Source organism: Nonomuraea sp. NPDC026600, from assembly GCF_040638335.1.
Taxonomy (GTDB): Bacteria; Actinomycetota; Actinomycetes; order Streptosporangiales; family Streptosporangiaceae; genus Nonomuraea.
Window position 1 is genome coordinate 442,101 of the sequence record NZ_JBEZYD010000003.1, and the last position, 56,318, is coordinate 498,418.

At 71.0% G+C, this 56,318-nt stretch carries 56 protein-coding genes (2 of these 56 cut by a window edge); 19 read left to right on the forward strand and 37 right to left on the reverse strand.

Annotation, left to right across the window (positions count from 1 at the left end; genetic code table 11):
• Positions 1–608, forward strand: the 3' end of a protein-coding gene (locus AB0F17_RS09150; protein ID WP_358018731.1) for a bis-aminopropyl spermidine synthase family protein. The gene continues 934 nt to the left of window position 1, outside the view; only the last 608 of its 1,542 coding nucleotides appear in the window; the start codon falls outside the window, past its left edge; the stop codon is at positions 606–608.
• A 35-nt stretch (positions 609–643) separates the two neighbouring features.
• Here AB0F17_RS09150 and AB0F17_RS09155 read toward each other — a convergent pair whose 3' ends face one another.
• From AB0F17_RS09155 to AB0F17_RS09220, 14 genes are all read right to left on the reverse strand, one after another.
• Positions 644–1,237 (reverse strand): hypothetical protein, encoded by a 594-nt coding sequence (locus tag AB0F17_RS09155; RefSeq protein WP_358018734.1) that lies wholly within the window; start codon positions 1,235–1,237, stop codon positions 644–646.
• The gene (locus AB0F17_RS09160) at positions 1,237–2,055 is read right to left on the reverse strand and encodes a hypothetical protein (RefSeq protein ID WP_358018736.1); all 819 of its coding nucleotides are present in this window, start codon (positions 2,053–2,055) and stop codon (positions 1,237–1,239) included. The genes AB0F17_RS09155 and AB0F17_RS09160 overlap by 1 nt, the downstream gene beginning before the upstream one ends.
• Positions 2,052–2,756 (reverse strand): VIT1/CCC1 transporter family protein, encoded by a 705-nt coding sequence (locus AB0F17_RS09165; protein WP_358018739.1) that lies wholly within the window; start codon positions 2,754–2,756, stop codon positions 2,052–2,054. Before AB0F17_RS09165 ends, AB0F17_RS09160 begins: the two co-directional genes overlap by 4 nt.
• Positions 2,753–3,922 carry a prolipoprotein diacylglyceryl transferase gene (gene lgt, locus AB0F17_RS09170; protein ID WP_358018742.1) on the reverse strand — a complete coding sequence of 390 codons (1,170 nt, stop codon included), beginning with the start codon at positions 3,920–3,922 and terminating at the stop codon, positions 2,753–2,755. Before lgt ends, AB0F17_RS09165 begins: the two co-directional genes overlap by 4 nt.
• A gap of 26 nt (positions 3,923–3,948) precedes the next feature.
• A complete protein-coding gene (locus AB0F17_RS09175; protein WP_358018745.1) occupies positions 3,949–4,698 on the reverse strand; it encodes a thioredoxin domain-containing protein in 750 nt (249 codons plus the stop codon).
• 23 nt (positions 4,699–4,721) lie between these two features.
• The gene (locus tag AB0F17_RS09180; RefSeq protein WP_358018748.1) at positions 4,722–5,216 is read right to left on the reverse strand and encodes a MauE/DoxX family redox-associated membrane protein; all 495 of its coding nucleotides are present in this window, start codon (positions 5,214–5,216) and stop codon (positions 4,722–4,724) included.
• A 179-nt stretch (positions 5,217–5,395) separates the two neighbouring features.
• Positions 5,396–9,190 carry an endo-alpha-N-acetylgalactosaminidase family protein gene (locus tag AB0F17_RS09185; RefSeq protein ID WP_358018751.1) on the reverse strand — a complete coding sequence of 1,265 codons (3,795 nt, stop codon included), beginning with the start codon at positions 9,188–9,190 and terminating at the stop codon, positions 5,396–5,398.
• 192 nt (positions 9,191–9,382) lie between these two features.
• Positions 9,383–10,183, reverse strand: a complete 801-nt coding sequence (gene trpA, locus AB0F17_RS09190; RefSeq protein WP_214637618.1) for a tryptophan synthase subunit alpha — start codon at positions 10,181–10,183, stop codon at positions 9,383–9,385.
• 112 nt (positions 10,184–10,295) lie between these two features.
• Positions 10,296–11,501, reverse strand: a complete 1,206-nt coding sequence (trpB, locus tag AB0F17_RS09195) for a tryptophan synthase subunit beta (RefSeq protein WP_358019302.1) — start codon at positions 11,499–11,501, stop codon at positions 10,296–10,298.
• 38 nt (positions 11,502–11,539) lie between these two features.
• Positions 11,540–12,379 (reverse strand): indole-3-glycerol phosphate synthase TrpC, encoded by an 840-nt coding sequence (gene trpC / locus AB0F17_RS09200; RefSeq protein ID WP_358018754.1) that lies wholly within the window; start codon positions 12,377–12,379, stop codon positions 11,540–11,542.
• 119 nt (positions 12,380–12,498) lie between these two features.
• Positions 12,499–12,930 (reverse strand): DUF2752 domain-containing protein, encoded by a 432-nt coding sequence (locus AB0F17_RS09205; RefSeq protein ID WP_358018757.1) that lies wholly within the window; start codon positions 12,928–12,930, stop codon positions 12,499–12,501.
• Complete coding sequence (locus AB0F17_RS09210) at positions 12,930–13,526, reverse strand: CD225/dispanin family protein (protein ID WP_358018760.1); 597 nt, start codon at positions 13,524–13,526, stop codon at positions 12,930–12,932. Before AB0F17_RS09210 ends, AB0F17_RS09205 begins: the two co-directional genes overlap by 1 nt.
• Positions 13,527–13,652: 126 nt before the next feature.
• Positions 13,653–14,222 (reverse strand): DUF4190 domain-containing protein, encoded by a 570-nt coding sequence (locus AB0F17_RS09215; protein WP_358018763.1) that lies wholly within the window; start codon positions 14,220–14,222, stop codon positions 13,653–13,655.
• Positions 14,223–14,347: 125 nt separating this feature from the next.
• Positions 14,348–15,850 carry an MFS transporter gene (locus AB0F17_RS09220; RefSeq protein ID WP_358018766.1) on the reverse strand — a complete coding sequence of 501 codons (1,503 nt, stop codon included), beginning with the start codon at positions 15,848–15,850 and terminating at the stop codon, positions 14,348–14,350.
• Positions 15,851–15,912: 62 nt separating this feature from the next.
• Here AB0F17_RS09220 and AB0F17_RS09225 point away from each other — a divergent pair, with 62 nt between their 5' ends.
• A complete protein-coding gene (locus tag AB0F17_RS09225; protein ID WP_358018769.1) occupies positions 15,913–16,278 on the forward strand; it encodes a MerR family transcriptional regulator in 366 nt (121 codons plus the stop codon).
• Positions 16,279–16,360: 82 nt separating this feature from the next.
• Here AB0F17_RS09225 and AB0F17_RS09230 read toward each other — a convergent pair whose 3' ends face one another.
• From AB0F17_RS09230 to AB0F17_RS09240, 3 genes are all read right to left on the reverse strand, one after another.
• A complete protein-coding gene (locus tag AB0F17_RS09230) occupies positions 16,361–16,933 on the reverse strand; it encodes a Trp biosynthesis-associated membrane protein (RefSeq protein ID WP_358018772.1) in 573 nt (190 codons plus the stop codon).
• Positions 16,934–17,046: 113 nt separating this feature from the next.
• Positions 17,047–17,397 (reverse strand): phosphoribosyl-AMP cyclohydrolase, encoded by a 351-nt coding sequence (gene hisI, locus AB0F17_RS09235; protein WP_358018775.1) that lies wholly within the window; start codon positions 17,395–17,397, stop codon positions 17,047–17,049.
• 138 nt (positions 17,398–17,535) lie between these two features.
• Positions 17,536–17,871, reverse strand: coding sequence for an STAS domain-containing protein (locus AB0F17_RS09240; RefSeq protein WP_358018778.1), 336 nt, complete (start codon positions 17,869–17,871; stop codon positions 17,536–17,538).
• 149 nt (positions 17,872–18,020) lie between these two features.
• On the opposite strand from AB0F17_RS09240, the gene AB0F17_RS09245 reads away from it, so the two are divergent.
• Together AB0F17_RS09245 and AB0F17_RS09250 are read left to right on the forward strand one after the other, a co-directional pair.
• Positions 18,021–18,842, forward strand: coding sequence for an MEDS domain-containing protein (locus AB0F17_RS09245; RefSeq protein WP_358018781.1), 822 nt, complete (start codon positions 18,021–18,023; stop codon positions 18,840–18,842).
• Complete coding sequence (locus AB0F17_RS09250) at positions 18,835–19,233, forward strand: ATP-binding protein (protein ID WP_358018785.1); 399 nt, start codon at positions 18,835–18,837, stop codon at positions 19,231–19,233. The genes AB0F17_RS09245 and AB0F17_RS09250 overlap by 8 nt, the downstream gene beginning before the upstream one ends.
• A 17-nt stretch (positions 19,234–19,250) precedes the next feature.
• On the opposite strand, the gene AB0F17_RS09255 is transcribed toward AB0F17_RS09250, so the two are convergent.
• Positions 19,251–21,035, reverse strand: a complete 1,785-nt coding sequence (locus tag AB0F17_RS09255) for an ABC transporter ATP-binding protein (RefSeq protein ID WP_358018788.1) — start codon at positions 21,033–21,035, stop codon at positions 19,251–19,253.
• Entirely contained in the window at positions 21,032–22,813 is a 1,782-nt protein-coding gene (locus AB0F17_RS09260) for an ABC transporter ATP-binding protein (RefSeq protein ID WP_358019305.1), read from the reverse strand. Before AB0F17_RS09260 ends, AB0F17_RS09255 begins: the two co-directional genes overlap by 4 nt.
• Positions 22,814–22,927: 114 nt before the next feature.
• Here AB0F17_RS09260 and AB0F17_RS09265 point away from each other — a divergent pair, with 114 nt between their 5' ends.
• The 3 genes from AB0F17_RS09265 to AB0F17_RS09275 all read left to right on the forward strand — a co-directional run bounded on the left by AB0F17_RS09265 (position 22,928) and on the right by AB0F17_RS09275 (position 25,313).
• The gene (locus tag AB0F17_RS09265; protein WP_358018791.1) at positions 22,928–23,557 is read left to right on the forward strand and encodes a TIGR03085 family metal-binding protein; all 630 of its coding nucleotides are present in this window, start codon (positions 22,928–22,930) and stop codon (positions 23,555–23,557) included.
• A gap of 171 nt (positions 23,558–23,728) precedes the next feature.
• A complete protein-coding gene (locus tag AB0F17_RS09270) occupies positions 23,729–23,890 on the forward strand; it encodes a hypothetical protein (RefSeq protein WP_358018794.1) in 162 nt (53 codons plus the stop codon).
• 61 nt (positions 23,891–23,951) lie between these two features.
• A complete protein-coding gene (locus AB0F17_RS09275; protein ID WP_358018797.1) occupies positions 23,952–25,313 on the forward strand; it encodes a glutamine synthetase family protein in 1,362 nt (453 codons plus the stop codon).
• Here the strand turns inward: AB0F17_RS09275 and hisF are convergent.
• The 9 genes from hisF to hisD are packed head-to-tail and all read right to left on the reverse strand — an operon-like array spanning position 25,310 to position 31,293.
• A complete protein-coding gene (gene hisF / locus AB0F17_RS09280) occupies positions 25,310–26,071 on the reverse strand; it encodes an imidazole glycerol phosphate synthase subunit HisF (RefSeq protein ID WP_358018800.1) in 762 nt (253 codons plus the stop codon). The genes AB0F17_RS09275 and hisF overlap by 4 nt on opposite strands.
• Positions 26,068–26,460 (reverse strand): Rid family hydrolase, encoded by a 393-nt coding sequence (locus AB0F17_RS09285; protein WP_358018803.1) that lies wholly within the window; start codon positions 26,458–26,460, stop codon positions 26,068–26,070. Before AB0F17_RS09285 ends, hisF begins: the two co-directional genes overlap by 4 nt.
• Positions 26,461–26,488: 28 nt before the next feature.
• A complete protein-coding gene (gene priA / locus AB0F17_RS09290; RefSeq protein ID WP_358018806.1) occupies positions 26,489–27,211 on the reverse strand; it encodes a bifunctional 1-(5-phosphoribosyl)-5-((5-phosphoribosylamino)methylideneamino)imidazole-4-carboxamide isomerase/phosphoribosylanthranilate isomerase PriA in 723 nt (240 codons plus the stop codon).
• Positions 27,211–27,540 carry a hypothetical protein gene (locus tag AB0F17_RS09295; RefSeq protein WP_358018809.1) on the reverse strand — a complete coding sequence of 110 codons (330 nt, stop codon included), beginning with the start codon at positions 27,538–27,540 and terminating at the stop codon, positions 27,211–27,213. Before AB0F17_RS09295 ends, priA begins: the two co-directional genes overlap by 1 nt.
• Positions 27,533–28,168, reverse strand: coding sequence for an imidazole glycerol phosphate synthase subunit HisH (hisH, locus tag AB0F17_RS09300; protein WP_358018811.1), 636 nt, complete (start codon positions 28,166–28,168; stop codon positions 27,533–27,535). Before hisH ends, AB0F17_RS09295 begins: the two co-directional genes overlap by 8 nt.
• On the reverse strand, positions 28,162–28,317 hold the full coding sequence (locus AB0F17_RS09305) for a hypothetical protein (protein ID WP_358018814.1): 156 nt from the start codon (positions 28,315–28,317) through the stop codon (positions 28,162–28,164). The genes hisH and AB0F17_RS09305 overlap by 7 nt, the downstream gene beginning before the upstream one ends.
• The gene (gene hisB, locus AB0F17_RS09310; RefSeq protein WP_358018817.1) at positions 28,314–28,907 is read right to left on the reverse strand and encodes an imidazoleglycerol-phosphate dehydratase HisB; all 594 of its coding nucleotides are present in this window, start codon (positions 28,905–28,907) and stop codon (positions 28,314–28,316) included. The genes AB0F17_RS09305 and hisB overlap by 4 nt, the downstream gene beginning before the upstream one ends.
• Entirely contained in the window at positions 28,904–29,974 is a 1,071-nt protein-coding gene (locus AB0F17_RS09315; protein WP_358018820.1) for a histidinol-phosphate transaminase, read from the reverse strand. The genes hisB and AB0F17_RS09315 overlap by 4 nt, the downstream gene beginning before the upstream one ends.
• On the reverse strand, positions 29,971–31,293 hold the full coding sequence (gene hisD, locus AB0F17_RS09320; RefSeq protein ID WP_358018823.1) for a histidinol dehydrogenase: 1,323 nt from the start codon (positions 31,291–31,293) through the stop codon (positions 29,971–29,973). The genes AB0F17_RS09315 and hisD overlap by 4 nt, the downstream gene beginning before the upstream one ends.
• Before the next feature lie 134 nt (positions 31,294–31,427).
• On the opposite strand from hisD, the gene ligD reads away from it, so the two are divergent.
• On the forward strand, positions 31,428–32,417 hold the full coding sequence (gene ligD / locus AB0F17_RS09325) for a non-homologous end-joining DNA ligase (RefSeq protein WP_358018826.1): 990 nt from the start codon (positions 31,428–31,430) through the stop codon (positions 32,415–32,417).
• A gap of 12 nt (positions 32,418–32,429) precedes the next feature.
• Here ligD and AB0F17_RS09330 read toward each other — a convergent pair whose 3' ends face one another.
• Positions 32,430–33,665 carry an MFS transporter gene (locus AB0F17_RS09330; RefSeq protein ID WP_358018829.1) on the reverse strand — a complete coding sequence of 412 codons (1,236 nt, stop codon included), beginning with the start codon at positions 33,663–33,665 and terminating at the stop codon, positions 32,430–32,432.
• Between AB0F17_RS09330 and AB0F17_RS09335 the strand changes: the two genes are divergently transcribed.
• On the forward strand, positions 33,651–34,391 hold the full coding sequence (locus AB0F17_RS09335; RefSeq protein WP_358018832.1) for a helix-turn-helix transcriptional regulator: 741 nt from the start codon (positions 33,651–33,653) through the stop codon (positions 34,389–34,391). The two genes, AB0F17_RS09330 and AB0F17_RS09335, sit on opposite strands and share 15 nt — an antisense overlap.
• A gap of 20 nt (positions 34,392–34,411) precedes the next feature.
• Entirely contained in the window at positions 34,412–34,906 is a 495-nt protein-coding gene (gene ybaK / locus AB0F17_RS09340; RefSeq protein WP_358018835.1) for a Cys-tRNA(Pro) deacylase, read from the forward strand.
• On the opposite strand, the gene AB0F17_RS09345 is transcribed toward ybaK, so the two are convergent.
• Complete coding sequence (locus AB0F17_RS09345; RefSeq protein ID WP_358018838.1) at positions 34,887–37,139, reverse strand: transglycosylase domain-containing protein; 2,253 nt, start codon at positions 37,137–37,139, stop codon at positions 34,887–34,889. The genes ybaK and AB0F17_RS09345 overlap by 20 nt on opposite strands.
• 57 nt (positions 37,140–37,196) lie before the next feature.
• On the reverse strand, positions 37,197–38,507 hold the full coding sequence (gene murA / locus AB0F17_RS09350; protein WP_358018841.1) for a UDP-N-acetylglucosamine 1-carboxyvinyltransferase: 1,311 nt from the start codon (positions 38,505–38,507) through the stop codon (positions 37,197–37,199).
• 63 nt (positions 38,508–38,570) lie between these two features.
• Here murA and AB0F17_RS09355 point away from each other — a divergent pair, with 63 nt between their 5' ends.
• Positions 38,571–39,080, forward strand: coding sequence for a hypothetical protein (locus AB0F17_RS09355; protein ID WP_358018844.1), 510 nt, complete (start codon positions 38,571–38,573; stop codon positions 39,078–39,080).
• A gap of 29 nt (positions 39,081–39,109) precedes the next feature.
• Here AB0F17_RS09355 and AB0F17_RS09360 read toward each other — a convergent pair whose 3' ends face one another.
• Positions 39,110–40,477 carry an amidase gene (locus AB0F17_RS09360; protein ID WP_358018846.1) on the reverse strand — a complete coding sequence of 456 codons (1,368 nt, stop codon included), beginning with the start codon at positions 40,475–40,477 and terminating at the stop codon, positions 39,110–39,112.
• A 340-nt stretch (positions 40,478–40,817) separates the two neighbouring features.
• On the opposite strand from AB0F17_RS09360, the gene AB0F17_RS09365 reads away from it, so the two are divergent.
• Complete coding sequence (locus AB0F17_RS09365) at positions 40,818–41,696, forward strand: SGNH/GDSL hydrolase family protein (RefSeq protein ID WP_358018849.1); 879 nt, start codon at positions 40,818–40,820, stop codon at positions 41,694–41,696.
• A 36-nt stretch (positions 41,697–41,732) separates the two neighbouring features.
• Here the strand turns inward: AB0F17_RS09365 and AB0F17_RS09370 are convergent, their stop codons facing one another.
• A complete protein-coding gene (locus tag AB0F17_RS09370; RefSeq protein ID WP_358018852.1) occupies positions 41,733–42,638 on the reverse strand; it encodes a chorismate mutase in 906 nt (301 codons plus the stop codon).
• A 285-nt stretch (positions 42,639–42,923) separates the two neighbouring features.
• Between AB0F17_RS09370 and AB0F17_RS09375 the strand changes: the two genes are divergently transcribed.
• From AB0F17_RS09375 to AB0F17_RS09400, 6 genes are read left to right on the forward strand one after another with little or no spacing between them, the layout of a single operon-like run.
• Positions 42,924–44,645 carry a serine/threonine-protein kinase gene (locus AB0F17_RS09375; RefSeq protein ID WP_358018855.1) on the forward strand — a complete coding sequence of 574 codons (1,722 nt, stop codon included), beginning with the start codon at positions 42,924–42,926 and terminating at the stop codon, positions 44,643–44,645.
• A gap of 9 nt (positions 44,646–44,654) precedes the next feature.
• Positions 44,655–46,268: a serine/threonine-protein kinase gene (locus AB0F17_RS09380; RefSeq protein WP_358018858.1), complete on the forward strand. Its 1,614-nt coding sequence runs from the start codon at positions 44,655–44,657 to the stop codon at positions 46,266–46,268.
• 5 nt (positions 46,269–46,273) lie between these two features.
• Complete coding sequence (locus AB0F17_RS09385; protein ID WP_358018861.1) at positions 46,274–47,119, forward strand: AraC family transcriptional regulator; 846 nt, start codon at positions 46,274–46,276, stop codon at positions 47,117–47,119.
• Positions 47,120–47,130: 11 nt separating this feature from the next.
• Positions 47,131–47,793 carry an AzlC family ABC transporter permease gene (locus AB0F17_RS09390; RefSeq protein WP_358018863.1) on the forward strand — a complete coding sequence of 221 codons (663 nt, stop codon included), beginning with the start codon at positions 47,131–47,133 and terminating at the stop codon, positions 47,791–47,793.
• A complete protein-coding gene (locus tag AB0F17_RS09395) occupies positions 47,790–48,101 on the forward strand; it encodes an AzlD domain-containing protein (protein ID WP_358018866.1) in 312 nt (103 codons plus the stop codon). The genes AB0F17_RS09390 and AB0F17_RS09395 overlap by 4 nt, the downstream gene beginning before the upstream one ends.
• Positions 48,102–48,111: 10 nt before the next feature.
• Positions 48,112–49,461, forward strand: a complete 1,350-nt coding sequence (locus AB0F17_RS09400) for a protein kinase (protein ID WP_358018868.1) — start codon at positions 48,112–48,114, stop codon at positions 49,459–49,461.
• An 8-nt stretch (positions 49,462–49,469) separates the two neighbouring features.
• On the opposite strand, the gene AB0F17_RS09405 is transcribed toward AB0F17_RS09400, so the two are convergent.
• The 3 genes from AB0F17_RS09405 to AB0F17_RS09415 are packed head-to-tail and all read right to left on the reverse strand — an operon-like array spanning position 49,470 to position 51,323.
• Positions 49,470–50,399, reverse strand: coding sequence for an RluA family pseudouridine synthase (locus tag AB0F17_RS09405; protein WP_358018870.1), 930 nt, complete (start codon positions 50,397–50,399; stop codon positions 49,470–49,472).
• A complete protein-coding gene (gene lspA / locus AB0F17_RS09410; protein WP_358018872.1) occupies positions 50,392–50,970 on the reverse strand; it encodes a signal peptidase II in 579 nt (192 codons plus the stop codon). Before lspA ends, AB0F17_RS09405 begins: the two co-directional genes overlap by 8 nt.
• Entirely contained in the window at positions 50,934–51,323 is a 390-nt protein-coding gene (locus tag AB0F17_RS09415; RefSeq protein ID WP_358018875.1) for a TraR/DksA C4-type zinc finger protein, read from the reverse strand. The genes lspA and AB0F17_RS09415 overlap by 37 nt, the downstream gene beginning before the upstream one ends.
• 439 nt (positions 51,324–51,762) lie before the next feature.
• Here AB0F17_RS09415 and ileS point away from each other — a divergent pair, with 439 nt between their 5' ends.
• Positions 51,763–54,909: an isoleucine--tRNA ligase gene (ileS, locus tag AB0F17_RS09420; protein ID WP_358018878.1), complete on the forward strand. Its 3,147-nt coding sequence runs from the start codon at positions 51,763–51,765 to the stop codon at positions 54,907–54,909.
• A 137-nt stretch (positions 54,910–55,046) separates the two neighbouring features.
• Here the strand turns inward: ileS and AB0F17_RS09425 are convergent, their stop codons facing one another.
• On the reverse strand, positions 55,047–56,318 hold the 3' portion of the coding sequence (locus AB0F17_RS09425) for a hypothetical protein (RefSeq protein WP_358018881.1). Its footprint extends 1,074 nt past the window's final position; 1,272 of the gene's 2,346 nt are visible here — the last part of the coding sequence; its start codon lies beyond the right edge, outside the window; it ends in the stop codon at positions 55,047–55,049.

Here is a 56,318-nt window from a genome sequence, read left to right on the forward strand (position 1 = left end):
CCCAGGGCCCCCAGTCGATCGAGTCCACCGGCTCCCCGGCGGCCGGCGGTGGGCCTGGCGCGGCGTTCGAGGCCGACCTGCTGGTGGGCGACTGGCCCAAGGAGCTGCCGCAGCCGCGGGTGAAGCTGTCCACCTGGCTGGCCAAGCCCTATGCCGCCGCGGTGGAGCGGGTCGCGATCGCGCTGCCCGCCGGTCTGGAGGCGGCACTCCCCCGCGTCCTGCTGGCCACGCGCGCCGCCCGGGTGCGGGTCCTGCTGTCCGCCCCGCCTTCCCTGCCGGACGCCCTGAGGCCCGTCTACGAACTGACGTCCGACGGCGGCATCATGGACGCGGTACGTCTCCCGCAGCCGATCGGTGACGAGGCCGCGGTGCTACGGCGCATCCTCGACAACGGGCACGGCAAGCTGGCCAACACCTGGCGCGAGGGGCTCATCGCGGTGGCCCGTTCACAGGGCACCACGCTCACCAAGAACGACGCCCGCTCCCTCATCCGGCAGGCGGCGCCCTGGGCCGAGGGCGTCACCCCGCTGGAGACCCCCCTGCACCGCCTCGCCGACCTCCCGACCACGGTCTCCGCCACGGTCACGGCCCTGTCCAAGACCGCCTGAACCCGGCCCGCACCCGCGCGTCGGACCCTCCCGCGTCAGGTCGCCGCGACCACGCGTTTCTGGATGATGTGGCCGAGCCCGTCGAGGGCGAGGAGCTGCGTCACCAGGTCCCCCGTCTCCCCCGGCCGCACCGGCCCCGCCCAGGCGACCGTGACGTAGTGGCCGAGCGCCCGGGCCTGCGCGCGGCTGTGCTCGGCGTCGAACGGAACCGCCTGCCGTACGAAGCCGTCCTTGGAGAGCGCCTTCACCAGCGCGTTCGCCGCCCGCCCGTCGGTGAGGTTGAAGATGACGAACTGCCCCGCCCCCTCGCCGCCCGTGTACGTGGCCCGCAGCGCCTGCGTGCAACCCGCCGCCGAGGCGCCCCAGAGCGCGTCATCGCAGTCCGCGAGCTGCTCCGCCGACTCGCGGCGCAGCGGGCCGAGCGTCTCCGTGGCGGGCGCGAACACCTCGCCCACGCTCAGCGGGGCCGCGTCGCGCTGCCGGGAGTCGATGAGCGAGTACAGCGCCGAGGTCGGCTCGCCGCGGAAGGTGGCCGGCCGGGGCTGGGGCCGCAGGAACAACAGCCAGCCCCCCACGACGAGCACCGCCAGCACGGCGGCGCCCAGCGGGATCGCGACACGGGCCCGCATCAGGACGCCGGCCCGGTGACCGAGACGACCCGGCGGTAGACGGCCTTCTCGGCCCCTCTGAGCGTCAGTGACAACGACACGTAGTCATCCTTCGTCGTCGGGTCGACGCCGTCGGCCCGGCCGATCCAGACCAGCCCGACATAGTGGCCCAGGGCGTAGCCGCCGCCCTCGGTGTAGCCGCCCGGCGGGAAGGCGGTCTTGCCGGTGCCGAGCGGGCGCGCCCAGCCACCCCGGTAGAGGGTCTTGAGCGACTCGACCAGCTCACTGGCGGCCTGGCCGTCGCGCAGGTTGAGCAGGGTGTACTGGCCGATGTAGCGGCCGTCGGCGCTGGTGTAGACACCGCGGGCCGCCTGGCTGCACTCGCCGTCGGTGACCAGTTCGAGGAGTTCCTGGCCCCATACGGCGGCCGAGCAGTCGGCGTCGAGCTTGCTGCCGGCGAGCTTGAGCGTGAGCTTCTTCTCCCCGGTGAGCGTCTTCTGCCCGAACACCTCCTTGCCGGTGAGCGGCGCGCGGTCCTTGGCCCGGTCGGCGATCGGCTGGAACAGCTTGGGCGAGGCCCAGCTGTGGTAGACCTCCGGCAGTGACGAGTTGCCCTCCAGAATGGCGGAGCTTTCGCGCCGCTCGGGCGCGTATTCGCCCAGCGAAGCCACGACGGCGACCAGCGCGAACGCCCCGGCCAGCACGCCCAGCACCGACGAGATGATCACGATGAGCTTCTGCTGCTTGGGCTGGAGTCCCAAGTGGGTGAGCAGGGGGAATTCCCAGTCGGAGGGTGGGGGGCGCCGGCGCTTGCGGGTCGCCGTTCTGGGGGCCGTCACAGACCAACAGCCCCGATCAGGTTGCCGAGCCCGAACGTGAGCCCGGCCGCCACCATGCCGACGATGAGCTGCCGCAACCCGGAGTAGAGCCAGGACCGCGCGGTCACCCTGGAGACCAGCGCGCCCGCCCCGAACAGCGCCAGGCACGACAGGATCGCCGACACCCACAGGCTCGTCACGCCGAGCAGGTACGGCACCAGCGGCAGGAACGCGCCCACGCCGAAGGACAGGAACGACGAGCCCGCCGCCACCTTGGGCGAGGGCAGGTCGTGCGGGTCGACGCCGAGCTCGCTCTGAGCGTGGATCTCCAGAGCCTGGGCGGGGTTCGCGGAGATCTGCCGGGCCACCTCGGCGGCCAGCTCCGGCGTCACGCCCCTGTCGACGAAGACCTGGGCGAGCTCTTCCTGCTCGGCCTCGGGGTGGCGTTCGAGCTCGCCGCGCTCGACGGCGATCTCGGCCAGGGCCAGCTCGCGCTGGCTGGCCACCGAGACGTACTCGCCGCCGGCCATCGAGAAGGCGCCGGCCGCCAGCCCCGCGATGCCCGCGAGGGCGATGACCTTGGTGTTGGCGGTGCCGCCCGCGACTCCGGCGATGAGCGCGAAGTTGGACACCAGTCCGTCCATCGCCCCGAACACCGACGGCCGCAGCCAGCCGCCGGTGACGTCACGATGCCGGTGGTGCTGCTCCGCGCCCTCGCTCATCGCGAGTTCTTCTCCTGTTGAACGGCTTCGGGGGTCTCCTTCTGCGCCGCGACCGCTTCGTCGTCGCCTGCGGGCTCCTCGTCCGCGCGAGCCTCCGGAGATTCGGCGTGTACGGCCTCAGGCTCCGAAGCGTCCGCCGGGGCCTCCTGTGCGGACACGGCTTCCGGCGCTACGACCTCAGCGTCCGGAGAATCCGCCTTGACGACCTCAGGGTCAGGGGTGTCGTCCGTATCCTCAGCCACCGAAGCGGCGGTGGCGCTGTCATCCGAGTCGGCCTGGTCGGCCCCGTGGGCCGGATCCGGGCCGGCCGGATCGCCTCCGGCCTCACGTTCGACGGCCGGGAGGACGAACTCCTCGTTGTCCTTGTTCCTGGTCGCCCAGAAGTAGATCAGCGCTCCGATGAACACCACGATCGAGGTCCACTGGTTCAGTCGCAGGCTCAGGAACGTCACCGCGTGGTCCACCCCGCCGACCGGGTCGATCCGCAGCCCTTCGATCCAGAACCGCCCCAGCGTGTAGCCGGCCACATAGACGGCGAACAACCGCCCGTGGTGCAGCGCGAACCGCTTACCCGCCCAGAGCAGGGCGAAGCCCAGCAGAAGGTCCCAGATCGACTCGTACAGGAACGTCGGGTGGTAGAGCACCCCCGGCTCGCCCCCGTGCATCTGGTCGATCTCCAGTCCCCACGGCAGCGTGGTCGGCCCGCCGTACAGCTCCTGGTTGAACCAGTTGCCCCAGCGCCCGATCGCCTGCGCGAAGGCGATGCCGGGCGCCACCGTGTCGGCCACCGCGCTGAGGGACAGGCCCCGCTTGCGGCAGGCGAGCCAGACGCCGACACCGCCGAGCGCGATCGCGCCCCAGATGCCCAGCCCGCCTTCCCAGATGAACAGGGCCTTGTAGGCCGGCTTGATCGCGCGGTCGCCGAAGTAGGTCTGCCAGTCGGTGATGACGTGGTAGAGGCGTCCGCCGATGAGGCCGAAGATCACCGCCGGCACCGAGATATCGATGATCGTGCCCTTCTGGCCACCGCGAGCGCGCCAGCGGCGCTCGCTCAGCCAGACGGCGAAGATGACACCGAGCACGATGCACAGGGCGTAGGCCCGGATCGGCACGAATCCGAGATACCAGACCCCTTGGGAAGGGCTGGGAATCGAGGCAAGGGGCATGTCAGGTGAGGGTAGCGGAAGCGAGACTACTTGGCCGCTTTCGTGACCGCATCGCGAAGATCCTTTGGCGTGAAGACGACGTTGTTGTCCAGGAGCGTGCCGTTCAGCTTGACGGTCGGCGTGCCCTGCAGCTTCTGCTCCTTGTTGACCTTGGCGCTGTAGTCGAGCTGGGCCTGGGCGTGCTTCTGGCTGGTGATGCAGGTGTCGATGCCCGCCGCCGTGGCCCCGGCCGCCTTGGCCCAGGTCACCAGCTGGTCGGTCTTGAAGCCCTCGGCCGTCTCGCTGGGCTGGTTCTTGTAGAGCAGGTCGTGGAAGGCGAGCCACTGCTTGCCGTCGGCCACGCAGCGGGCCGCGGCGCCGGCGCGCACGGAGTTGGACTTCGTCGGCTCGGTGCTGAAGATGGTGATGGGGTGGTAGACGACCTTGGCCAGGCCCTCGGCCGCGAGGTTCCGGAACGTGCTACCGCTCACCTCCTCCATCTGCTTGCAGGCCGGGCACTGGAAGTCCTCGTAGATGTCGATCACCGGCTTGGCGACCCCGCTCTTGGCCATGACGACCGAGCCGTCGGACTGCACGGTGGTCGGCGCCGTGTCGCCGGCTTGCTCCGCCTGCGACTTGCTGGCGGCGTACCAGGCGCCCAGACCGACCGCCGCCACCGCGACCACGCCCACGGTCATGTAGGTGACGACTCGTTTGCGCTGCTCCCGCGCGCGGTCGGCGGCCTGCTGCGCTCTGATCTTCTCCCGCGCGGACTTCGCGCGCTCCCCCTTGCTCATCACGCGCTCCCCCTTGCCCATCGTCAGCCCATCTCCTGTTGTCCGTGAACGTCTTGTCCGTAAACGCGCTCGCCACCCGCCAGCCCTAGCGCCGAGTCGAGCGCGAAATGCCCCGGCGCGAAGCGCACGGTCCAGGCGCCGAGCACCACAAGACCGAAGTCGCGCAGGATGTCGAGCAGGTAAGCCGGCTCCTGCCCCGCCCCCAGTTGGCCGCCGCCGCCGAAGCAGCCGCAGTCGATCCGCAGGCCGTGCGCCCATGCCCAGGCGATGCCGAAGACGAAGGCGAACATGAGCAGCGCGCCGACCACCGCGGCCACCCTGGCCATCAGGCCGACGACCAGCAGCACCCCGACCACGATCTCCAGGATCGGCAGGCCGTAGCCCACGGTCGTGGCGAGCGAGTCGGGCAGCAGCTGGTAAGCCTTGACCGCCACGACGGAGTCGGACGGATTGCCGATCTTCAGCCAACCGGCCGCGATCAACACCCCGCCCAGGACCAGCCGGGCGACTGTCGTCACCCAGGGTACCGCCGAGCGGACGTTACGTGACGGTTGCGACGCGACCACGGCTAGGGCTCCTCTTTCGCTGCGCTGGAAAGCGCACAGTACCGGGAACTCATCTGACCACGCCCGGGATAAGACTCGGCTAAGACAGTTTTCGCGTACTCCAGCCGTACGCGATGCTCACTGAACCGACGTTACCCGCAACTGAACGTGGCGGCTCCCCAGTCCGCATGGTCATTACCGTTGCCGTCGCCACCGTCGCCCGCCACGAGGTCCACGTAGCGGGCGCCGGTGAGGTCGGCGGTCAGTTCGTAGGCCGGGTCGGCGGCGCGCAGCACCGGGCTGTGTGCCTTGACCACCCCGTCGGCGACCACGCTGTACTCCACGGAGCCCCTGGTGGCCTGGACGTCGTCCACGCCGACGGAGGCTGTGAAGGCCGTACACCGGCCGCCGAGGTAGAAACGGACGTCGGCGGGCGCGTGCGTGCCCAGCCCCTTGGCGAACGTCTGCCCGCCGATCACGATCGGCGTGCCGTCGGCCGCGCCGAGGTCGCCGTTGGACCGGTCGCGTTCGACCGGCCCCCAGCCGTTGGCGGCGCTGACCCACTCCAGGTCGCTCGCCCAGGCGTCCGCGGCGGGCGGTGGCGGCAGCGTCCGCACCGTCGCCACCGCGTCGAGCGACTTGGCGGCTCCCGCCGCCGTGTAGACGGCACTGGCCTTCAGCTCGTAGGTGTCGTAGGGCGCGTCCGCGGGCGGCGTCACCTTCCAGGTGGTCACCAGCTTGCCGCCGGGCTCCACGGTGCCGGTGCCGTCCCCGGCGACGTCCCAGCCCCCGGGTACGGCCAGCGTCACCTTGACGTCCTGGGCCGCCACGTCCTCCAGGTTGACGAACGTGGTGGTGACGTCGGAGGCCGCCCCCTGCTCGAACGCGGGCGAGGCGGGCACCACGTCCAGCGACCCGCACGCCTGGGCCTCGGGGTCGGCCCCGAGGTCCTTGACGGCGAAGTCGTCGAGGACGAAGTCGGCCCCGGCCTGCTCGGGCAGCAGCGAGCGGAGCCCGACCCAGACCTCGCCGCAGCCCGCGACCACCCGCTCGGCGAACCGGCCCGTGGTCCGCCGCTCGGGCACCGGTGTCCGCCGGGTCTCGACGCTGGAGCTTCCCTTGTCGTAACCGGTCACCCAGACGTAGGCGTCGGCCAGAGCGCTCTGGTAGCCGAAGGACACCTCGTAGGCGTGTCCCGGCTCGAAGCGGACGGTCTGCGGCACGGTCCGGTAGACCAGCCCCTGCCGCTCCTCGTGCGCCTTGAGCGACCAGTCGCCGCTGATCACGTCGTCGACGGTCTTGCCGTTCCAGCCCGCCCGCGTGTACGGATCGTGCCGCTCCGACAGGTGCGTACGGGCGTCGAACGCGCCCCCGGCGTCACCCTTGACGAACGGGCCCCACCCCGGCTCGGCGGACTCGAACGTCTCGCTCTCACCCGTCGGGTCGCTCCTGATGAGCCGTACGTCGTCCACCCGGACCTTCGCCGCACCCGCGGCGGCGGTGATCCGCAGCGTGACGGAGTCGCGCGGCGCGGTGAAGGCGACCTTGACGCGCTGGAAGTAGGTGTCGTGCTTCTCGTCCGAGGCGATGTAGTTCTTCGCCGTCGAGCGCTGGATCGTCACCTTCTGCCCCCCGGCCTCCAGGGTGGTCTGCCTGGCTTGCCCGGGTTCGACCTCGACGAAGGCCGAGGCGGTGTAGGCGCGTCCCGGCTGGAGGCCGGTCAGCCGCTGCTCCAGCCGGGCCTGCGGCCCGCCGCCGAGCAGGGCCACGCGCTGGCCGCGCTCGTTCTTCTGGATGCTCACCGCGCCGGTGACCTGCCAGTCGCGCGGTCCGTCGCCGTTGAAGCCGGGATCGCGGACGCCGCTCCCCTCGCCCCACCGGGGGGCGGCCTGGGCGGACGCCTTGCCGGGGTAGAGCACGTACGGCACTCCCGCCTCGACCCGCAGAGTGATCTTGCCGTCGGCCGGAGTGGCGACGCCCACCCGGACCCGGCCCTGGTCGGTGAGCTTGTAGACGGTCAGCGGCCGGGTGGCGTCCCAGGTGGTGGTGCCTCCGGCCGGGTTGTAGTGGTAGTACTTGCCCGCCCACGGCAGCAGGTACGTGCCGCCGTCGAGCACCTTGTGACCGCCCGCGAACAACTGGCGCCTGCCGTCCGCCAGCCTGCCGCGCACGCCGCCGGTGAAGACGATCTCGTCGGCGTTCCAGTCGGTGATCTGGTGGTGCTGCAGGTACTTGGCCGGCAGGTTGTGCTCCCAGATGTTGCGGTAGAAGGCGGTGAAGTCGTTCTCGGCGGTCCAGCCCTCGAACTCCACGATGCGGGCGTTCCCGAGGATGGGGTGGGCGTTCCAGACGTCCTTCTCACCGTTGCGGATGAACCGGATGATCTGTGAGTTCAGCCCCTTGTTGGTGGCTCCGCCGTAGTTGAGGTCGTTGGCCCAGTGTGACCAGAGCGACGAGCGCTCCAGCTTGTCGGCCCATTCGGTGGCCACCTGCCAGCCCTGCCCGCGCAGTTCGGTGAGCAGGCGGTCGGCCACCCAGCCGTGCGGGCGGTACACGTCCACGTACAGGACGGCCAGGTTCCTGTCGGTCTCGGCGCGCAGTTGCCGGAACCGCTTGGCGAGGGTGCCCCTGGTCAGGTCGCCGCGCTGGTCGATCAGGTACGACTGGTCGAGCCAGTTCCAGCCCTTGGTGTCCTTGTTGACGAGCTGCTCGCTGAAGTTCCTGGCCTCGGGGTAGGACTCGGTGGCGTTGACGTGCACGCCGAAGGTGGCGTTCCAGTCCTTTCCGGTCTTGAGCAGGGTGTTGAGGTCGGCCAGGCCGCCGGCGCGCTTGTTGTAGTTGCCGCCGTAGTCGGGGTGGGCCGAGTCGTGGCCCTCCGACTGGTAGCCCTTGAGCAGGGCGAGCTGGCCCAGGCCGTCGGTGGCCAGCGAGATCCGCTTGACGTCGTCGAGCGTGCGCAGGAACGGGTGGGTGGCCTGGCTGGAGAAGTTGAACGGGATGTGCGCGATCACCCGGTCCTTGGTCAGGTCCGCGCCGGGCGCCTCGACGCCGATGCTCCTGAACGCGACCGCCCCGTCCTGCCAGTCGAGGGCGCCGTCGCCGTTGGCGTCGGGGGTGACCACGACCTTGGCCCACGGCAGGTCTTCGGTGAAGGGCGCGCCGGTGCCCCGGTAGGTCCACTGGCCGCTCCACACACCCACCCTGACCCGGCCGCCGTCCTCCTGCCTGGCCTGATGCCAGAAGCGGGCCGCGTCCTTGTCGGTGCTGCCGGAGGGGCGGTCGTAGGTGGAGTTCGACTCGACGGCGGCGGCCAGCGAGCCGGTGTTGACGATGGCGTACGAGGCGCCGATCGGGGCGGCGTCGGGCGCGGTCCGCGGGGTGACGGCGGCGAAGACGTCGGCCGTACGGGTGGAGTTGGGGTCGAGCCTGGTGAACGCGGTCGCGGCGCCCGGCTGCTCGCTCGACACCGACACCAGGTCGTGGCCCGGCAGGTCGATCGTGTTGACCCGGAACGCCTCGGTGTCGGTGACCGCGTCGATCGCGAAGGTCGTCACCCGGCCCTTGACCCGGATGCTGGCGTCCAGCGTGACGCCCGCCTCGACGGTCAGCCGGTAGCGAGCCGAGGCGCCGTCGGTGCCGCGCAGGGCGACCGTGGCCTGGTACGGCGTGCCGTTCAGCACCACGCCGGGCACCGCGGTGCTGCCGTCGAGCACGGCGCCGCTCGCCTTGTCGGTGTAGCGCAGGATCCTCGGGAAGGCCGGGTCGAGCTCGACGGCCAGCTGCCCGGAGGAGATCGTGACGGGCTCGGCCACGGTGGTGGGCTCGGGCGCCAGGTTCTGCTGCGTGGGAGGCGGAGGCGTGGGACCGGTGGGCGACTGGTCCGGCGAGGGCAGCTCGTAGGTGGGCGTGGGTTCGGGCGTCGGGGTGGCCTGCGCGGGGGCGGCCATGGTGGTGGCCGATAAGGCGAGGGCTGCAACGAAGATAACGGGACGTCGACGCATATATGTCCTTTCAAAGGTATGCGTCGCACTGGGTGTGGCCCCGAATACCCACACCCGCCGCCGCGACACGCGCCATGGACCGACGCCAGAAATACTGACACTTGTCCGGTTACGAGTCGCGGGAATTGACAGAAACGGTTAGGCGCGGGAGCGGACGCCTTCGGCCATCTCACGGGCCAGCACGGCGATCGACTCGCGGCCCGCGGCCTCGTCGGGAGCGTCGAGCATCCGGCGGATGAACGCCGACCCCACGATGACGCCGTCGGCGTAGCCGGCCACCTCGGCCGCCTGCTTGCCGGTGCCGACGCCCAGCCCGACGCAGACCGGCAGCGCGGTGTGCGCGCGGGTGCGCTTGACCAGGTCCTCGGCCGCCACGTTGACGGTCTCCCTGGCGCCCGTGACGCCCATCAGCGAGGCCGCGTAGACGAACCCGGTGCAGCAGTCGACGACGGCCTTGATGCGTGCCTCGGTGGAGCTGGGCGCCACCAGGAACACGGTGTCGATGCCCGCCGCGGCCGAGGCCGCCCGCCACGGCTCCGACTCCTCCGGCGTCAGGTCGGGCGTGATCGTGCCGACGCCGCCCGCGTTGGCCAGGTCACGCGCGAACCGCTCGGCGCCGTAGCGGTCGATCGGGTTCCAGTAGGTCATGACCAGCGTGGCCGCGCCGGTGGCGGCCACCCCCTCGACCGTCCGCATGACGTCGGCGATCCGGGTGCCGTTGAGCAGCGACCGGTGCACGGCGTCCTGGATGGTCGGCCCGTCCATGAGCGGGTCGGAGTAGGGCAGGCCGATCTCGATCACGTCGCAGCCGGCCTCGACCAGGGCGGCGGCCGCGGCGACGGCGCCCTCCTTGGACGGGAAGCCCGCGGGCAGGTAGCCGACGAGCGCGGCCCGGTTCGCCGCCTTCGCCGTGGCGAAAACCGTCTGAAGAGTAGTCATGATCGTCCGTTCTCAGTGGTCGAGGGCCGCATCGCCGCCGTCCTTGCCATGGTGCCATCGGCCGCTGTGCTCGGGCATCTTCCAGAGCCGGTGCGGCGCCAACCCCGGGCCGTCAGAGGTTGAAGTACTTCATCGCCGTGCCCATGTCCTTGTCGCCGCGCCCCGAGAGGTTGACCAGGATGGTCGCCTCGGGCCCCAGCTCACGGCCGAGCTCCAGCGCGCCCGCCAGGGCGTGGGACGACTCGATGGCCGGAATGATGCCCTCTGTCCTGGCCAGCAGCGAGAACGCCGCCATCGCCTGGTCGTCGGTGACCCCGTGGTAGGCCGCCCGCCCGCTGTCCTTGAGCCAGGCGTGCTCGGGCCCGACGCCCGGGTAGTCGAGACCGGCCGAGATCGAGTGCGACTCGATCGTCTGGCCCTCCTCATCCTGTAGGACATAGGTGCGCGAGCCGTGCAGGACGCCGACCGAGCCGGCGGTGAGGGTGAGCGCGTGCTCGCCGCTCGCCAGGCCGTGGCCGCCCGCCTCGTAGCCGTGCAGCTGGACGCCCTCGTCGCCGATGAAGGCGTGGAAGATGCCGATCGCGTTGCTGCCGCCGCCGACACAGGCGCAGACCGCGTCGGGCAGCCGGCCGGTCAGCTCCAGTATCTGACGGCGGGCCTCGACGCCGATGATGCGCGCGAAGTCGCGGACGATCTCGGGGAACGGGTGCGGGCCCGCGACGGTGCCGAACAGGTAGTGGGTCGTGTCGACGTTGGTGACCCAGTCGCGGAACGCCTCGTTGATGGCGTCCTTGAGCGTCTGGGAGCCGTTGCTCACCGGCACCACCGTGGCGCCGAGCAGCTTCATCCTGGCCACGTTGAGCGCCTGGCGCTCGCAGTCGACCTCGCCCATGTAGATGACACACTCCAGGCCGAGCAGGGCCGCCGCCGTGGCCGTGGCCACGCCGTGCTGGCCCGCGCCGGTCTCGGCGATCACGCGCTTCTTGCCGAGCCGCTTGGTCAGCAGCGCCTGGCCGAGCACATTGTTGATCTTGTGGGCGCCGGTGTGCGTGAGGTCCTCACGCTTGAGGATGATCCGCGCGCCACCGGCGTGCTCGGCGAAGCGCGGCACCTCGGTCAGCGTGGTCGGCCGGCCCGCGTACGTACGCAGCAGGTGATCGAACTCGCGCAGGAACTCGGCGTCGTTCTTGGCCTTCTCATAGACCGCGGCGACCTCGTCGAGGGCCGGGATGAGCGCCTCGGGAACGTAGCGCCCGCCGAAGATGCCGAACTTGCCGTGCACGTCGGGGTCGTTGCCGTAGGCGCCGTTGCCCGCCAGGTCGGCGGCGGTGAGGATGGTGCCGTCGTTTGCCACTGCTATCCCTCTGCTCCGTGGTCGGGGCGCGTCGCGGGGTGGGCGCCGGCGGTCACCAGCGCCTCCACGGCCTTGCGTGGGTCCTTGCCGGTGACCAGGCTCTCGCCCACCAGGACGGCGTCGGCGCCGACCCGCGCGTAGGCGAGCAGGTCATGCGGACCTCGAACGCCCGACTCCGCGATCTTGATCACATTATCGGGGACCTTCGGCGCCAGCTTGGCGAACACGTCGCGGTCGACCTCAAGTGTTTTCAAATTGCGAGCGTTGATCCCGATGATCCGGGCACCCGCCGCGACCGCCCGCTCCAGCTCCTCCTCGGTGTGCACCTCGACCAGCGGGGTGAGCCCGATGGACTCGGCCCGCTCGATCAGCGACACCAGGGCCTCCTGCTCCAGGCAGACCACCATCAGCAGCGCCAGGTCGGCGCCGTGGGCCCTGGCCTCCCAGAGCTGGTAGGAGGTGAGGATGAAGTCCTTGCGCAGGATCGGGATGTCGACGCGGGCACGGACCGCGGCCAGGTCCTCGAGGCTGCCGCCGAACTTGCGCCGCTCGGTCAGCACACTGATGACGTGGGCGCCGCCCGCCTCGTAGTCGGCGGCCAGCGCGGCCGGGTCGGCGATCGCGGCCAGCGCGCCCTTGGACGGGCTGGAGCGCTTCACCTCGGCGATCACCGAGATCCGATCGCCGCCGAGCGCGGCGAACGCGTCTTTGGGCGCGGCAGCCCGGTCGGCCCGCTGCTTGAGCTCGTCAAGCGACACGGCCTGCTGGCGGGTGGCGAGGTCGGCACGCACCCCGTCGAGGATGTCGTCGAGGACACTCGGCCCTTCGGTCCGCTCACTCACGCGCTTGGGGTCCCTCCGGTCGGCAGTTGGGGGCGGCAGAGAGTTCGCATCGCGTCCGCTCCCAGCCTGTCCTGCGATGGTATCGGCCCCACACCGGTCACCTCACCACAGACCCCCGACTACGGCGCGAGGAACGCGCCGAATGGCAGGTTTCGGACCACCCAGTACACCAGCACTATGCCGAGAAACGCCCAAAGCCAAGCGGGATGCGCGAGTGTCGTCCGCCTGGGCTTTCCCTGCCAGGCGCGGACCAGCCAGCGCCCCCACCAGAACAGCAGGAAGGGAATCATCACCATGGCGAGCGGGTTGAGGCCGAGGGCGGCCACCGGGTCGAGGTGGGCCAGCGCGTGGATGGTGCGCAACGTTCCGCAGCCCGGGCAGTACAGGCCGGTGGCCCACAGGAACGGGCAGGTCGGATAGTGACCTGGCTGGTTGGGGTCGATCGTGCCGACGACCGCGAACACCGCCCCCGCCACGGCGGCGACGCCGAGCGGCGCGAGCACGGACCTGAGCCGGTCGGTGCCGCGCCACTCGATGTTCGCGATGCCCATCAGTATCCGGAGGTCGAGGTGTTCGCCGCGACGATCACGAAGAGCAGGATGTAACCGATGACGATCAGGATGTTGATGATCGCGCCGAAGATCAGCGCGCGCTTCCACCACGTCTTGGCCTCTTCCGAGGACTGCATGGCGCCCTGGTAGTCACCGGCCTGCCACTTCGAGTTCACCTGTGACGACTTGACAATCGACACGATACCGAAGGGGAGGCAGCAGAACAGCGTCGTGAGGATGGCCGCGACCAGGTGGTTGTCCGGCGGGTTCTGCGGCGCGCCGTAGCCGCCGGGCTGCCCGTAGCCGCCACCGGGGGGCGGTCCGTAACCGGGAGGCTGCTGACCGTAACCGCCGCCACTCGGGGGCTGCTGACCGTAACCGCCACCGCCACTGGGCGGCTGCTGACCGTAACCGCCACCGCCACTCGGGGGCTGCTGACCGTAACCGCCACCACCGCTGGGCGGCTGCTGGCCATAGCCGCCCCCGGCGGGCGGCTGCTGACCGTAGCCGCCACCGCCGGCGGGCGGCTGCTGACCGTAACCGCCACCGGGCGGCTGGGCGCCATAACCGCCGTCGCCCTGGTTTCCGTAGCTCATACTAATTGCTCCTCATGTGGTCATTCTGTGGCGAGTTGCGCGCGGCAGCCTAGCGACAAACCGCTAACGACGTGGAATAACGTCCACGTTGCGGACATTTTGTGACCGGACTGAAAGTCCTGCCGGTCAGTAGCTCCCGGCCGTGGCGGCGGTCGAGAGCCCCACCAAAGCAAGCCACATGCCGCCGAAAATGATCCAAAGGATCACCCAGAGCACGATCGTGATGTACGAGGTGATCAGCCCGCCCATGGCCATGCCCTGACCTTCCTCGCCGGTCCGCTTGATGCGGCTGAGCGCCATGTGGCCGACGACGGCGCCGGGGATGCTGGTCAGGCCGCAGAACAGCAGGCCGACGATGCCCAGGACGAGCGAGGTGATGGCCAGGCCGCTGGTGGACCTCTGCGGAGCCCCGTACGCGCCGTAGCCGGGTTGCCCGTAGGCACCCGACGGCTGCTGACCATAGCCGTAGCCGCCGGACTGCTGGCCGTAACCGTAGTCGCCGGATGGCTGCTGGCCGTAACCGTAATCAGCGGCGGGCTGCTGGCCATAACCATTCTGCCAGCCGTAGGAGCCGCTGGGCGGCTGCTGGCCATGACCACTGGGAGGCTGCTGGCCGTATCCGGGAGGCTGGCCGTAGCCCCCGCCGGGCGGCTGCGCGCCGTAACCCCCGCTGTTGCCCTCGTCCCCGTAGCTCATGCCGGTGGCTCCTCGTCCCCTCTTGACCCGTTGCAGAGGAAGCTTATTGACAAAACGTCCGGCGGTCTGGCAACGGTTCAGACCGTGGATTATTTGTGATGAGTCCGCGACAGAGAGGGATCGGCCTAGGCCGGGGACGCGGCGCTCGATCGGCCGCGCGCCGCCGCCAGCACGCCGCCGAGAGCCGCCGCCGCGGTGGTGAGCAGGAACGCGGTACGGAAGTCGCCATGGCCGGGCGACATACCCAGAACGAGGGTCAGGACGGCCACGGTGACGGCACCGGAGAGATACTGGGACGTGGTCAGCAGCGCCCCCGCCGTGCCCTGATGGGCGGCCGGCACGTCATGGGTCCCGATGATGAACATGGACGTGTAGATGACCCCGTGCCCGAACCCGCTGAGAAGCAGCCCAGGAAGCAGATCGGCGGCGTAGGAGTCCCCGTGCAGCGCCAGGGAGAGCCAGAGCAGGCCCACGGTCGCGACGGCGAACCCGGCGACGAGCACGTTCGCCGCCCCGAACCGCCGCACGGCGCGTCCCGCCGTCGTGCTGCCGACGGTCACCATCAGCGCCAGCGGCAGGAACGCCAACCCCGCTCGTACCGGCGTATATCCCTTCATTTCCTGCAGAAGCAGGGTGAGCAGGTAGAACTCTGACCCGACACTCGCCATGTAGAGCGCGGTCGCCGCCGCCCCGGCGCGCAGCGATCTCGTACGCCGCAGAACAGGCTCGATGAGGACGTTGGGCGAGACCCCTTCGTTCCACACGAACCCGACCAACAGCACCACCGCAAGGCCCAGGAAGACGAGAGTCGCCGGCGACCCCCACCCGTGGGAGGAGCCGAGCGTCAGCCCGAGAACCAACGTGAGCACGGTGCCGGTGCCGAGCACCGAGGCGAGCACGGGAACGCGCCCGGTCCCCACGCCGACCCCGTCCGCCTCCGCCACACGTCCAGACGTGTGTCCTGCCGCCAGGACATCACCATCCACCGGACGGCCAGGCGTGCCGTCGTCGGCGGCGGGCCGGGCCGAGGCGATCCAGACGGCCGCTCCCAGCGCGCACACCAGCGTGAGCGGGACGTTGATGACGAACGTGAGCCGCCACGACGCCGCCGTCAGCAGCCCGCCGAGTATCGCCCCCGCCGCCAGCCCCGAAGCCCCGACCGACCCCCAGACCGCCAGCGCCCTGGCCCGCGACGCCCCCGCCGGGAACGTCGTCCCGATCAACCCGAGCACGGCCGGCTGCAGCAGCGCCGCCCCGAGCCCCTGCACCCCCCGCGCGGCCAGCAGCACAGTCCCATCCCCCGCCACCCCGCCCACCGCACTGGCGACGCCGAACAGCACGATGGAGACGACGAAGAGCCGCTTGGCCCCCACCCGATCCGCCAGGCGCCCCCCGACCACGAGGAACCCGGCGAAGAGCACGGCGTAGGCGCTCACGATCCACTGGGCGAGCGCCGGTTCAAGCCGCAGGTCGGCGGCGATGCTGGGCAGGGCGATATAGATGATCGAATAGTCGAGGGCGATGAGGAACTGCGCCACCGACAACACGGCCAGCGTGGCGGACGCGCGCCCGGCCGACGCGAACGCCCCCGCGGCGACAGGCTCCGCGGTCAATTCCCGAGATGTCATGCGGCCATGATCGAACCTTCACACTAGTGTGAAGGAAAGCCGTGTCGGGAGGAGTCGTTCCGGTGAGAATCGGCGAGCTGGCCGAACGTACGAACGTGCCTACCCGGCTGCTGCGCTACTACGAGGAGCAGGGGCTGCTCACCCCCAACCGGGCGGCGAACGGCTACCGCGACTACCCCGAGGAGCTCGTCGACCGGGTGACGCAGATCCGTGGCCTGCTCGACTCCGGCGTTCCGACGAGGATCATCAAGCAGATCCTCCCGTGCCTCGACAATCCGTGCACGATCCACGTCACGGACGCCACCCCGGAACTGATCGCGAGCCTCGAACAGCAGCGCGACCAGATGGACGCGCGCATCCGCTGCCTGGCCAGAAACCGGGACGCGATCAGCGCCTACCTCGACGCGGTCCGCCGCGACACACGCTGAGCCGGGCCGCTCACCACGACCCACGCTGAGCCGGGCCGCTCACCACGACGCACGCCTGATCCCGGCGCCGCCGGGCCCCGCGCTAGGTCGGGTCGTCGCCTCGGTCCAGGGCGTCCCACATGGAGCGGTCGTCGGTGGGCGGGGGCGGCTCCCGGGTGTACCGGGCGGACATGCCGGCCCATCCGCCACCTCGTACGACGGCCACCACGCCGCCCGCGACCACCAGCACCGCCCCGAGACCGCACACCACGGGCCAGAACGCCACCGCGTCCCACTCGATCGCGCCGGTCACCCGCGTGACGTTCCGCTCGCGCAGCCAGCTCAGCACGCCGCTCCCGCCGGCCGCCTGCCACGCGCCGAGCCCGGCGCCCACTCCGCACAGGGCCAGCAGCACGCCGATCACCCGGCGGCCGATCCCCTTCGTGGCCAGCACGGCCACCACCCCGGCCAGCCCCGCCAGCGCCAGCGGCGTCAGGACCGGACCGAGGTCACCGCCGGTCGGCGCGGCCACAACGCCCGTCCCGGCGCCCCGCACGTTCGTCACCCAGGCGCGCCCCGCGGCGACCAGCACCAGCACACACCCGAGCACCGTCCCCACCAGCCACCCGGCCAACTCCCGCCGCCCCCGCCGAACAGCAGCATCAGCCTCGGACACGGCCTGCTCCCCTGATCCGGGCGCGGCATCCGGCCGAGACACGGACGCTGGACCGCCCGATCGAGACGCGGCGTCCAGCTCTGGCCCGGTGCCCGGCTCAGGTCCGGTGTCCGTCATGGTGTGGTCGTCACCTCGAGCGGATCGGCGTCGAAGCACGTGTGGTCGCCCGTGTGGCAGGCCGCCCCCACCTGATCCACCTTCAGCAGCACCGTGTCACCGTCGCAGTCGAGCGACACCGCCTTGACGTGCTGCACGTGTCCCGACGTATCCCCCTTCACCCAGTACGCCCCGCGGCTGCGCGACCAGTACGTGGCCCGCCCCGTGGTGAGCGTGCGATGCAGCGCCTCGTCGTCCATCCAGGCGAGCATCAGCACTTCGCCCGAGTCGTACTGCTGGACGATCGCGGGCACCAGCCCGTCGCCGTTGCGCTTGAGCCGCGCGGCGATCTTGGGGTCAAGGGACATGTCGTCATTCAACCAGCCAGGGTGACCACTCTCCGAATCGACGGTGGTACAGCCGCCCGACCGCGACCGGGGCCCTGGAGCGCGGAGTGGCCGAGGCGGTCGCACCGGCCGCCTGACCGTGGCCAGGCGGCCACCTGACTAGTCGAGCGCCTGCGACAACGTCTCGTAGATCGGGAACAGCGGTGCGATGTTGGTCCGGCGCAGGCGTCTCAGCACCTGTCCGTCCGTGGCCACCAGCGCCATGGTGCCGTCGCAGTCTCGCAAGGTGGCGAGCTGGCGCACCAGCACCCCCAGGCCCGTCGTATCGATGAAGGTCACATTGCTCAAGTCGACGACCAGACGCGGTCCGTGGGTCGCGACCGCCTCGTCGAAGCATTTGCGGACCTTTGACACATTGTCCGCGTCCACCTCTCCCGCGAGGCTGACGACCACGAGCTCGCCGTGTTGGCGTCGCGTCATTTCCAGCACATCCACGCTCATGCTCCTCATGACTCCGCCCCCTAGCGGGCCCCCGCGTGAAAAGGTACACGGGCCCGTGACACGTTACCGAGGGTTTCGTGAAGAACGCATTACGTGATGACCCGGGGCGGAGTATCTTCCTGTGCGACGCACGGCAGGGAGGGATGATCGTGGTGGACGTCGCGGGTTCCGTCCTCGATCCCGACCTGGGAGATCACGTCTGTCTGCCGTTCGACGGGGATCGGGAGCGGATGGCGGCGACCAGGGCGTTCACGGTGAACGGGCTGCGTCGCCATACCAAAGTGGTGATCATCACCCACACCGACACACCGGCGCGGACGCGGGAGTGGCTGGCGCCGCTCGTGCCGGGGCTGGCGGCGGCGGAGGCGGCCGGGCAGGTCGAGATCAAGTCCTGCGGAGACACCGATTCCCGGTGGCTGCTGGGTGAGCTGGTCGCGGCCGGTGAGCAGGCCCGCGAGCACGGGCACCGCGGCGTCTACGCGCTGGTCGACGCGGCATGGGGGGTGCGCGACGCGGTGGGGCTGGAAGGGTTCGAGGCGGCGGCGAACGCGTTGTTCGGCGAGCGGTGGCTGGCGGCCGTGTGCCAGTACGATCGCGGGCTGTTCTCGGCCGAGGCCGCGAACCGGGCGGCGGCCATCCATCCGATCGCGCCCGGGCAGGCGCTGTTGCGGTTCGCCAATCTGTGCCCGCAGCCGGGGTTGCGGCTGTCGGGTGACGTCGACATCACCAACAGGCAGGCGTTCGCCTCGGTGCTGACGCAGTTGGAGGCGGTGACGGCCGAGGTGGTCATCGACGCGACCGGGCTCGACTTCATCGACGCCGGGTCGGCCCAGTTGCTGGCGGTGACGGCGCTGGCCAGGACGGGCCACCGCACGGTGGTGGTGTGCCGCGGGACGGTCGCGCGCATGCTGCGGCTGATCCGGGCCGACGAGGTCGTCACCGTCCGCCGGGCCGGCGATGTATAGGCAGGTGCTCTGTACGGGGTTCGCCCAGGGGCGGATCACGGCTCTGCGGAGGCTGGTCTCCGAGCACGCGGCCGGGGAGGGGCTGGCGGGCAAACGGCTGGAGGACTTCGTGCTGGCGGTCAACGAGATCACCACGAACGCCGTGCTGCACGGCGGAGGCAGCGGGCTGCTGCGGCTGTGGCGGCACGACGACCGCCTGTGGTGCGAGGTGACCGACGAAGGCCCCGGCCTGCCGCCGAGCTGGGTGGGCGCCTCACGCACTCCGCCGGGGAACGAGTCGCGCGGGCGAGGGTTGTGGCTGACCAGCCTGCTCTGCGACGAGGTCACGGTCCTCTCCGGCCCTGACGGCACCAGCGTACGGTTCGCCGCCAGGACAGCAGACAAGGAATGAGCCGCCCGACAGGGCGCTTACGAGTGCGCGGCCGACACCCAGGAGGCGTGCAGGTCGGCGTAGACGCCCGGCTCGGTCACCAGTTCGGCGTGCGATCCCCGCTGCACCAGCCGTCCCGTGTCGAAGACGAGCACCTCGTTCGCGTTCTCGGCCGTCGACAGCCGGTGCGCGATCGAGATGGCCGTCCTCCCCCGGGTGACGCCTTCCAGCGCCCGCGCCAGCCGTACCTCCGTCGCCGGGTCGACCGCCGAGGTGGCCTCGTCGAGCAGCAGCAGGTCGGGGTCGGCCAGGTAGGCGCGGGCGAGCGCGACGAGCTGGCGTTCGCCCGCCGAGAGCGACTCGCCGCGCTGGCCGACCGGGGTGTCGAGGCCCGCGGGCAGGCCCTCCAGCCAGTCGGCCAGGCCGAGTTCGGTCATGGCCAGCAGGATCTCCTCGCGCGTGGCGGTGGGGCGGCCGTACCGGACGTTCTCCTCCAGGGTGCCGTCGAACAGGAAGCCGTCCTGCGGCACCATCACGATGCGCGCGCGCAGCGAGGAGAAGCGCACGTCGCGCAGGTCGTGGCCGTCTACGGTCACGCGGCCCGCGACCGGGTCCATGAGCCGGGTGAGCAGTTTGGCGAACGTGGTCTTGCCGGAGCCGGTCTCGCCCACGATCGCGATGCGCGAGCGCGGCGGGATCGACAGCGTGACCTCGCGCAGCACGGGGACGCCGCCGGGGTAGTTGAAGTGCACGTCCTCGAAGGCGACGGAGATCGGGCCGCGTGGCAGTTCCACGCCGGAGTCGCCGGGGTCGGCCACGTCCGGCGGGGTGTCGAGGACGCCGAGGATGCGCCGCCAGCCGGCGACCGCGTTCTGGGCCTCGTTCAGCACCTCGGTGGCGGTCTGCAGGGGCGAGACGAACAGCGTGACCAGGAACAGGAACGCCACCAGCCGCCCGGCCGTGATCTCGCCCGACAGCCCGAGCCGGACCCCGAGCAGGACGATCCCGGAGATGGCCACGGCGGCCACGATCTCGGTCAGGGGGAAGACGAACCCGACGATCGTCTGCGCCTTGATCTGCGCGGCCCGGTTGGCGTCGACGGCCGTGTCGATGCGGTCGGCGGTGCGCCGCTCGGAGGCGTACGCCCTGATGACGGTGGCGCCGACGACGGACTCGCTGACGGCGGCGAGCATGTCGCCGGTGCGTTCGCGCACGGTGGTGTAGGCGCGCGACAGCCAGCGCTGGAAGCGCGGCAGCGCGATCACCAGCGGGATGAAGCAGACCCAGACCAGCAGCGTGAGCTGCCAGGAGTAGACGAACATCAGCACGCTGGCCACGAGCACCTGGCCGAACGCCACGATGATCATCAGCCCGCCCCACTGCATGAACGTGCTGATCTGGTCGACGTCGTTGGTGACGCGGGAGACCAGGGCGCCGCGGCGCTCGGTGTTCTGGGTGAGCACGGACAGGTCGTGCACGTGGCGGAAGCCGCGGACCCGCAGGGTGGCCAGTGAGGACTCGGTCGCCTTGTAGAGGCGAACGTTCATGACATATCCGGCGATGGCGGTCAGGATCACGGCGGCGGCGCACAGCGCGACGGCCCGCCAGATGTACGGCATGTCGGGGGTGCCGCCCTTGAGGCCGGTGTCGATGGTCTGCTGCACCGCGATCGGCACGATGATCTTGCCGACGGTGGCGATGACGGCCAGCGCCAGCGTCCCCGCCAGGCCCTTGCGGAACTCCGGCGTGAGCGAGAACCCCTGGCGGATCGTGGCCAGCGCGGATCGCTCGGCGTTGCCGCGGATCCCCTGCTCAACGCTCATGCGCTGACCTCTTCCTCTTCGATCGGTTCGATCTCGATGGCGGCCCGTTCGGCCTCCTCCCGCTCGTAGGCGGTCACCAGGTTCCGGTAGCCCTCGCAGCGCCCCAGCAGCTCCTCGTGGCTACCCCGGTCCAGGACCCGTCCCCGGTCCAGGTAGACGATCTCGTCGGCCAGCGCGATCGTGGCCATCCGGTAGGCGACGACCACGACGCTCGACGCCGCGTCGCGCAGGCCGTACAGGATCTTGGCCTCGACCTGCGGATCGACGCTGGAGGTGGCGTCGTCGAGGATGAGCAGGCGTGGGCGGCGGACGACCGCGCGGGCCAGGGCGAGCCGCTGGCGCTGGCCGCCGGACAGTGACGTGCCGCGCTCGCCGACGCGTGTGTCGATGCCCGAGGCGAGCCGGCCGACGAATCCGTCGGCCTGGGCCACGCGCAGCGCCGCCCGCACCTCCTCGTCGTCGACGTCCAGGCCGAGCGCGATGTTGCCGCGCACGGTGTCGTCGAACAGGAACGTCTGCTGCGGCACCAGCGCGACGGACTCGGCCAGCGCGCCGTAGGCGAGCCGCCGCACGTCGACGCCGTCGAGCAGCACCTGTCCGGAAGCCGGGTCGACCAGCCGCACGAGCAGTTGGACCAGCGTCGACTTGCCGGACCCGGTCGGTCCCACCAGCGCGACGGTACGGCCGGCGGGCACGCCGAAGGTGACGTCGTGGAGCACCGCGTCCTTGCCGTAGGCATAGGAGACGCCCGACACCTCCAGTTCGGCGGGCCGGGACTCGCTCAGCGCGACCTCGCCGTACTCCATCGACCCCTCGGCGTCCAGTACGGCCTGCACCCGCTGCCAGCCGACGACGCTGCGCGGCAGCTCGGCCAGCACCCAGCCGAGCGCCCGGATGGGAAAGGACAGCAGCGTGAACAGATAGGCGACCTGCACCAGCTCGCCCGAGTCGATCGAGCCGGTGGACAGCCGCAGCGCGCCGACGCCGAGCACCGCGAGCACGCCGAGCGTGGGCAGCGCCTCCAGCATGGGGTCGAACAGCCCGCGTACCCGGCCGACCGCGATGTTGGCGTCACGCAGCTCGTGCGCGCGCCGCCGGAAGCGCTCGGTCTCCGTCGCCTCCCTGCCCAGGGTCTTGACGACGAGCGCGCCGTCGAAGCTCTCGTGGGCGATCTCGCTGACCTCCGCGCGCAGTTGCTGGGCGCGGGTGGCGAGCGGGCTCAGCCGGCGCTGGTAGACCAGGTTCAGTACGGCGATCGCCGGGAAGATGAGGAAGCCCACCAGGGCGAGCATGGGATCGGTCAGCAGCATCCCGATCGCCGCGGTGAACAGCATGACGATCACGCCGACGGCCATGGGCAGCGGCGCCAGCGGCGCCCAGGCCGCCTCGGCGTCGGCGCTGGCGTTGGACAGGAGCTGCCCGGTCGGGTGCCGGTGGTGCCACGACAGCGGCAACTGCAGATACTGCCGGGTGACCGCGCGCCGCGACCGGGCCTGCATGCGGTACTGCAGGAGCCCGGCCAGGATGCGGCGGCCCGCCACGCCGACCGACTTGAGCAGCGCCGCGCCCATGATGAGCAGCGTCCCGGTCCACAGCGCGCCCGCCGCGGTGTCGCCCTTGTCGAAGGCGGGAAGCACGATGTTCTGCGTGGCCCAGCCCAGCGCCCAGGCGGAGGCCACGGTCATGCCTCCATACAGCGCGCTGGCCAGTACGGCCGCGGCGAACACGGCCTTCTCCGCGCGGACGGCCACCCCAAGGACGCGCAACCCTTGACGCATGACAGCCGAGGTGACCTTGCTCGCCACTCGTAAAGTTTCCTTTCCCCGTCTATTTCTACATATGTGACTATCACGGCTGATCATCACGTTATTCCCACGGGTAGGGTTGGCGGCGTGACTCACGCTCGCAGCGAACGCGCCGCGCTATGCGACCTGCTCGACCGGCTCGGCCCGGACGCCCCGACGCTCTGCACGGGCTGGAACACCGCTGACCTGGCCGCCCACCTGGTCCTGCGCGAGCGCAGGCCCGACGCGGCGGGCGGCATCGCCCTCAAGCCACTGGCCGGCTACACGGCCTCGGTGCAGGAGGGGATCAAGGCCAAGCACCCGTTCCCCGAGCTGGTCGACCTGGTCCGCACCCCGGGCGGCGTGTACGGCCTGCTCCCCTTCCTCGACGACGCCGTCAACACCATGGAGTACTTCATCCACCACGAGGACGTGCGCCGCGCGCAGCCGGAGTGGGAGCCACGCGAGTTGCCCGCCGATCTTGAGCAGATCCTCTGGAAGCGGGTCGCCGGCAGCAGCAGGCTGATGCTGCGCAGATCGCCCGTGGGCGTGGTGCTGCACCGCCTGGGCGGCGGCGTCACGCTGGGCGGCGCGCGCCAGGGCCCGAAGGTCGAGGTGACGGGCCGGGCGGGCGAGCTGGTGTTGTTCTGCTTCGGGCGCCAGGAGCACGCGAGAGTCGAGCTGACCGGGGATGCCGACGCCATCGCCCAGCTCAAGAACGCCAAGCTGGGCATCTGAACGGTACTCCAAGTTTCAGGGTTCGGTAGGGGCCCGGCCGATACCTCTTGGCCTTACCATGGCGTGAGAAACGAGCCCCCCGGTTAGGATCAAGGAACGTCTTCACAGAAGATGCCAAGGATCGCCCAGATCCGGGTATATACGGCTGGGAATGGACTGCAGGAGGCCCCCATGCAGGTCAAGAAGGTGGTCACGTACGTTCTAGTGGCGTTCGTGATTTTCTACCTGTTCACCCGGCCGGCAGCGGCCGCATCCGCGGTCAACGGCGTGTTCGACGGGATCGTTCACGGCGCTGACCAGTTGGCCGTCTTCTTTACCAATGTGTTGACCTGACGTGTGGTTCTGTCTGCGCTAGACGCTTCCCCACGATGCCAGATCGTGTTACGCAGGCAGAATGAGAGATCGTCCGAGCGCCACCAAGATCAATCAGCCTGATCCCCACGTCCGGCGCATCCTCGAACGCGCCGAGCTCGAGGGGATCGAGCTGATCCGCTTCCTGTACGCCGACCACGGAGGCGTCATCCGTGGCAAGGCGGCATCCCGGTCGCGACTCGCCGAGCGACTCGACACCGGGATCGGGCACACGGTGGCCATGATGGCGATGAACATGCTCGACCAGTTGCAGGAAGTCGAGCACCTCGGTCCGGTGGGCGAGGTGCGCATCGTCCCCGACCCCTCCACCTTCGTCCCCCTCCCCCACGCTCCCGGCGCCGCTGCGATGCTGTCCGACCTGCGCAATCCGGACGGCTCCCCCTGGGATGCCTGCGCACGTACCTTCCTCAAGGACGCCATCGGGACGCTGGCGGACGAGGGCTACACGCTGCTGGCCGCCTTCGAGCCGGAGTTCACGCTCGGGCGCCGGCTGCCCGACCCGGCGGGCGGCTTCGACCGGCTGGTGCCTCTCGACGACACTCTCTGCTACGCCGGCACCGGCTTCGACACCGCCCACGACTACACGATCAAGCTGATCCGCGCCCTGGAGACGCAGGGCCTGCGGGTCGAGCACTATCACCCCGAGCTGGGCCCGGGCCAGCAGGAACTGTCCGTACGTCACGCGCCCGCGCTGCGCGCCGCCGACAACCACGTCCTCTACCGCGAGACCGTGCGCGGGATCGCGATGCGCATGTCGATGTGGGCGTCCCTGGCCCCCAAACCACTGGCCGACCAGGCGGGCAACGGCGCCCACCTGCACCTGTCGCTCTGGAACGACACCCAGAACCTGTTCGCCGAAGACGACGAGCTGCGGGAGTGCTTCATCGGCGGTCTGATCGCGCACCTGCCCGCCCTGACCGCGCTGACCTGCGGCAGCGTCAACAGCTTCCGGCGGCTGGCCCCGCGCACCTGGGCCGGTGCGTACGCCGTCCACGGCCCCGACAACCGCGAGGCCGCGATCCGGATCTGCTCGCCGCTCGGCGAGAGCGGCGAGCCGAACCTGGAGCTTAAGCCCTCCGACTCCTCGGCCAACCCCTACCTGTCGCTCGGCGCGGTCATCCACGCCGGGCTCGACGGGATCCGCCGCAAGCTGGACCCGGGCGAGGCCGTCGACGTCGACCCCGACACCCGGCCCGGCCGCTACCGGCGCCTGCCCGCCTCGTTGGACGAGGCGCTGGACGCCCTGGAGGCCGACGAACTGCTCATGGAGGCGCTCGGCCCGCTACGGCGTAGCGCCTACCTGGCCGTCAAGCGGTCCGAGGCCGCCGCGTTCGCGGCCCAGGACGCCTCCTATGAGCTGTTCCACCACATGCGGGTGTTCTAGCGGACCGGATACCCGGCCATCCGCAGCGTGTCCTTGACCTCGGAGATCTTCAGCGTCCCGAAGTGGAACACGCTCGCCGCCAGCACCGCGTCGGCGCCGGCCGCGACCGCCGGAGGGAAGTCCTCCAGCCGCCCGGCGCCACCGCTGGCGATCACCGGCACCCGGACCGCGGCCCTGACCGCGTGCAGCATCTCGAGGTCGTAGCCGTCGAGCGTGCCGTCGCCGTCCATCGAGTTGAGCAGGATCTCACCGACGCCGAGCTCCTCACCGCGCGCGGCCCACTCGACCGCGTCGATGCCGGTGCCGCGCCGGCCGCCGTGCGTGGTCACCTCGAAGCCGCTCGCGGTGCCCGGCGCCCGGCGCGCGTCGACCGACAGCACCACGCACTGCGCGCCGAAGCGCCGCGACGCCTCGGTGAGCAGTTCGGGCCTGGCGATCGCGGCGGTGTTGAGCGACACCTTGTCGGCTCCCGCGCGCAACAGCGTGTTGACGTCGTCGACCGTGCGGATGCCACCTCCTACGGTCAGCGGGATGAACACCTGCTCGGCGGTCCTGCGCACCACGTCGAGCATGGTGTCGCGCTCGCCCGACGAGGCGGTGATGTCGAGGAAGGTCAGCTCGTCGGCGCCTTCGGCGTCGTAACGTCTGGCCAGCTCCACCGGGTCGCCAGCGTCGCGCAGGTTCGCGAAGTTGACTCCCTTGACCACGCGCCCCGCGTCCACGTCCAGACACGGGATCACCCGTACGGCTACCGTCATGCCCGCAACGCCTCTATCTCGATCTCGACCAGCATCTTCGGATCGACCAGCCCGGCGACCCGCACACCGGTGCAGGCGGGGCGTACCCGCCCGAACACCTCGCCGATCGCCCGCCCGACCTCGTCGAAGTGGCCGTGCTCGACCACGTAGTAGCGGACCATGACCACGTCTTCCCTGGTCAGGCCACCCATCTCGACCGCTTCCAGGGCGATGTCCATGGCGGTCCTGCTCTGCAGGTAGGCGTCGCCGCCGTGACGTACCTCGCCGTCGACAGTGGCGGTGCACCCTGACACGATCACCCGATCGCCGACGACCACCGCCCTCGCGTAACCGTACCTCTCCTCCCAGATGCCTCCGGAGAACACCCGTCCGGTGCTTTCCATACTCATGTTGCCCATCACGCCCCCTCCCGAGGAATTAAGCGCGCACCGCGATCAGTGCGCTCTCCAGCGTGAAAGCCTGGGCGTAGAGGGCCCTGCCCACGATGGCCCCCTCCACCCCTTCCGGCACCAGGGAAGCCAGCGCGACCAGGTCGTCGAGCGAGGAGACGCCGCCGCTGGCCACGACCGGCTTGTCGGTGCGCTTGCAGACCTCGCGAAGCAGCTCGAGGTTCGGGCCGCGCAAGGTGCCGTCCTTGGTGACGTCGGTGACCACGTAGCGGGGGCAGCCGTCGGCCTCCAGCCGGTCCAGCACCTCCCACAGGTCCCCGGCGTCCTGGGTCCAGCCGCGGGCGGCCAGAGTGGTGCCGCGCACGTCGAGGCCGACGGCGATCTGGTCGCCGTGCTCGGCGATGATCCGGCGGCACCATTCGGGGTTCTCCAGCGCGGCCGTGCCGATGTTCACCCGGCGGCAGCCGGTGGCCAGCGCCGCGGCCAGCGAGGCGTCGTCGCGGATGCCGCCCGACAGCTCCACGTTCACGTCGAGCCGGCCGATCAGGTCGGTGATCAGCTCCCGGTTGGAGCCCCGGCCGAAGGCGGCATCGAGGTCGACCAGATGGATCCACTCCGCGCCCGCCTCCTGCCAGGCCAGCGCCGCGGCCAGCGGCTCGCCGTAGCCGGTCTCGGTCCCGGCCTCACCTTGGACGAGGCGCACGGCCTGGCCGTCCGCGACGTCCACGGCAGGGAGCAATACGAGCGACATCAGGTCCTCCGGTCGAAAGCAAGGGTCATGACAACAGGCGCCAGCAGCAGGGAAAACACGAAAACCGTCAGACTGAGGAACGGCGAGCCCCAATAGAGCCATGCCACCACCTGCACCAGTACGAAGACCAGCCCGAGTACGGCGTTCTGGCCTCGGCGGCGGCGGGCGAGCAGGCCGCCCTGCCGGGCGATCCGGACCGGGCGCGGGAGCAGCCGGGCCAGTAAGGCGCGGCGGCGCGCGGCGCGCGCCTGCCGTTCCTCGTTGTGCCGGATCGCGCGCGCCCGTTCGGCCTCACGCTCGGCCCGGCGGCGCGCCCGCTCCTTACTCAAGGGTGCCGAGCCAGTTGGACAGCAGGGCCGCCCCGGCGTCGCCGGACTTCTCCGGATGGAACTGGGTGGCCATCAGCGGGCCGTTCTCCACGGCCGCCACGAACGGCACCCCGTGCTCGGCCCAGGTGACCAGCGGGTCGGCGAAGCCCTCACCTGCCTGCAGCTCCCAGTCGCGCACGCCGTAGGAATGCACGAAGTAGAAGCGCGTCGCCTCGTCGATCCCGTCGAACAGCACGCTGGCCGCAGACGCCTTGACGGTGTTCCAGCCCATGTGCGGCAGGACGGGCGCGTCGAGCCGCTCGACCGTGCCCGGCCACTCGCCGCAGCCCTCGGTCTCGACCCCGTGCTCCACACCCCTGGCGAACAGGATCTGCATGCCGACACAGATGCCGAGCACCGGGCGGCCACCGGCCAGGCGCCTGCCGATGATCCGCTCGCCGTGGACGCTCTTGAGGCCCGCCATGCACGCCTCGAACGCGCCGACGCCCGGCACCACCAGGCCGTCGCAGTCGAGCGCGGCGGCGAAGTCGGAGGTGACGGTAACATCCGCGCCCACCCTGGCCAGGGCCCGCTCCGCGGAGCGCAGATTGCCCGATCCGTAGTCGAGCACGACGACGTTCTTCACCACCACATCACCCCCGCCGTGATCGCCAGCGCGGCGCCGACCGCACAGGCGGCGGCACCGAGCTTGAGTCCCTGCCTGGCCAGCGAGAACACGCCGCCGATGAGGAACAGCCCGATGAACACCATGGCGATGGCGATCATGTTCTCGGTCATAGGACGCCCTTGGTGCTGGGCACACCCGTGGCGCGCGGGTCGAGCTCCGACGCCTCGCGCAGCGCTCTGGCCAGCGCCTTGAACTGGGCCTCGACGATGTGATGGGCGTTGCGGCCGTACGGCACGCGTACGTGCAGGCAGATCGCCGCCTGGGCGACGAACGACTCCAGGACGTGGCGCGTCATCGTCGTGTCGTAGTCGGGGCCGATCATCGGCGCCATGCCCTCGGGCTCGGTGTGCACCAGATAGGGGCGGCCCGACAGGTCGACGGTCACCTGGGCGAGCGACTCGTCCAGCGGGCACGACGCGTTACCGAACCGCCTGATGCCCGACTTGTCGCCCAGAGCCTCGCGGAACGCGGCGCCCAGCGCGAGCGCCGTGTCCTCGATCGTGTGGTGCGAGTCGATGTGCAGGTCGCCCTCGGTCTTGACGGTCAGGTCGAACAGCCCGTGCTTGCCGAGCTGCGCCAGCATGTGGTCGAAGAAGCCGACCCCGGTCGACACGTCAACCAGGCCCGTGCCGTCGAGACCCACCTCGACCAGGACCGACGTCTCCTTCGTTGCGCGCTCGACGCGGCCTACACGACTCACAGGATCCCCTCCAGAGCGGCGCGGAACGCCGCCATCTCCTCACCGGTGCCGATCGACACCCGCAGCCATTCTGGCGGTCCCACCTCACGGATGAGCACACCGCTCGCCAGCAAGGCCTCCCACACCTTCCGCCGGTCGGGAAAACGCCCGAACAGCACGAAGTTGGCGTCGGAATCGGCGACGGTCAACCCCTTGCTTCGCAACCATTCCACGATGTCGTCCCGCTCCTGCCGGAGCGTGTCGACCGTGCCGAGCAGCTCGGCCCGGTGCCGCAGCGCCACGCGGGCCGCCGTCTGCGTGAGCGTCGACAGGTGGTACGGCAGGCGTACCAGCAGCAGCGCGTCGATCACGGCCGGGTGCGCGGCCAGGTAACCGAGCCGGGTGCCGGCCATGGCGAACGCCTTGGACATGGTCCGCGTGACGATCAGCCTCGGGTGGGCGGGCAGCAGGGTGAGCGCCGAGGGCGTGCCCTGCCTGGCGAACTCCGCGTAGGCCTCGTCGACCACGACCATGCCCGTGGCCACGTCGAGGACCCGGCTGATCGTCTCCATCGGCAGCGCGGTGCCGGTCGGGTTGTTGGGCGAGGTCAGGAACACGATGTCGGGCCGGTGCTCCTCGACCGCGGCGGCCGCCTTGCCCGGATCGAGCGAGAAGTCGGGCTCACGGACGCCCGAGATCCACTCCGTGCTGGTGCCGGTGGTGATGATCGGGTGCATCGAGTAGGACGGCTCGAAGCCCAGCGCCGTACGGCCGTAGGAGCCGAACGCCTGAAGGATCTGCTGGAGGATCTCGTTGGAGCCGTTGGCCGCCCACACCTGGTCCTTCGTCAGGCCGTGACCCAGGTAGCCGGCCAGCTCGGTGCGGAGCGCCTCGGCGTCCCTGTCGGGGTAGCGGTTGAGCTCGGCCGCGCTCGCCCGAACCTCCTCGGCCAGGTCGGCGACCAGGGCCGGGGAGGGCGCGTAGGGGTTCTCGTTGGTGTTGAGCCTGATGGGCACGTCGATCTGCGGAGCACCGTAGGGTGTGCGGCCTCGGAGGTCGTCGCGGATCGGGAGGTCGTCGAGATTCACTGGGTCTCTTTTCGCGATGGGACCTGCCAGTCGAAGCGGGCGCGGATGGCGGCGCCGTGCGCGGGAAGGTCCTCGGCGTCGGCGAGGACCGTCACGTGCTCGGCCGCCTCGGCCAGCGCCTCACGCGTGTAGTCGATGACGTGGATGCCGCGCAGGAACGACTGCACCGACAAGCCGCTGGAGTGGCAGGCGCAGCCGCCGGTGGGCAGCACGTGGTTGGACCCGGCCAGGTAGTCGCCCAGGGAAACCGGAGCGTACGGGCCCACGAAGATCGCACCCGCGTTGCGGACCCGCGCCGCGACGGCCGCCGCGTCGGCGGTCTGGATCTCCAGGTGCTCGGCGGCGTAGGCGTCGACGACCTTGAGGCCGTCCTCGATGCTGTCGACCAGCACGATGCCGGACTGCCGGCCGCCGAGCGCCTCGGTGATGCGCTGGGCGTGCCGGGTGGCGTTGACCTGTCCCGGCAGCTCCTTCTCGACGGCCTCGGCCAGCCGGACGCTGTCGGTGACCAGCACGGCCGCCGCGATCACGTCGTGCTCGGCCTGGCTGATCAGGTCGGACGCCACGTGCACCGGATCGGCCGTCTCGTCGGCCAGGATCGCGATCTCCGTCGGCCCCGCCTCGGAGTCGATGCCGATGCGGCCCTTGAGCAGGCGCTTGGCGGCGGCGACCCAGATGTTGCCGGGCCCGGTCACCATGCTCGCGGCCGGGCACTCCTCGGTGCCGTAGGCGAACATCGCCACGGCCTGGGCGCCGCCCACGGAGTAGACCTCGTCCACGCCCAGCAGCGCGCACGCCGCCAGGATCGTGGGGTGCGGCAGGCCGCCGTGGTCCTTCTGGGCCGGGCTCGTCACGGCCAGCGACGCCACGCCCGCTTCCTGGGCCGGGACCACGTTCATGACCACGCTCGACGGGTAGACGGCGCGCCCGCCCGGAACATACAGCCCCACACGGTCGACCGGCACCCACCGCTCGGTCACGGTGCCGCCCGGGACGACCTTCGTCGTGACGTCGGCGCGGCGCTGATCGCGGTGGACCAGCCTGGTGCGCCGGATCGCCTCCTCCAGCGCGGCCACGACCTCCGGCCGCAGTTGCCGCAGCGCCGCGTGGATCGCCTCCCGCGGGACGCGGGCCTGCTGGATCTCGACACCGTCGAACCTGGCGGTCAGCTCCCGTACGGCTGCCGCCCCGCGATGGCGCACCTCGTCGCAGATGGGCCGCACCTTCTCCAGGGCGGCCTCGACGTCGAGATCGGCGCGGGGCAGCACGTCGCGCAGGTTCGCCGGGAGGGAACCGCGCATGTCAATACGGGAAATCACCATCCCAGTTTACGGAGTCCCACCCCTGAATCTGGTTCTGTCCATCATGCGGGACGCAGACCGTCTTCCTATTTGACCATCTGCAGACCTCTGTGCCCTGGTGCCGATCACGAGGCAGGGGTATGCCAGGGTTCATGGCCCAGCTGCCGGTCTACGCGCCGATGCTGGCTCAGCTCGGCTCCCTGCCGTCGGTCCGCGGGGACGAGTGGGCCGTCGAGATGAAGTGGGATGGCGTGCGCGCCCTCGTCTACCTGGAGGACCGCGGCGTGCGGCTGATGTCGCGCAACGGCAAGGACGTCACCGTCGCCTACCCCGAACTGCAACTGATGGCCGGTGCGAGCGGCGGGCGGGCGGCGGTCGTCGACGGGGAGATCGTGGCCTTCGACGAGGCGGGACGGCCCAGCTTCGGCGCGCTGCAACCGCGGATGCACCAGCGCCACCCGGCCAAGGTCGCCGAACTCGTCAGGGCCGTGCCGGTGACGTTCATGGCGTTCGACCTCCTGCACCTCGACTCCACCAGCACCGTCAGCCGGCCGTACACCGAACGCCGCGAGCTGCTGGAGCAGGTCCTGACGCCCGGCTTCCGCTGGCAGGTGCCGGTGTGGTTCCACGACCACGCGGAGCGCGCGCTCGGCTCCTCTCGGCAGCTCGGGCTGGAGGGCGTGGTGTGCAAGCGGCTGACGTCCCCGTACCGGCCGGGCAAGCGCAGTGCCGACTGGACGAAGGTCAAGAACCTCACGGCCGTCGAGGTGGTCATCGGCGGGTGGAAGGCCGGCGCGGGCCGGCGCGCGGGCACGATCGGCTCGCTGCTGCTCGGCGCGCACGACCGGGACGGGCGGCTGCTGTTCGTCGGCCACGTGGGCACCGGCTTCACCGAGGCGATGCTGAACGACCTGTACGCGCGCCTCACCCCGCTGGAGCGGCCCGAGCCGCCGTTCGACGTACCGGTGCCCCGCGAGCACACCCGCGACGCCCACTGGGTCGAACCGCGCCTGGTGGGCGAGGTCCGCTACGCCGAGCTGACCGGCGACGGCCGCCTGCGCCACCCCGCGTGGCGCGGGCTCCGCCCCGACCGCGAGCCGGCCGAGGTACGACTGGACAGCGGCGACTGGGCCACCGGCTGAAAACCCCCGCGGCTAGTCACCGCCGGCCGAGGTGCGCGCGGGGCTCGGCTCCGGTACGACCGGAGCGGGGTCCTTGAGCGTGCGGGCCAGCAGCCAGGACAGGGCCGGAAAGACGATCAGGCAGGCGAGGGCGACCCGTAGCGAGAAGGCCTCCGCCACCGCCCCGACCAGCGGGCTGGTCAGACCACCGGCACTCACCGCCAGGCCGAGCGTGACGCCGCTGGCCGTGCCCAGCCGGTTGGGCAGGAAGTCCTGCCCCAGCGTCACATGCAGCGAGAACGGCGCGTACAGGGTGATCGACGCGGCCGCTATGAAGACGTACGCGGAAAGGCCCGGCGCGAGCACCACCCCGGCGACGGCGGGGACGGCCGCCGCGTAGGCCACGCGCATGGTGCGGACCCGGCCCCAGCGGCCCGCGAGCCGGCCGCCGAGCACCGTCCCCACGGCACCCCCGGCGAACAGCACGAACAGCGCCACCGCCCCCGCCGCGCCACCACCCATGTAGAGAGCGACGAACGCGCTCAACCCCACGTACGCGATCGACCGGAAGACGATCACCAGCGTGAGCCGGACGAACGACGCCCAGTCGTCACGCCCGGCGGACCGCGCGCCGGCCCGAACCCGCTCGCCGTGACGGGAGAGCGAGCGGATCACGGTCAGCGTGAGCAGAGCACCCACCACGGCCGGCACGACCAGCAGCGGCGAGGCGCCGAGCCCCCACAGCGACAGCAGCGGCGTGACGATGATCGGCGCACTTGCGAACCCGAGCGTGCCGCCCAGCGAGAACCAGCTCATCCGCATGTGACTGCCCTCGCTGGCGATCCTGGCCAGACGGGCCGACTCCGGGTGGTAAGCCGCCACGCCGAGACCCGACAGCGCCACCGCCAGCCAGGTGAGCACGTACCCGTCGGTGACCCCGGCGAGCGCCACCCCGAGCCCGGCCGTGAGCATGCTGACCGGGATGAGCCACGGCATCCGCCGGCGGTCGGTCAGCGCGCCGAAGACCGGCTGCACGATCGAGGACAGCAGCGTCGCGGCCAGCACGATGCCCGACGCCGCGACGTACCCGTACCCGCGCTGCGCCACGAGGAAGGGCACCAGCGCCGGGACCGCCCCCTGGTACACGTCCACACCGGCATGGCCCACGGCCAGCATCACGATCCTGTTCGCCTTCACGCCTCGATCGTCGCCCCGTGACCAGGTGGCCCGCTTCCGATAAAATGCCAACCCATCATGGAAATCCGCCATCTTCCGGAAGCGCCCACCGGGATACGGCCGCTGGCGCCGGGCACCGGGATCGACGCGCACCGCCACGACACCCACCAGATCACCTACGCCTGCCGGGGCGTCCTGTCGGTGACGACGAGCGCGGGCACCTGGGTGGCCCCGGCCAACCGGGCCATCTGGGTTCCGGCCGGCACCGTCCACGAGCACCGCGCGCACGGCGACACCGACCTGCGGCTCGTCGGCCTGCCCGTCGCCGACAACCCCCTGAACCTCCGGCGGCCCGCCGTACTCGCCGTCGGCCCGCTGCTCCGCGAGCTGATCATCGCCTACACCCAGGACCCCGACGACGGCGGCGCCGAGCGGCTGCGGCTGCGGGCCGTCCTGCTGGACCAGTTGCGCCGCTCCCCCGAGCAGCCGTTCCACCTGCCCACGGCCAGGGACCCGCGGCTGGCCGCCGTCTGCGCGATCCTGCACGACGACCCGGCCGACCACCGGACGCTCGCGCAGCTCGGCAGGCAGGCCGGCACCAGCGACCGCACGCTCGCCCGGCTCTGCCGGGACGAGCTGGGGATGACGTTCCCGCAGTGGCGTACGCAGCTTCGCCTGCATCACGCGTTGCTGCTGCTGGCCGACGGCACCGCGGTCACCACCGTCGCGCACCGCTGCGGCTGGGCCTCCGCCAGCGCCTTCATCGACGTGTTCCGGCGAGCCCTGGGGTACACCCCGGGCCGCGCCTTTACAATGTAGATTCGCTACAATGGCGTCCTGTGAGCAGAGCGAAAGCCCCAGGGGGCACTCCGGCCACGGTGGCGCTGGCGAAGGCCAAGGCGGAGTTCACCCTTCACCCGTACGAGCACGACGCCAACGCGCAGGCCTATGGCGAGGAGGCGGCCGACGCGCTCGGCGTGCCGCACGAGAGGATCTTCAAGACGCTGGTGGCCGAGGTCGAGGGCGGGCTCGCGGTCGCGGTCGTGCCGGTCTCGGGCAAGCTCGACCTCAAGGCGCTGGCGGCGGTGCTCGGCGCCAAGAAGGCGGCCATGGCCGACGCGTCGAAGGTCGAGCGCGTCACGGGCTACGTCGTCGGCGGCATCAGCCCGCTCGGCCAGCGCAAAAGGCTGCCGACCGTGGTCGACGCGTCGGCTCTGGAGTTCGGCACGATCTACTTCTCCGCGGGCAAGCGGGGGCTGCAGATCGAGACGGCGCCGGCCAACCTGATCTCGCTGACCGGCGCCGTCACCGCCGCTATCGGAAGCGCCAGTTGACCTTGTGACGTCGATGGCGCGGTCCCGGGACGTCACGGCGGTGCCGTGGCTCCAGGAAGTCGCGGCGATGCCACCGCGGTCCCCCGAACGTGAAGCGCTGACGGTGGGCGATCGTCCGGTTCTCCTGCTCGCGGCGGGCTTTCGCCTCCGCCTCCAGAAACTCCTCCAGGCCCGGCGTGAACCCGCCACCGAAGCGGGACATGTCAGGACCGGGGAAACCCGACGGACGGGTACGCCGCAGGGCCGCCCGCATCGAGTCGATCCAGATCGGGCCCGGTAGCGACGCGCCCTGCACGGCACCGTAGTAGTCGTCGCCGATCTCGACGTCCCGCAGGGGGTAGCGGTAGGCGCCCCTGATGTCGCCGACGCTGACCGCCGCCGCCAGATCCGGGGTGTAACCGGCGAACCACGCCGAGGTGTAGCCGTTGTTCGTGCCCGTCTTGCCCGCCGCGGGACGGTCGAGGCTCTGCCCGCGCATGGTGCCCTGGGTGAAGACGCCGCTCAGCACCCAGTTGACCGCGTCGGCCACCTCCCGCTCGATGGCCTGCTCGCAGGCGGGCGGCACCTGGGTGCGTTCGCCGGCCCGGCCGGTGATCTCCACGATCGCCAGCGGCCGGCAGTACCTCCCCCTGGCCGCGAACGCCGCGAACCCCGCCGCCACCGTCACCGGGTCCATCTCGTTCACCCCGAGCGTGAACGTGGGCACCTCGCGCAGCGGCGTCCCGTCGGCTCGGGAGATGCCCAGCGCCTTGGCGGTCTTGACCACGTTGCAGAGGCCGACCTTGCGCTCCAGCATCATGTAGAAGATGTTGACCGACTTCCAGGTGCCGGTCTCCAGGCTGTGCGGGCCGCCGGTGCCCTCGCCGCTGGCGTTGTAGACGATCGTGCGCGGGTCGTTGACGCGCTTGCCCTGGCAGTCGCGATACCCCTGATCAGGCGTCAGCTCCCCGGGAGTCTGGAACCCGTCACCGAACCGCCACCCCTGCCGCAACGCCGTGGCCAGGGTGAACACCTTGAACGTGGAGCCCGCCTGGAACCCCTGCCCGCCACCGTGCAGCACGTCGGCCGCCAGGTTGAACGTGGTCCTGGCCCCGTTCTTCCTGTTGCCCGGGTTGCGGCCGAAGCGCTTGCTGGCCGTCATCGCCGTGATCCGCCCGGTGCCCGGCTCGACCATGGCCTCGGCGGCCACCTCGGTGTCCTCGGGGCGCACCCGCCGCTGGATCGCCTGCTCGGCGGCCCGCTGCGCCAGCGGGTCGAGGCTCGTACGGATCACCAGCCCGCCCCTGCTCATCCTGGCCTGCCGCTTGGCCGCGGTGTTGCCGAACGCCGGGTTGGTCAGCAGCTCCCGCTGAACGTAATAGCAGTAGTACGGATAGGCGCTCTCCGCGCAGCCGCCGGGCTCCGGGTGCAGCCGGAGGCCGAGCCCGCTCCGCTGGGCCGCGGTCGCCTCCTGTCGCGTGATCAGGCCCACCCCGGCCATCCGGTCCAGCACGATGTCGCGCCGCTGCCGCAGCCGGGCCTGCTGCCTGTCGCCCAGTGAGGGATCGGTCGAGTACGGCACGCGGACGGCCCCCGCCAGCGTGGCCGCCTGGGTCAGGGTGAGGCGAGCGGCCGTGGTGGAGAAGAACCGCCTGGCCGCCGCCTCGACGCCGTGGGCGCCGGCACCGAAGTACGCGATGTTCAGATATTTCTCAAGAATCTCGTCCTTGCGGTACTTCTCCTCCATCGCCAGCGCGTACCGGAGCTCGGTGATCTTCCTGCCCAGGTTGGGCGCGCGGGCCCGGTCGCGCTCGGCGTCGGTTCGGGCGGCCTCCACCAGGATGTTCTTCACCAACTGCTGGGTGAGGGACGAGCCGCCCTGCTTGATGCCGCCCGCCTGCGTGTTGGTGAGCAGCGCCCGGATCGTGCCCTTGACGTCGAGGCCGCCGTGCTCGTAGAACCGGGCGTCCTCGATGGCCACGATCGCCTGGCGCATCACGGGCGCCACCTGGTCGAGCCGGACCGTCGTCCGGTTGGCCTCATAGAACTGGGCGAACTGCTTGCCGTTCCGGTCGAGGAGCCTGGTCACCTGGGAGAGCGGCTCCTCACGAGGCGCGGGCGGCAGGTCGACGAACGTCAAGGCGACGTTCTTGGCGGACAGGCCCGCCCCGGTCACCACCGGCGCGGCGAGCGCCGCCGCCAGGAAGCCACCGATCGCCCCGGCCACGGCGAGCACGCCGATGGATCTGAGCACAGTCACTCAGATGATCTGCGGCCCGGGGAACACCGGCAAACACCGGCTTCCCCGTCTTTACTGTTGTCTGCGGATATTCAGACCAAGTGACGCGAACTGCTCGAACGGCTGGTGATAGCCGCGCTCGATGTGGTTGACGCCGCGCAGCGTCGAGGTGCCGTCGGCCACCGCGGCGGCCAGCACGGCCGAGAACCCGGCCCGGATGTCGGGCAGCGTCACGTCCGCGCCCCTGAGCTGCGACACGCCCCGCACGACGGCCGAGTGCCTGGCGTTGGTGTCGTGGTAGCGGCAGGCCGGACCGCCCAGGCACTGGTCGAACACCTCGATCTCGCAGCCCATCTTCTGCAGCGCCGGGACGTACACCAGGCGGTTCTCGAAGACGGTCTCGTGCAGCACCGACATGCCCTGGCTCTGCGTGAACAGCACCATGAGCGGCGTCTGCCAGTCGGTCATGAACCCGGGATGCGTGTCGGTCTGCACGGCCGCCGCGCGCAGTCCCTCGGGCGGCGCGGTGGCGCACAGGTACTCGTCGTTGATGTCGAACTGGGCGCCCATCCTGGCCAGCGTGGTGATCGCGGTGACCAGCCGGTCCTGCGGGCAGCCGTGCACGCGCACCTCGCCACCGGTGATCAGGCCCGCCGCGAGGTAGGAGAACGCCTCGATGCGGTCGCCCGCCAGCCAGATGGAGGCGCCATGGAGCCGCTCGACGCCCTCGATGACGATCCTGCGGTCGGGCGAGAGCTCGATCCTGGCGCCCATCCGCTGCAGGAACAGCGCCAGCTCCACGACCTCGGGCTCCATCGCCGCGTTCTTCACCACGGTCTTGCCCTCGGCCAGCACGGCGGACATGAGGATCGTCTCGGTCGCCCCGACGCTCGGATACGGCAGCTCCAGCCGGGTCCCGTTCAGGCGCTTGGCCTTGGCGAAGATCCCGGTGTCGCCCACCTCGACCTCGGCGCCCATCGCGCGCAGCGCCTCGACGTGGAAGTTCACCGGCCGCCGGCCGATGGGGTCGCCGCCGACCAGCGGCACGAACGCCTCCCCCGCCAGGTGCAGCAGCGGGCCCAGCATGAGGATGGGGATGCGGTTGAGTCCGGTGAACGCGTCGGGCACCCGCGGCCTGATCTCCGGGCCCTGCCCGATGCGGATCTCCCCCCGGGAGATCTCCACGTTGATGCCCAGCGCGTCGAGCATCGCCGCCGTGATGCCGACCTCTCCGACCTCGGGAACGTTGTGGATGACGCTCTCCCCGGTGCCCAGCATGGCCGCGACCATGTGCTTGGACACGGCGTTCTTCGAGCCGCGTACCTCGACGTCACCCCTGAGAGGGCCGGAGGGTTCGATCAGCCAGACCTTGTCTTCAATCACGAAGTGAGCCTAGCCGGGAGATACGATCGACCTGATTCAGACGTGAATGCGAGGGGGAGCGGCGTGGCGAGGCATGTGCGCGCGTTTGCGGTTACTGTCCTCACGCTCGCCGCTCTGGCCGTACTGGCCGGGCTGCTGTGGTCACACCTGTCTCCCCGCGCGCCGTACCAGATCACGCCGGAAGGGCCGATGCTGGCGGACCCGTCCACACAGGCGCTGATCAGCGCTGACGGATGGTACGCGGTGATCACCGGCGGGCTCGGGCTGGCCTGTGGCGCGCTCGCGTGGTTCCTCGGCCGGCGGCACCAGCTCGCCGTGCTGCTGGGGCTCGGCGCCGGTGGGGTGCTTGCGGCGTTCCTCACGCTCTGGGTGGGGTCGACGTTCACGCTCGGGGTGGTGGTCGTGGAGGCGGCGGCCGCGCCCGGGGTGAAGATCGTCCCCGGGTCGCTGACGCTGACGGCCACGGGGGTGATCGTGGCCTGGCCGCTGGTCGCGGTGGCCTTCTTCGGGCTGCTGGAGGGCATGCACGGGTATCGCGAGTCGCCGCTGCGTAAGCCGTACGGACTCGACTGACGCCCGCGCTCAGAGATTGACGCCCACACTCAGAGAGGTGGGCGGCGCAGGCCGTGTTCGGTGGCCTGCTCGAAGGCGCGGGCCGCGCGCAGCACCGTGGCGTCGGCGAACGGCCGGCCGATGATCTGCACGCCGACCGGCAGCCCCGACGGCGTGAACCCGGCCGGGACGGACGCGGCGGGCGCGTGCAGGACGCTGATCCAGTAGGCGGACCGCATCCACGCCAGGTAGTCGGGCAGCCGCACCCCGTTGATCTCACTCACGTAGGGGTCCTCGACGGGGAACGGCGGCACCTGGCTGACCGGCGCGATCAGCACGTCGTAGGTGTCGAAGAAGGCCGCCATCCGGTGGTAGAGGCCGCTGCGCAACCGTTCGGCCCTGGCCAGGTCGGCGCCGGTGACCTTGCGGCCCTGCTCGACGTTCCAGCTGGTGTTGGCGCCCAGCCCGTCGAGTTCGCCGAAGGCCAGCGCGTAGTGCCACGCCCGGTAGACGCGGAAGGCTTCGTCGGCGTCGGACAGGTCCAGTTCGACCTGCTCGACGCGCGCGCCGAGCCGCTCGAACACACCGGGCGCGGTCACGGTGACCGCCGCCGTCTCGGGGTCCACCGGCAGCCCGCCCAGGTCGGGGCTCCAGGCCACGCGCAGCCCCGCGATGTCCCGCACGTCGGGGGTGAAGTCCTCGGTGATCGAGTACGGCGACCGCGCGTCAAATCCCGAAATAACCGACATCATCAGTGCCAGGTCGTCGACCGTCCTGGCCATCGGCCCCTGGACGCCCAGCGTGAACCAGGCGGCCTGCTCCGACAGGGAGGGCACCCGGCCCGGCGTCGGCCGCAGGCCCACCACGTTGCAGAACGAGGCCGGGTTACGCAGCGACCCGCCCATGTCGGATCCGCCGGCCAGCGGCACCATCCCGGACGCCAGCGCCGCCGCCGCCCCGCCACTGCTGCCTCCGGCGGACCTGGACAGGTCGTAGGGATTGCGGGTGGCCCCGAACACCTCGTTGACGGTGTGGGAGCCGGTGCCGAACTCCGGCGTGTTGGTCTTGCCCACCATGATCGCCCCGGCCGCCCGGAGCCGCTCCACGATCACGTCGTCCTTGTCGGGGACGTGGTCGGCGTAGAGCGGCGACCCGTAGGTGGTGCGGATGCCCTTGGTGTTGACGAGGTCCTTGTGCGCCACCGGCACCCCGTGGAGCGGCCCCGTCGCCTGGCCGGCGTCGGCCGCCTCGGCCGCGTCGAGCGCCTGCTCGGCGACCAGCGTCACGATGGCGTTGACCTGAGGGTTGGTCTGCTCGATGCGGTCGAGGTGGGCCTGGACCAGCTCGACGGCGCTCACCTGGCGGGTCTTGACCAGGTGGGCCATCTCGGTCGCGGTCAGATAGTGCAGTGCGGTCACGCTCCGATTGTCGCTCAAGCCTCCAGGCGGGCAGGACCGAGGGTTCGCGCGTCGGCACGGGGATCGGGATCCTCACCCTCACGGTGGGCCGCGTCGATCACTCGTCGATTAGGCTTCCTGGCGGAGTTGTCGCCACGTCGTCACCGCTCGGGAGGCCGCGCTGAACGGGACGAGATGGAAGATCGTCCAGGTCGCCGCGGCCGCGCTCCTCGGTGCCGCGCTGGCCCTGGCGGGGGCTCCCCTGGGCCTCTACACGTCGCTGGCCTGCGCCACCATCGGCGCGGGCTGCCCCGCCGGGTCACCGCACGGCCGGCTGCCGGTCCTGACCCGCCTGACGCCGGTGCAGGCCGCGCAGAGCGGCACGTACGTGGCGCTGGGCGACTCCTACTCCTCCGGCGAGGGCGTCTACGACCGCGCCGCGCGGCCGATCAACAGCGGCGCCGACCGCTGTCACCGCTCGCCGGGCTCCTACGTCCCGCTCGTCGCGGGCGCCCACCGGTTCGGCGGCGGCAGCGCCTTCTGGGCCTGCAGCGGCGCCACCACCGGCCAGCTCTTCTCCGGCCAGTACGGCCAGCAGCCGCAGATCGAGCGCGTGGGCGCCGCCGCCAGCCTGGTGACGCTCAGCATCGGCGGCAACGACGCCGGGTTCACCAGCGTGCTCACCGGCTGCATCGTCAAGCTGCCCTGGTCCTCGGCCTGCGTCGACCAGCAGGCGGAGGTGACCAAGCGGATCGCGGCGCTGGTGCCGAGCATGACCAAGGTGCTGCGGGAGCTCAGGAGCCGGGCGCCGAGCGCGCGCATCATCGTGCTCGGCTATCCCCGTCCGTTCCCCGCCGCGCCCCCGGACGGGATCGACAACCTGACCGTCGAGGACCAGCGCTGGCTCAACGGCATGACGCGGCAGCTCAACGACGTGGTGGCGCGGGTGGCCGCGGAGTTCGACCGGGAGATCGTGGCGTTCGGGGGTACGGGGAGCGTCGAGTACGTCAACGCCTATGACGCCTTCGACGGGCATGAGGCGGGGCGGCCCGACCCGTACCTGAACGGGCTGGCGCTGGACCTGGACGAGCTCGTCGTCAACAGCCGCAGCTTCCATCCGACCGGGGCGGGGTACCGGCGGTTCGCCGAGCTGATCAACGCGCGGATCGCCGCCGGGCCGGGGCGGCCGATGAACAACTTCCGCCTGACGACCCCGACCCCCACCGACGGTCGCTTTTAGCCGGTCGCTTTCACTCGGCGGCGCTGGTCGGCAGCTCTAGTCGGAGACCGACCGTTCCTCGGCAAGGCTCAGGCCGGCCTCGATGACGGCGTTCATGATGGGGGCCAGCCGGTCCTCACCCAGTTCGGGGGCGCGATTGGCCATCCGGGCGACGAGCGCGCGCTCACGCCCCATGTCGCGGCCCGCGAAGCCGCCGACCGGCTTGAGGGTCTGCACGATCCCGGCGAGCGCGGCGCGGCGTTCCAGCAACGTGGCCAGCGCCGCGTCCACCCGGTCGATCGCCTGCCTGCACTCGGGCAACGTGGCGGGGGTCTCGGGACGGACCAGCGGCCCGACGAGCGTGACCGCCTCCTCCGCCAGCCGTACGCCCGCCTCACCGGCGGACCCGCGCTCATCGGTCCGGTGAGCCGTCCCGCTCTCCGGCCCGTCCGCCGGAGGGCGGGACACGATCAGGCCGTCGGCGCCCGCCGCCACCACCGCCGCGGACAGCCCGAGGTCCGCGCTCACGTCCGCGAGCACCGGCCGCCCCGACGCCGCCCGCGCGGCCCGCAGCAGCCCCAGGTCCAGCCGTCCCGTCTCGCACAGGATCACCCGGTCGTCGCACTCCAGGGCACAGTAGTGGGCCAGCCCGAGCCACTCCTCCAGCGTCGCCGACGCCCGGCGCTCCACCACCACCGGCAGCCCCAGCCCGGCCACGGCCCGCACCAGCGGGATGTCGCGCGTCCACGCCGCCCCGATGACCACCCCGTCGGCCGCCCCGGCGATCGCCGGCAGGTCGGCCGCCGAACCCGGCTCGACCAGCGTCACCCCGTCACGCGCGCGCCACATCTCGGCGGCCCCGCCCGGCCCGCGCAGGCTGATCCGGCTGATCACCACGGCCGGGCCGTCGCCCACCCGCAGCCCGCCCACGGTGACCACATGCCGCTCCAAGGTCGATGACATTTCGGCTCCCCACATCGGCCGGCTCCCCTGGAACCGGCGGGAAATCAAAAAAGGCAGAGACGATGGCGTCTCTGCCTGTAGCCGACTCCGGGTGGTCGCTAGCCGACCGGCTCTCCCAGAGCCGGCACGGTAAACACGTAGCGACAAGTCATGTATGAACCTTACACCCGGTCCTTCACCTGCTGGACTCCGCTTCTCACATAGCGGACTAGCCTTCAGGCGAGTCGCCGTTGATCCCTCGCTATGGGAGTATTTCTTGGCCTAGAGGAGGGTACGAGGCCGTTGATGTCGGATCGCAAGCGAGACGGACGCCGCATCGCCGGTCGTTACCAGCTGCAGGAACCCATCGGCAGGGGTGGCATGGGCATCGTCTGGCGAGCCCATGATGAACTTCTCGACCGCACGGTCGCGGTCAAGGAGGTCAGATACGCCGCCGCCCTGGGTGAGGAAGTGCAGCTGCTGAACCGGCGCACGATGCGCGAGGCGAGGGCCGCGGCCAGGTTCGAGCACCCCAACGTGATCGTCGTACATGACGTGATCGAAGAGGACGGTCGTCCCTGGATCGTTATGCAGCTCGTCCAGTCACGCTCCCTGGGAGCAGTGATCAAGCAGGACGGGCCACTGCCGCCCAAACGGGTGGCCGAGATCGGCCTGGCCGTACTCGACGCGCTGCAACGCGCGCACGAGGCCGGCGTCCTGCACCGGGATGTCAAGCCGGAGAACGTGCTGCTCGCCGATGACGGCCGGGTGGTGCTCACCGACTTCGGCATCGCGACGCTGGAGACGGAGACGCAGCTCACGGTGACGGGGCTGGCGGGCACTCCGGCGTTCATCGCGCCCGAGCGGCTCAAAGGGCTGCCCGCACGGCGCGAGTCGGACCTGTGGTCGCTCGGCGCGACCCTGTACACGGCGGTGGAAGGCCGCTCGCCACACGAGCGCGGAATGGCGCTCGCGACCATGCACGCCGTACTGACCGACGAACCCGACCCGGCGCCCCATGCCGGGCCGCTGTCCGGCGTGATCAGCGGTCTGCTGACCAAGGAGCCGGTGCAGCGCCTCGGTTACGAGGAGACCGGCGAGTTGCTGCGGGCCGTCATCACGCAGCAACGGCCACGGATGTCCCCGATGTCGGCGCCCGCGCCGACATCGGTGATCCCACCCGTGGACGACACTCCAACCGACCCCGACCTGGTGGTCCCGGACGCCCCCGTACCCGAGACCGGCTTACGGCTCACTCCGGCGACCGGCGGCCGCGCCGGGGAGCCCCTCCCGTCGACCCGGAACGCCGTCAGGCACGACGGCCGCCGGTGGGGCCCGATCGTCGCCGTGATCGTCGCGGTCGTGCTCGTGGCGGGCCTGGGCGGCTATCTCGGCCTGAACTCGGCCAAGGGCAGCCCTGAAGACGACGGGACGAAGTCCGCGTCCGTCACCTCATCTCCCAAGGAGTCCGTAAAGCAGCCGACGGCCGACGCCGACCCGACGAAGAACCCGCCCAGCAGCGCCCCGCCGTCCACCCCGTCCCCGACAACGGCGCCGACGGCAACGCCCACCAAGCCGGCCGCCTCGGTGCCGGCGGGCTGGAAGATGTACACCAACAAGAAGCTGAAGTTCTCCGTCGCGCTCCCCAAGGGCTATAAGAGGTACAAACACAACAGCAACCAGATCGCGTTCCGATTCAAGGGTGCGGGCAGCAACGCGTACATCATGTTCGAGATGACGGAGCACCCCGGTAAGGACCCCGTCAAGGATTGGAAGAACCAGGAGCGGACCGCCAAATACGGGTTCGGCGGCTACAAGAAGATCAGTATCAAGGCGGTCGACTACATGGAAGGCGCCGCCGACTGGGACTTCACCTGGAACACCGACACCGGCCCGACCAGAGTCCGCAACCGCGGCTTCATCGCCAACGGCCGCGGCTACGCGATCTACTGGCACAACCTGTCCAGCCGGTGGAAGAAGGACAAGCACTTCTTCGACACGTTCGCCGCGACCTTCATCCCGAAGTAGGCTTTCTGCGTGGAAAGGCAGGTCAGCAACCGCTACCGGCTCATCGAACCGCTCGGCGAGGGCGGCATGGGCGTGGTCTGGCGTGCCTACGACGAGCTGCTCGACCGTACGGTCGCGATCAAGGAGGTCCGCTACACCGGCGTCGGTGACGACAAGCGGGCCGAGCTCAATCGCCGGACCATTCGGGAGGCCAGGGCGGCGGGCCGCCTCGACCACCCCTCGGTGATCGTCATCCACGACGTCGTCGAGGAGGACGGCCGCCCGTGGATCGTCATGCAGCTGATCCGCTCGCGGTCGCTGGCCGAGGTGATCCGCGATCACGGGCCGCTGCCGGTCGCGCAGACCGCGGTGATCGGCGGCCGGGTGCTGGACGCGTTGCGGGCCGCGCACGCGACCGGGGTGCTGCACCGCGACGTGAAGCCCGAGAACGTGCTGCTCGCCGACGACGGCCGGGTGGTGCTCACCGACTTCGGCATCGCCTCGCTGGAGGCCGAGGCCGGTCTGACCGCCACCGGGGGCCTGGTGGGCACGCCCGCCTACATGCCGCCCGAACGCCTCAACGGCGAGCCCGCCCGGCCCGAGTCCGATCTGTGGTCACTGGGCGCGACGCTGTACGCGGCCGTCGAGGGTATGCCGCCGTTCAAGCGCGACTCGTGGGCGGCCACGGTCGCGGCGGTGCTGCGCGACCTGCCCGGACAGCCGGTCAGGGCGGGCGTGCTGGGCCCGGTGATCATGGGCCTGCTGCAGCGGGACCCGGCCGCGCGCATGTCCGCCGACGAGGCCGCCCACCGGCTGCGGGCCGCCGCCTCCGAGCCCGCCCTGTACGGATACGCCGGACCTATGACGCCCGGTCCCGGCATGCCGGGACCGGGCATGTCCGGCCCTGGCAGGTCCCGGTCGGACATGACCGGGCCTGGTATGCAAGGGCCCTCGGGGACCGTTTCCCTGCAGACCCGGCGGCGCGGCTGGTTCCTGGCCGTGCCCGCGGCCGTGATCGCCGTCGCGGCGCTGGGCACGGGCGGCTGGTACGTCGTCACCACCTCCCAGTCGCCCGCCACGGGCACCCCCGCCCCGGCACCCACCTCGAGTTCCACCCCCACCTCCAGCCGCGCGACGGCCTCCCCCACCCTCACCCCCGACCCGTCCACCACCCCCGCCACGCCACGCCTGCCCAGCGGCTGGCGCCGGCTCGTCAACTCCGCCGGGAGCTTCTCGATCGGCCTCCCCCCGAGCTGGGTGGCCGAGAAGACCCCCACCAGGGACAGCATCACCATCATGGGCCCCAGCACACCGGGCAGGATGATCGTCGAGTGGACCGTCCCCGAGAAGCCCCTTACCGACCCCGCGCTCCGCTGGGCGGAGCTGGAGAAGGAGATCCAGGCCAAGGGCGAGTTCGATGGCTACAAGCGGATCGGCATCAAGCCCACGACCTACCTCGGCCGGCCAGCCGCCGACTGGGAGTTCACCCGGCTGCGCGGCCGCCTGCCGATCCACGTGATCAACCGGGGCTTCCGCACCGCCGACGGCCGCCACTTCGCCCTCTACTGGGACACGACCGACGTGCGCTGGGTCCAGGACCGGCACTACTTCGACCAGTTCGTCAAGACGTTCAGGCCGGAGTGAGGGCCATGGAGCAGGAACAGGCGCTCTTCTGGCGGCACCCGGCGGTGCCCCAGGTGGACCTGCTCAAGGCCCGCTACGTCACCCACCGCTTCGCCCGGCACGTGCACGACGGCTACGCGATCGGCCTCATCCTCCAGGGCGTGGAGGAGTTCGACTACCGGGGCACCCTGCACCGGGCGGGCGCGGGCGAGGTGGTGCTGGTCAACCCTGACGCGGTGCACACCGGCCAACCCGGCATGGCGGGCGGCTGGTCGTACCGGATGCTCTACCCGTCGGTGGAGGCGCTCTCAGGGCTCGCGGCCGAGCTCGGCCTGCCGTACGCGACGCCGTACTTCCCCGAGCAGGTGGTGCGGGACCCGGCGGTGGCGGCGCTGCTCAGCCGGGCGCACCTGACCGCCGAGCGCGGGGACGCGCTGGCCGCACAGTCGCTGATGCGGGACTTCTTCGCCCGCCTGCTGATCCGGCACGCCACGCCGCGCCCGTCCGCCGTCCTGCCCGCCGAGGGCGGACGGGCGGTCGCCGAGGCGCTGGACCTGCTGCACGAGAGCCTGGTGGACCCGCCGTCACTGGACGATCTCGCGCTGACCGTCGGGGCGCGGCCGTTCCCGCTGCTGCGCGCGTTCAAGGCGGCGACCGGCCTGCCGCCGCACGCCTACCTGACCTCGCTGCGGATCCGCCAGGCGCGCCGCCTCCTGGACTCGGGTGTACGGCCGGCGCAGGTGGCCGCCGAGGTGGGCTTCACCGACCAGGCTCACCTGAACCGCCACTTCAAGCGCATCGTGGGCGTTCCACCCGCGGCCTACCAACGTGCGGCAGGAACGTACAAGACTGGCGATACCCACCTCACCTAGCGTTACGTGGCATGGAACAGACAACACACCGTTCCGCCGCCGTACGGGATGGTCTTGGTGTGGGCCTGGCCGTGGGGCTGTCCGGGCTCGCCTTCGGCGCCGCGGCGATCACCGCGGGCCTCAGCGTGGCGCAGGCGTGCGTGATGAGCCTGCTGGCGTTCACCGGCGCCTCGCAGTTCGCCCTGGCCGGTGCGGTGGGCGCGGGCGGCGACCTGGTGGCGGCCGCCGCCGGCGCGCTGCTGCTGGGCGGCCGCAACACCCTCTACGGGCTGCGCCTGGCCGACCTGCTGCGGGTACGCGGCCCGCGCAGGCTGCTCGCCGCGCAGGGCGTGATCGACGAGACCACCGCCGTCGCGCTCGCCCAGCCGTCTCCGGAGGAGGCGCGCGCCGGGTTCATGACCACGTTCGTCAGCCTGTACGTCACCTGGAACCTCACCACGCTGGCCGGAGCGCTCGGCACGTCGTTCCTCGGCGATCCGGGGATGTTCGGGCTGGACGCGGTCGGCCCGGCCACGTTCCTGGCCATCCTGTGGCCGCGCCTGGCGGGCAGCGTCCAGCTCAGGTGGCTGGCGGTGGCCGGCGCGGCGGTCGCGCTGTGCGCCACCCCGTTCTTCCCGCCGGGCGTGCCGGTGCTGCTGTCGGCGGTCGTCGTCTTGGCGGTGCTGGTCCGATGACGCTGTGGTGGGCGATCGCGGCGGTGTGCGCCGGGTGCTACGCGCTCAAACTGGCCGGGCTGGCGGCGCCGCGCCGGGTGCTCGACCATCCCCGGGTCCGCCGCTTCGCCGAACTGGTGCCCGTGGCGCTGCTGGCCGCGCTGATCGCGGTGCAGATGTTCGCCGAGCACGGCGAACTGCGCTTCGACCCCGCCCGTACGGCCGGGCTGTGCGCGGCCGTGGTGGCACTCCTGCTCCGCGCCCCATTCCTGGTCATTCTGGCCACAGCGGCAATCGTCACCGCGCTTGTCCGGGTCTTTATCGGGTAGACGCGGAGGCATGTCCGATTCTGCGCTGCTGGTCGGAGGACGTTACCGGCTGATCAAGACCATCGGCCAGGGTGGGATGGGAACCGTCTGGCAGGCCCACGACGAAGTGCTCGGCAGGGACGTGGCGGTGAAGGAGATCCATCCCCCTCCGGACCTGACCGACCCCGAGCGAGACGTGTTCAGCGTACGTACCTTCCGCGAGGCCAGGGCCGCGGGGCGGGTGGCTCATCCCGGTGTCGCCACCGTGTACGACGTCCTCGAAGAGCACGGCCACCCGTGGATCGTCATGCAGCTCATCCACTCACGCACCCTGGGCGAGCTGGTGCGCGACGACGGCCCGATGCCGCCGGCCGACGCCGCCGACATCGGGGTGCAGCTGCTGGAGGCGCTGCGGGCCGCGCACGCCGCCGGAGTCCTGCACCGCGACGTCAAACCGGACAACGTACTGCTGACCGAGGACGGCCGGGCGGTGCTCACCGACTTCGGCATCGCCACCACCGAGGGAGAGGCGCCCGTCACCAGGACCGGGGTACTGCTCGGCACACCCGCGTTCATGGCGCCCGAACGGGCGGCGGGCGGCGAGGCACGCGTCGCCTCGGACCTGTGGGCGCTGGGCGCGACCCTGTACTACGCCGTCGAGGGCCACTCGCCGTTCCAGCGCCCGCACGCGCTGGCCACGCTGGGCGCGGTCCTGCACGCCGAGCCGGCCCCGCTGGCCCGCGCGGGCATGCTGGCCCCGGTCATACTCGGGCTGCTGCGCAAGGACCCGGCCGAGCGGATGACGCTGGACGAGGCCGAGCACCGGCTGCACCGCGTCATGATCAGCGATTCCGTGGAGTCCACCGCGCCGGTGGTCATCCCGGTGCCGCCCGCGGCGCCCGTGCGGGAGGCGGCCGAGGCGGACGCGATGGCCGCGCCCGGCTCAGCGGATGAAGCGGCCCCGGCCACAGCCGTGCCCGGGAGGCGGCGCAGGCCGCCACTGACCGCAGTGGCGGCGTGCACGCTCGCCCTCGCCGTCCTGACCGCGGGCGCGGCGTGGTGGACGAACCGGCAGGCCGGCGTCCGCACACCGACGACGGTCCCGGCCGTGGTCCGCACCTCCAGCATCAGCCCATCGGGCCCGACCCCCGCGCCGACGCGCGCGAACACGCGGCCGACCACCTCCGCGACGACCTACCAGAACCCGGTACGGCAGGGCACCCCGCCCCCCACGGGCCGGACCGGCGAGCCCACCCCGGCCCCGACCGGCACACCGACGAAAACCGAGAAGACCTCCGCCACGCCCAGCAAGAGCAAGACCACCAAGAAGGCCACCGACTCCGCCGACGTCCCCCCGTCCGACGACGCCGCCGCCGAGTAGGCGGCCGGTCAGGACTCGTCGCGCACGATGTCGAGAGCCCTCCGCAGGTCATCGGGGTAGTCGGTGGAGAACGACATCCACTCGCCCGAACTCGGGTGCTCGAAGCCGAGTGACACCGCGTGCAGCCACTGCCGCGTGATGCCCAGCCGTGCGGAGATCGTCGGGTCGGCGCCGTACATCAGGTCGCCCACGCACGGGTGGCGCAGCGCGGCCATGTGCACCCGGATCTGGTGTGTGCGGCCGGTCTCCAGCTTGATGTCGAGCAGCGAGGCCGCCCGGAACGCCTCGATCGTGTCGTAATGCGTGACCGACGGCTTGCCCCCGGCGACCACGGCGAACCTGCCGTCACCGGACGGATGCCGGTCGATGGGCGCGTCGACCGTGCCCCTGAACGGGTCGGGATGGCCCTGTACGAGCGCGTGGTAGCGCTTGTCGACCGTACGCTCCTTGAAGGCGCGCTTGAGGTGGGAGTAGGCGTTCTCGCTCTTGGCCACGACCATGGCGCCGGTCGTGTTGGCGTCGAGCCGGTGCACGATGCCCTGCCGTTCGGCCGCGCCGCTGGTGGCGACCGTGTGGCCGGCGCCCAGCAGGCCGCCGATCACGGTCGGTCCCGTCCAGCCGACCGTCGGGTGGGCGGCCACCCCGATGGGCTTGTTGACCACGACGATGTCGTCGTCCTCGTACACGATCGCCATGCCGGGAATCGGCTCGGCGACCGGCATCGGCATGCTGACCGGCGGCGGGAGCGTCACGTCGAGCCAGGCGCCGGCATGCACGCGGTCGGACTTGGCGGGCGCCCGGCCGTCGACGAGCACCTCGCCCGCGACGATCAGCTCGGCGGCGCGGGTGCGGGAGAAGCCGAACAGCCGCGAGATCGCGGCGTCGAGCCGCTCACCCTCCAGCCCGTCGGGCACGGCCAGACTACGCTGGTCAGCCACGCTTGCCCTCCCTGGTGCCGTCGATCTGGTAGCCCCGCCAGGCCAGGATGACCGCGAGGATCCCGCCGCACACGATGGCCGAGTCGGCCACGTTGAACACCGGGAAGTAGTCGATCACCGGGAAGTGCCCCGGCAGCACCTCGATCCAGTCGACCACGTGCCCCTGGAACTGGACGGACCTGCCGATGCCGGAGGGGTAGCGCAGCAGCCGGTCGGTCAGGTTGCCCAGCGCCCCGCCGAGCAGCAGCCCCAGCGTGATCGCCCACGGCAGGCTGCGCATCTTGCGGGCCGTACGGAGGATCGCGACCACGACGCCCGCCGCGATGAACGTGAAGATGATCGTCATCCCGGTGCCGATGCTGAAGGCGGCACCGGAATTGAAGATCACCCGGAGCTGCAGCACATCCTGGATCACCACCAGGGGCGCCTTGCCCTCGAGCGTCCGCAGCACGATCGTCTTGCTGATCAGGTCGGCCGCGTAGATCACGACCGCCAGCACGACGAGAACGGCGAAGAGGCGGCCGCGCCGTCCCTCTACCGGCGCTCCTCCCTCTGCTTGCAGGTCACGCACAGCGTCGCCCTCGGGAAGGCCTGCAGGCGTTCCTTGCCGATCGGCTTGTGGCACGATTCGCACACTCCATAGGTCCCTGCGTCGATCCTGGCGATCGCACGTTCGTTCTGCGCGACCAGGTCGCGTGCATTCAGGGTAAGGGCGATCTCGCGTTCGCGCTCATACGTCTTGGCGCCCGCGTCCGCCTGGTCGTCACCCGCTCCCTGGGTGACGTCACCCGAGGCGATCTCCGACTCATGGCGAAGAATGTCGGTGTTGAGCTCGTCGATCTCGCTCTGCAGCTGGCCGCGGACCTCGGCGAGCTCCTCCTCCGACCACATCGGCGGTGTAGCGGTCTGCGTGACTGGCGTCATGGTGCTACCTCCAGGCTGAACCAAGGCCGTAAATGGTGCGGGCAGCTTAGGTCTCCCATAACAGAACAGCAAACGACCCGCCGGACGATTTACCTCTCCCGTACTATCCCGCCTCGCCGGTTCAACTCCTCCACTGCCGTGTCCGTTCCCACAACTTTGTCGGGTTTTACGAGTTCGCTACCTGCTCCCTGCAAAGCCGGAAGCTTTGCGGTCCACTCTGCGTTATCGTGTGAAGCTGCAAGGCGTTGATGGGGCCCGACTGTGAGGGATATCACCCCGGAGCCGCCGGAAGAACGGCTCTCGCGAGCTCACTAGACCCGGCCGCAGCACAATGAAGAGGGCCTCACTCGAGGTCAAGAAGGGTGGTACCGCGGAGCCGCAGGGCTTCGTCCCTTCACGCCGACCTGTCAGCCAGTGATCGCGTGGAGGCCCGCCCGAGATGTCTTCCCCTTCTTTCCGCCCTCTTCCCGCGCAGGTCGACCTGCCCGCGCTCGAGCGCGAGGTCCTCGACCGCTGGCGGGACGGGAAGATCTTCGAGCGCTCCGTCGAGCAGAACGACGGCAACCCCTCCTGGACCTTCTACGAGGGCCCGCCCACCGCCAACGGCCTGCCCGGCGTCCACCACGTCGAGGCCCGGGTGTTCAAGGACCTGTTCCCCCGCTACAAGTCGATGCGCGGCTTCAGCGTGCCGCGCAAGGCGGGCTGGGACTGCCACGGCCTGCCGGTCGAGGTCGGCATCGAGCGAGAGCTCGGCCTCACCGGTAAGAAGGACATCGAGGAATACGGCATCGCGGAGTTCAACGCCAAATGCCGCGAATCGGTGCTGCGCCACGTCGACGCCTTCGAGCAGATGACCGAGCGGATGGGCTACTGGATCGACCTGTCCACCGCCTACCGGACCATGGACCCGTCCTATATCGAATCGGTCTGGTGGTCGCTCAAGGTCATCTTCGACAAGGGCCTGCTGTTCAGCGACTTCCGCATCACGCCCTACTGCCCGCGCTGCGGCACCGGCCTGTCCGACCACGAGCTGGGCCAGCCCGGCGGCTACGAGAACGTCTCCAGCCCGTCGGTCTACGTACGCATGCCCGTCACCTCCGGCCCGCTGAGCGAGCTCGGCGCCGCCCTGCTGGTGTGGACGACGACGCCGTGGACGCTGGTCTCCAACACCGCCGTGGCCGTACACCCCGACGTGACCTACGTAGCGGCCCGCACGGCGGACGGCGAGGTGCTGGTCGTCGCCGAGCCGCTGCTGTCGGTGCTCGGCGAGGGCGCGACCGAGGTGGCCCGCTTCACCGGCCGCGAGCTGGAGCACACCTCCTACGCACGGCCGTTCGAGCTGGTCGACATCCCCGGCGCCCACTACGTGGTGCTCGGCGACTACGTGACGGTCGAGGACGGCACCGGGCTGGTCCACCAGGCTCCGGCGTTCGGCGCCGACGACCTGGCCGTGACCAAGCGCTACGACATGCCGGTCGTCAACCCGATCGGCCCCGACGGGCGCTTCCTGGACGACGTGCCGATGGTCGGCGGCCAGTTCTTCAAGGACGCCGACGAGGGCCTGACCGAGGACCTGCGGGCCCGCGGCCTGCTGTTCCGCGGCGGCCACTTCGAGCACAGCTATCCGCACTGCTGGCGCTGCCACACGCCGCTGCTCTACTACGCGCTCCCCTCCTGGTACATCAGGACCACCTCGGTCAAGGACCAGATGCTGGCCGAGAACGCCAAGACCAACTGGTACCCCGACACCATCAAGTGGGGCCGGTTCGGCGAGTGGCTGCGCAACAACGTCGACTGGTCGCTGTCGCGCTCCCGCTACTGGGGGACCCCGCTGCCGCTGTGGGTGTGCACCGCCGACGAGTCCCACGTGACGTGCGTCGGGTCGATGGAGGAGCTGGGCACGCTCGCCGGCCGCGACGTCTCCGCGCTCGACCCGCACCGCCCGTACGTCGACGACGTCACCTTCCCCTGCCCGTCCTGCTCGGCCGAGGCCCGCCGGGTGCCCGACGTCATCGACGCCTGGTACGACTCCGGGTCCATGCCGTTCGCCCAGTGGGGCGCGCGCGGCAAGCCGGAGGGCGTCTACCCGGCGCAGTTCATCTGCGAGGCGACCGACCAGACGCGTGGCTGGTTCTACTCGCTGATGGCCGTGGGCACGCTGGTGTTCGGCCAGTCGTCCTACGAGAACGTGCTCTGCCTCGGGCTCATCCTGGCCGAGGACGGCCGCAAGATGAGCAAGCACCTGGGCAACGTCCTGCAGCCCATGCCGCTGATGGACGAGCACGGGGCCGACGCGCTGCGCTGGTTCATGGCCTGCGGCGGCTCGCCGTGGGCGGCCCGCCGCGTGGGGCACAACGCCCTTGAGGAGATCGTCCGCAAGGTCCTGCTGACGTACTGGAACACGGCCTCCTTCTTCACCCTCTACGCCAACGCCGAGTCGTGGACTCCCGACCGCCTGGCGCAGGCGACCCCCGCGGCCGAGCGTCCGCTGCTCGACCGCTGGGCGCTGGCGGAGCTGCACAGGACGGTGGCCGAGGTCACGGCCGCGCTGGACGAATTCGACACCCAGCGGGCCGGGCGCCGGCTGGCCGAGTTCCTCGACGATCTGTCCAACTGGTACGTACGCCGCTCGCGCCGCCGGTTCTGGCAGGGGTCGGCCGACGCGTTCGCGACGCTGTACGAGTGCCTGGAGACGGTCACGCGGCTGATGGCGCCCATCGCGCCGTTCGTCACCGACTACCTGTGGGACGTGCTGCGCGCCGACGGCGCCCCCTCCTCCGTACACCTGGCCTCGTGGCCCGCCGTACGGGACGACCTGCTCGACCCCGCGCTGTCGGAGCGGATGGCCCTGGTACGGCGCCTGGTGGAGCTGGGCCGCTCGGCCCGCGCCGCGTCGGGCGTCAAGACCCGCCAGCCACTCGGCCGGGCCCTGGTCGGCGCACACGGCTGGCCCGCGCTCCCGCCGGAACTACGTGACCTGATCGCCGACGAGCTGAACGTCCAGGCTCTCGAGGACATGTCCGGCTTCAGCGCCGATCTCGTGTCCTACACCGTCAAGCCCAACTTCCGGGCCCTCGGCAAGCGGTTCGGCTCGCAGACCAAGCTGGTGGCGGCGGCCGTCGGCACGGTGGACGCCGCCACGCTGGCCCGCACCCTCCGCTCCGGCGCCTCCACCACGGTGGAGGTGCCGGAACTGGGCACGGTGTCGCTCGGCCCCGACGACGTGATCGTCACCGAGCAGCCCCGCTCCGGCTGGGCCGTCGAAACCGGCGCCGTCGACACCGGCACCGGCGAGACGGTGGCGCTCGACCTGGAGCTGACGGACGAGCTGCGCCAGGCCGGCCTGCTGCGCGAGGTCATCCGCCTGGTGCAGGAGGCCCGCAAGTCGACCGGCCTGGCCATCACCGACCGCATCTCCCTGTGGTGGTCGGCCTCCGACCCCGCCGTGGCGCAGGCGCTGCGGTCGGGGTGGCAGGTGGTGGCGGACGAGGTACTCGCCACGACCGTCACGGAGGCCGTCGAGGACGGGGTGCCGTCACACTCGGACACGGACCTGGGTCTGACGTTCCAACTACGTCGCGCCTGACACCCGACCGAGCCGTACGTCGTGGGACGCGCCATGCGGGCGCGTCCCATTCGGCCGGCGGACGCGCGGGCCGGTAAACCCGCGGTCGCGCAGCCGACACACTCACCGGTCACTCAGACAGACCGACTCGCGGTCGGTCAGCTGACGGACTCGCGCTCGTGCTGGCAGACGGAGCAGCTCGTCAGGCCGGCCGACTCGGCTTGTGTGATCGTCATGGTCTCCACGCCGGTTTCGCCCGCGCCCCGGATGAGGGGGCAGGCGGTGCTGTGGTAGCGGCGGGTGCCCACGATGACCTTCACGGTCGCCGACCGTCCGGTCTTCGCCGCGCCTTCTCCGTCGGACTTGCCCTTGGCCGTCGTTTCCTTGGCAGGAGCGGTGTCTCCCCTGCCTGGAGTCTCCTCGCCGGACGCGGCGCTGCCGGACTTGGCAGCGGCACTGTCCGGCTTGGCGGGCGCGGGCTCAGACGTTCTGGCCGCTGCCTTGGCGCTCTCGGCCGCTTTGGCGCTTTCAGCCGCCTTGGCACTCTCAGCCGCCTTAGGGCTTTCAGCCGCCTTGGCACTCTCAGCCGCCTTGGCGCTTTCGGCGGACGTGCTCTCCGCAGACGTAACACCCGCAGCGGGCTTCGCCCCGGACGGGCGCGCCCCGCTCGTAGGCTCGGCGCGCTCTGGCCTGGACGTCGCCCCGGAGGCGGGTCCGGACTGCACGGGCATGATCACGGTCCCGCCCACCGATTCGGACCGCTCTCCCTTGGCCCCGGACGCCGCGCCCCCGGCCCCGGGACGCTCGGGCTTGGCCGCCTGCGAACCCGATTCGGGCCTGCCAGGCTTGGCTCCTTCGGGCCTGCCAGCTTTGGCACCGGTTTCCTGCGGACCACTACCGGGCCCGCTAGCCCCACTACCGGACCCGCCAGCCCCACTACCAGGCCCGCCAGCCCCGCTGCCGGACTCGGGCCGCTGGGGCTTGCCGGACGCGCTCGGCCCCTTAGGCAGAGGGCCCTGAGGCTTGGCAGCCGACTCGGCCGACGAGGCGGGACGCTCGGGCACCGCGGTGGGGCGCTCGGACGGGCCCGACGACTGGGGCCGACCGGCCTTGCCCGATGCGGAACGCTCCGGTGCGGCATCGCCCGGCTGTATGGCACGCTGAGGCGCCGTCGCAGGCCCCGAGTCATCGAGGTCCGGGGCGGCATCACGATCCCGACCAGCACGCTCAGCGGCTCCACGGTCCTGACCAGCGCGCTCGGAGGCACCACGGTCCGGGCCGCCACGGCTCTGGTCTCGAGTCCCTGCGGCGAAAGCCGACGGACGCTCTCCGGACCCACCGGCTCCAGGCTTGCCGGGCGCCTCGGGCTTACCGCTCCCGGGCTTACCGCTCCCGGGCTTACCGGACGACGGTTGGTCGCCCGTGGCCTG

Excerpts from the sequence above, each read along its gene's own strand:
- trpA (WP_214637618.1), bottom strand. The coding sequence starts at position 10,183 with ATGACTACTCTTCAGACGGTTTTCGCCACGGCGAAGGCGGCGAACCGG.
- AB0F17_RS09385 (WP_358018861.1), top strand. The coding sequence starts at position 46,274 with ATGGAGCAGGAACAGGCGCTCTTCTGGCGGCACCCGGCGGTGCCCCAG.
- ileS (WP_358018878.1), top strand. The coding sequence starts at position 51,763 with ATGTCTTCCCCTTCTTTCCGCCCTCTTCCCGCGCAGGTCGACCTGCCC.
- AB0F17_RS09155 (WP_358018734.1), bottom strand. The coding sequence starts at position 1,237 with ATGCGGGCCCGTGTCGCGATCCCGCTGGGCGCCGCCGTGCTGGCGGTG.
- AB0F17_RS09330 (WP_358018829.1), bottom strand. The coding sequence starts at position 33,665 with ATGGCGGATTTCCATGATGGGTTGGCATTTTATCGGAAGCGGGCCACC.
- AB0F17_RS09390 (WP_358018863.1), top strand. The coding sequence starts at position 47,131 with ATGGAACAGACAACACACCGTTCCGCCGCCGTACGGGATGGTCTTGGT.
- AB0F17_RS09395 (WP_358018866.1), top strand. The coding sequence starts at position 47,790 with ATGACGCTGTGGTGGGCGATCGCGGCGGTGTGCGCCGGGTGCTACGCG.
- AB0F17_RS09375 (WP_358018855.1), top strand. The coding sequence starts at position 42,924 with ATGTCGGATCGCAAGCGAGACGGACGCCGCATCGCCGGTCGTTACCAG.
- AB0F17_RS09335 (WP_358018832.1), top strand. The coding sequence starts at position 33,651 with ATGGAAATCCGCCATCTTCCGGAAGCGCCCACCGGGATACGGCCGCTG.
- AB0F17_RS09370 (WP_358018852.1), bottom strand. The coding sequence starts at position 42,638 with ATGTCATCGACCTTGGAGCGGCATGTGGTCACCGTGGGCGGGCTGCGG.
- AB0F17_RS09220 (WP_358018766.1), bottom strand. The coding sequence starts at position 15,850 with ATGACATCTCGGGAATTGACCGCGGAGCCTGTCGCCGCGGGGGCGTTC.
- AB0F17_RS09305 (WP_358018814.1), bottom strand. The coding sequence starts at position 28,317 with ATGACCGAGAACATGATCGCCATCGCCATGGTGTTCATCGGGCTGTTC.
- hisI (WP_358018775.1), bottom strand. The coding sequence starts at position 17,397 with ATGTCCCTTGACCCCAAGATCGCCGCGCGGCTCAAGCGCAACGGCGAC.
- AB0F17_RS09270 (WP_358018794.1), top strand. The coding sequence starts at position 23,729 with ATGCAGGTCAAGAAGGTGGTCACGTACGTTCTAGTGGCGTTCGTGATT.
- lgt (WP_358018742.1), bottom strand. The coding sequence starts at position 3,922 with ATGCCCCTTGCCTCGATTCCCAGCCCTTCCCAAGGGGTCTGGTATCTC.
- AB0F17_RS09245 (WP_358018781.1), top strand. The coding sequence starts at position 18,021 with ATGATCGTGGTGGACGTCGCGGGTTCCGTCCTCGATCCCGACCTGGGA.
- AB0F17_RS09205 (WP_358018757.1), bottom strand. The coding sequence starts at position 12,930 with ATGGGCATCGCGAACATCGAGTGGCGCGGCACCGACCGGCTCAGGTCC.
- AB0F17_RS09215 (WP_358018763.1), bottom strand. The coding sequence starts at position 14,222 with ATGAGCTACGGGGACGAGGGCAACAGCGGGGGTTACGGCGCGCAGCCG.
- AB0F17_RS09400 (WP_358018868.1), top strand. The coding sequence starts at position 48,112 with ATGTCCGATTCTGCGCTGCTGGTCGGAGGACGTTACCGGCTGATCAAG.
- AB0F17_RS09185 (WP_358018751.1), bottom strand. The coding sequence starts at position 9,190 with ATGGCCGCCCCCGCGCAGGCCACCCCGACGCCCGAACCCACGCCCACC.
- AB0F17_RS09210 (WP_358018760.1), bottom strand. The coding sequence starts at position 13,526 with ATGAGCTACGGAAACCAGGGCGACGGCGGTTATGGCGCCCAGCCGCCC.
- AB0F17_RS09260 (WP_358019305.1), bottom strand. The coding sequence starts at position 22,813 with ATGCGTCAAGGGTTGCGCGTCCTTGGGGTGGCCGTCCGCGCGGAGAAG.
- AB0F17_RS09275 (WP_358018797.1), top strand. The coding sequence starts at position 23,952 with ATGAGAGATCGTCCGAGCGCCACCAAGATCAATCAGCCTGATCCCCAC.
- AB0F17_RS09165 (WP_358018739.1), bottom strand. The coding sequence starts at position 2,756 with ATGAGCGAGGGCGCGGAGCAGCACCACCGGCATCGTGACGTCACCGGC.
- hisF (WP_358018800.1), bottom strand. The coding sequence starts at position 26,071 with ATGACGGTAGCCGTACGGGTGATCCCGTGTCTGGACGTGGACGCGGGG.
- AB0F17_RS09285 (WP_358018803.1), bottom strand. The coding sequence starts at position 26,460 with ATGAGTATGGAAAGCACCGGACGGGTGTTCTCCGGAGGCATCTGGGAG.
- AB0F17_RS09255 (WP_358018788.1), bottom strand. The coding sequence starts at position 21,035 with ATGAGCGTTGAGCAGGGGATCCGCGGCAACGCCGAGCGATCCGCGCTG.
- AB0F17_RS09415 (WP_358018875.1), bottom strand. The coding sequence starts at position 51,323 with ATGACGCCAGTCACGCAGACCGCTACACCGCCGATGTGGTCGGAGGAG.
- AB0F17_RS09175 (WP_358018745.1), bottom strand. The coding sequence starts at position 4,698 with ATGAGCAAGGGGGAGCGCGCGAAGTCCGCGCGGGAGAAGATCAGAGCG.
- ligD (WP_358018826.1), top strand. The coding sequence starts at position 31,428 with ATGGCCCAGCTGCCGGTCTACGCGCCGATGCTGGCTCAGCTCGGCTCC.
- AB0F17_RS09250 (WP_358018785.1), top strand. The coding sequence starts at position 18,835 with ATGTATAGGCAGGTGCTCTGTACGGGGTTCGCCCAGGGGCGGATCACG.
- priA (WP_358018806.1), bottom strand. The coding sequence starts at position 27,211 with ATGTCGCTCGTATTGCTCCCTGCCGTGGACGTCGCGGACGGCCAGGCC.